This is a genomic window from Methylobacterium currus (assembly GCF_003058325.1).
Classification (GTDB): domain Bacteria; phylum Pseudomonadota; class Alphaproteobacteria; order Rhizobiales; family Beijerinckiaceae; genus Methylobacterium; species Methylobacterium currus.
This window is the reverse complement of record NZ_CP028843.1, coordinates 3,803,734-3,859,653: the sequence shown is the minus strand read 5'-3', so window position 1 is coordinate 3,859,653 and position 55,920 is coordinate 3,803,734. Positions and strand designations below refer to the sequence as shown.

Below are 55,920 nucleotides of genomic sequence, written 5' to 3'. Positions count from 1 at the left end.
GACGACGGCCGGACCCTGGACCACGAACGCCTGGGGCGCAGCATCTGGACCGTGTCGTGGACGGCCGTGCAGAACAAGCCGGACATCTACATCCGCAACGAGCGCCAGGTGAACATCCTGGAGACCGAGCATTTCGGCCGGCTCGGCTTTGTCGAGTTCGGGGCGCTCACGGTCGGGCGGATCGTGCAGCGTCATCCGCTCGACCATCCGTTCAAACGAGGCGCGCAGAAATCGGTTTTCAAGTTCGGCGGCTCAGCCGTGGCGATCTTCGGGGAGCCCGGAGCGTGGCGGCCGGCCGACGACCTTCTTGAGCATACCCCCCAGGGAATGGAGACCATCGTGCGCCTGGGCGAGCCCGTCGCCGTCAGCCGTGGGACGTCGTAGAGGACATTCGCGTCCCCACGGAACTTGATGCGGCCGTAATCGATGGCCGCTCCCCCGATTTGGTTGGACGATGTCGAACATGTCCTTACCGAAGAAGGTGAAGGTCGGTTTTGAAGAGACGGGCATCCTCATCCTCGGCTCCCAGATACTGCTCGGCTTCCAGTTCCAAGGCGCCTTCCGCCCGGCTTTCGAACGTCTGCCGTTTCACGACCTGCTCGTATGGGTTGCGGCGCTCGCCCTCGTCACCCTGACCGTCGCGCTACTCATCACGCCCTCGGTCCAGCACCGGATGGTGGAGGGCGGCCGGGACACCAAGCGCCTGCTCGGCGTGATAGGGCGCTACGCCGGTCTCGCGCTCGCGCCCTTCGCCCTGTCGCTCGGGGCCGACCTGTTCCTGGCCGCGGAGCCGGTACTGGGACTTGGCGCCGGCGCCATCGTCGGCCTCCTCTTCTGTGGTCTCGCCCTCCTGTTCTGGTACGGGATGGAGACGCTCAAGGCACGAACCGTCGGTGAACAGGAGCGCGCCATGACCGCCTGTGAGCCCGAGCACGAGCACACGTCGCTTGGAACCAAGATCGAGCAGATGCTGACCGAGGCCCGCGTGGTCCTACACGGCGCCCAGGCGCTGCTCGGCTTCCAACTCATCATCACCTTCTCGGAGGCTTTCGAGACGCTCTCCTTCGCCGCGAAGGTCGTGCACCTCGTGGCGCTCGGTTTCCTGGCGCTGACGGTGATCTGGCTGATGGCGCCGGCGGCCTTTCACCGCATCGTCTACGCGGGCGAGGATACTCCGGAGTTTCACACGCTGGGCTCGCGCTTCCTCCTCGCCGCCAGCATAAGCCTGGCACTCGGCGTCTCGGCAGACCTTGTCGTGGTGGTGGCCAAGGTGCTCATGTCGGAACGAGCCGGGACCGTCGCGGGGCTCGCATCCCTCTGCCTCCTCGTCGGCCTGTGGCACGTCCATCCGGCGCTGCTGCGGCGAAGGTGCGACTTCACCCCCTAACCGGCAATGGCCGGCGGGAAGATCGTCCGTGACCGCAACCCGTGCACCGCTTCAGGCGGTTACCTGTTCGGCGCCTCGTAGCCTGCCATGGGGCGCGCATCTCTACGGTCTCCTCGTCGTCGCCCATGATGCCCGAACCGGCGCGGCAGACGAAATCACCAGTAGCAATGGCGAGGTTGCCGAGACGCGTCAGTACAGTGGCGGGGTAGTGGGTGAGGAGTGGCGCTGCCAAACCTGCTCACGCGACGGAGGCGAGGCCTCAGGCAGGTTTTAAAGACAGTCTTGGCGGGGACCCTCGGCGCTCGGGGACGTTGTCCGGGGCTGTCTGGCCGGCAGGGTCTCAAGGAGCGCTGCGTATGGAACAAGGTGTGGCGACGGCGGTCCTCTGCATCGTCGCCGGCGGGGTCGCCGCCCAGATCCTCGCCGCCCGGCTCCGCATTCCGGCCATCGTCCTCCTGCTCGGGCTCGGCTTCCTCGTTGGCCCGGTGCTAGGGCTGCTCTACCCCTCCCAGGCGTTCGGGCCGAACCTGCGCCCCCTGATTGGCCTGGCGGTGGCCATCGTGGTTTTCGAGGGTGGCCTTGCCCTCGACTTCCGCGAGCTGCGGGCGGCCGGCGAGGGCGTGCTGCGGCTCACCGCCATCGCGCTGCCCATCAACTTCGTGCTGGGCACGCTCGCCGCGCACCTCATCGGCGGCATGCTCTGGGGGCCTTCAGCCGTGGTTGGAGCCATCCTGGTCGTGACCGGCCCCACAGTCATCCTGCCCCTGTTGCGCCACGCTCGGCTGGAACGCCGCTCGGCCTCGTTCCTGAAGTGGGAGGCCATCGTCAACGATCCCGTAGGGGCCATCCTCACCGCCATCGTCATCGAGATCCTGGTCGGTCTGCCGCACCGCTTGGGCGAGGAGGCCGTGACCGACTTGGCGCTCCACCTCGCGGAAGGGGCGGCGGCCGCTGCCGTGCTCGGGGCCGGCTCGGCCTTTCTCGTGGCCTGGGCGTTCCGGCGCGACCTCGTCTCCGAGACGCTGAAGACACCACTGCTTCTGGCGCTGGCGCTTGTAGCTTACGCGGTCCCGAACCTCTTGATGCACGAGGCCGGGCTGATCGGCGCTACCGTTTTCGGCATTGCGCTCGCGAACCTGCACGTCCCCGGCATCGCGGAGCTGCGCCGTTTCAAGGAGGCGCTCGTCGTCCTCCTGGTCTCTTGCCTCTTCGTCGTCCTCACCGCCGATCTCGACCTTGCGGTTCTGGGCAAACTCTCCCTGCCGGTGCTCGCCCTGACGGCTGCAACGCTGTTCGTGGTGAGGCCGGCAGCGATCTGGTTGGCCACCTGGCGCAGCGACCTGACCTGGCGCGAGCGCCTGTTCGCCGGTTGGATCGGCCCGCGCGGCATCGTGGCGGCCGCGGTCGCCGGCCTGGCCGGCCCGAGGCTCAGCGAGGCGGGCTATGCGGGAGGCGACCTCATCCAGCCGACGGTGTTCGCCGTCATCGTCGCGACCGTGCTCGCCCACGGCTTCTCGCTCGGGCCGCTGGCACGGCGGCTAGGGCTCTCGGTCGCGGCGGACGCGGAACGCCTTGCCATTGTCGGGGCCTCGACGTGGTCGAGCGACCTCGCCGTGACGCTCCACAAGGCCGGCGTCCCGGTCCTTCTGATCGACACCTACCCCGGTGCCCTGCGCGCGGCCCGGTCGGCGGGCGTGCCGACGTTACAGGCCGAGCTCCTCTCGCGCCATGCGGAAGAGGGCTTGGCAGACCAGCCGCCGGACTACCTGCTCGCGGCGACCCGGGACGAGCTCTACAACGCCATGGTCTGCACCCGGCTCGGCCCCGAGCTCGGGCGGGAGCGGGTCTACCAGCTCGCGCCCTCGGCCGACCACCTGCTGCACGCCGAAACCGGCGTCAGCCGGGATCTCCGCGGCAAGGTGCTCGCGGACGGGGGCCTGGACTTCGAGACCTTGGCCGAGCGGTACGGCGCCGGATGGCGCTTCTCGGTGGCACCTACCGATGCCGCGGACGTTGCGGCCACCCCGTGCCTGCTGGTCATCCGCTCCGGCGGCCGCCTCGACTTCCCGTCGCCCGAGCACGAGCTTGGGACACCGGAGCAGGGTGACAGGCTGGTCCTGCTCGTGGCGCCTCGCAGAGGTGCCCGGCCGGAGACCGATGCCCGCTCCAACGCCGATGCAGCCACCGGCTAGACGAACCGGCACGCTCGACGTCCGCAATTCACCTGCAATCGTGCCACATCAACTGCGCCCATCCACTTGGCTGCCGCGACCGAATCCCCGAAGCCAGATGCACCGGCACCGTCGTCACGGCCCACGGTCCGCCTACCGCGCCGGAAGGCTTCAGCAAGGTGGTGGAGCTCAGGCCGGGGCGAGACACTTGAAGCTGGCCCGCACGACTGCGAGCGTAGGGCTCGCCCCCGTTCCTAAGGGCTGGAACCGTTGACGACAATGTCTGCCAGAAAGTCAACTGGACGAACGAGCACATTCCGGGGTTATGCGAACGGCGGTGCAGGACAGGCCTTGGTCGAAGCAGGATGGTCCCGAGCGCCGACCTTTGCCCGCGACGTCCGTAGCTCCCGGTCAGTCTGCCGCCCTGGGATCCGGGATTGCCCGGCACTGGACGAGGTGCGGGCTGACCATGATGCCGGCGGTGTCGTTCATCGGCACCTCGATGGTGCAGCGAAGCCCTTCCGGAGCGAATTCGATGTGTGCCACGCCGCCAAGCTCGCGCCTCATGCACATCGAGATCAGGCGCGTGCCGAAGCCCCGGTGCTTCGACAATATGACTGGCGGACCGCCTGCCTCAACCCATTCGAGGCGGAGGTGACGCATGCCGCTCTCGCCGAGCACGACCTTCCACTCGACCTGGACTTGGCCGGCCGGTATCGACAGCGCCCCTACTTAGCCGCGTTCATGGCGAGTTCGTGAAGCACCATTCACAGGGGCCAGCACGTGCCGCTGCGGCAACTCGACATCGGGGCCGCCGACGACGAACCGCTCGCCCGCTGTCCGGTAGGCGCCGATCTTGTTCCTCACCACCTCGCGCGAGGGTGCGCCGTTCCAGTCGTCGCGGGTGAGGAGGTCGTGTGTCTTCGATAGGGCCATGGAGCAGGCGACAAGCAGGCTCCTGCCGATGCTCGCGCACGGGTTCGAGGAGCGGAAGCGGGACGCCGCGGCCCAGGAGCAGGTCCATCAGCTCCTAGCGCGCATGAGGGCTTAAGGGTTCTACGGTTGAGCGGCCGCCACCTCCTCACTCAATGAAGTGCCGAGGCTCAGTAGCAAGACCGACGGCGTCACGGACCAGGTTACTGTCGAGGATAGCTAAACCGCACGGCGTGACCAAAGTGTCCGCAGCTCAGTTTTGGTGCTCAGGACTGCACTCCGCGTCAAGGTTCAGTCGTACCGTGCAGAGCTGTGTCCCGTGCTCGTCGCGTACAAAGGCCACGAAATCGCGGTGGCCGTCCTGCGGCGGCGCCTCCCTGCCGATATCAGGAAGTGCCGCGATCGCAGCGTCACGCGCCTCGCGAAGGTTCTCGTACTCCTGGCCTTCATCGTCCTTCAGCCACAGCGAACCATCCTGGAAGTCGAGAAAATAGCGTGGCATCTGATTGCGTGATATGGATAGGGCGGGACCGTGTAGACCTAGAAACCCTTACAGCGCCATTGGTTGCATAAGTTATTCTACGGAGCGGCACACACCGGCCAAGCCGATGAAAAGCGCCGAATTTCTGAGCATCTGTGCACTTGTGTACAGACAGCCGTTCAAGCGTTGCGGTAAAAGAGGGGACCCGACACAAACAGAAGCAAGCCGCCACTGCCCCATGCCGTCTGCCCTTGAAACCCCGCTCAGTGGCAATCTACTCCTCCGCGCCCTGCGCGTGCCCGATCGCGCGCTGCTCGAGCCGCATCTGGAGCTCAAACCCTACCGGCGGGGCGAGGTGTTGTTTGAGGCCGGCGTGGATGTCAGCCACATCTCGTTCCCGCTCGGACCGTGTGTGGCCGCCCTCGTCATCGGGCTGCAGGACGGTCGAGCCGTTGAGACCGCTACGGTCGGCCATGAGGGCGCCATCGGCGGTGTGGTCAGCCAAGGATTGCTGCCGGCGTTCAGCCGTGCGGTGGTGCAGGTTCCCGGCTCTGTGTTGCGTGTGGAAGCTGCGGTCCTCCAGCAGATCAAGCAGACCTCTCCAGGCTTGCGAAACCTGATGACCCGCTACTCCGACTGCCTGCTCGCCCAAGTGCTGCAGTCTGTGGCCTGCAATGCCAGCCACACGATCGAGGCTCGCTGCTCCCGCTGGTTGCTGAGTTTGCAAGACCGGCTTGGCAGCGAGGTCCTGCCGATCACCCATGAGGTGTTGGCCGAGCTGTTAGGGGTGCAGCGCTCCTATCTCACGCGCACGCTGCGAACACTCCAGGAACAGGGCCTGATCCAGGTGCGCCGCGGGCGCATCATCATTGAGAGCCGTCCTTTGATGGAAGCGGCGGCCTGCGAGTGCCACGGCGCGGTCAAGCGGCATTTCGAGACGGTGCTGGGCGCCGTCTATAATGCCTCAGGCACCCTGGTATCGCTCCGCCCTGTCCCAGCGGAAGGCCCACCGATGTCTCAAGCCGTCTAAAGGTTATCCCCTTGCACTGAAACCAAGCTCGCACGCCTGCCTGACAAACTCATGCCCTGGTCCGACGATCCCCTCGACAGTGTCCCAAAGCAGAGCTTCAACGACGTCGTACGTCTGGCGGCCGAGCTCTGCCAGGTCGCGCATGCCCTGATCTGCCTGCAGGCGGGTGAGCGTCTCCAGGTGCACGCCTCCTACAGTGCCCCTGATGCTGTTAGCGTGTTGGACCCTGACGTGTCCGCCGATGCTGCAACGGCGGATGAACTGCTCATCGTCCCTGACCTGCACAAAGATCCGGGGCTGCAAAGCCGTCCGCGACTTACCAGCGGGGCAGTGGCCCGCTTCTACGCAGCCGTGCGCCTGCAGTCGGCTGATGGTAGGTTATGGGGCATCCTGTGCGTGCTGGATCCTGCACCGCGCCCAGTTGGCCTGACGAAGGCGCAGCAAGAGTGCCTGCGCAGCCTTGCCCGTCAGACGGTCACGCTACTTGAGATGCGGGCCGCTGCCCGCACGCACCGCGCACAGCGAATGTTGCACGAGCGCATCCTCGATAGTGCGACCGACTATGCGATCATTGCCATGGATCACGGCGGCCGGATCACGCGGTGGAATAGCGGGGCCGAGCGCATTCTGGGCTGGCGTGAGGTCGAGGTGTTGGGTGACCCAGCTCACCTGATCTTCACTCCTGAAGATCGGTCCATCGGCCGCCCGGAAACCGAAATGCATCTGGCCCTGACCCAGGGCAGCGCCCCGGACGAGCGCTGGCACCTGCGCAAGAATGGCGAGCGGTTCTGGGCCAACGGTGAGCTGATGCCGCTCAAAGCCGAGAACGGCACCGTGCAGGGCTTTCTCAAAATCCTGCGCGACCGCACTCAGCAGCGCAACGAGGCGGCCGAACGCAACGCCAGTGAGCTGCGCTTCCGCTCGCTCGTCGAGGTCAGCCCGCAGGTGGTCTGGTTCGGCGATGCCGCCGGCAACATCACCTACTGCAATCCAGTCTGGTACGAGTACACCAGCCTGACCCCTGGCGACACCCGTGGCGACGGGTGGGCCAACGCCATTCATCCCGACCACCGCGACCGGGTGCTTGGAATCTGGAGGCGCGCGGTTGAGACCGAGGGCTCCTACGAGGTCGAAATCCCGTTACGTCGCGCCAGTGATGGCCAGTACCGCTGGTTCCTCGCGCGGGGACGGCCCATACGCGACGCTGCTGGCATTCTGGAAAGCTGGATCGGTATCGCTCTCGACATCCACGATCGAAAGGAGGCTGAAGGCGCGCTGCGCGCCGCGCAAGAGCAGTTGCGCCTTGCCGTCGAGGCGACCGAGACGGGCGTGTTCGACTACGACCTCGTCGCGGACGAACTCAAGTGGGACAACCGTATTCGCTCTTTCTACGGCCTGGCGCCGAATGCCCACGTTGACCTGACCGTCCACCTGGCCCGTGTGCACCCAGACGACCACGATCGAGCAAACAAGGCGGTGGCCGCCGCCGTCGATCCGGACGGCGCCGGCATCTATGACATCACCTATCGCACGATCACCCCGGAGGACGGCACCGAGCGTTGGGTGTCCGCAAAGGGTCAAACCCTGTTTGAGGGCGGGCGACCAGTACGCCTCATCGGTACCGCACGCGATGTCACCCAAAGTCGGCGCGCCGAGCAGACTCTGCGCGAGACCGAGGAACGCTATCGCCTCGCGGGGCAAGCCACCAACGATGCGATCTGGGACTGGAACCTCGCCAGCAACCACGTGCTCTGGACCGAGGCGATGCGGGTGGCTCACGGCTACACGCCCGATGCGGTCGAGCCGACCGGCGACTGGTGGATCAGCCACATCCATCCTGACGACCGTGGGCGTATTGACGCCTCCATCCATGCCGTCATCGATGGGACTGGCACCACCTGGAGCAACGAGTACCGCTTCCTGCGTGCGGATGGCTCCTATGCCGACATCCTCGACCGCGGCTACGTCATCCGTAACGCGCAGGGGAAGGCAACCCGCATGATCGGGGCGATGCTGGACATCACTGAGCGTAAGCGGGCAGAAGAGCACCAGCGCCTCCTCACGGGCGAGTTGCAGCACCGGATCAAGAACACCCTGGCGATGGTCCAGGCGATTGCCAGCCAGACGCTACGTGGCGCCACAGACCTTGATGAGGTCCGCGAGGCGTTCGGCGCTCGCCTGATCTCGCTAGGTCGGGCGCACGACATTCTCACGCAGGCCAGCTGGACAGCCGCTCCAATCGCTGAGGTGATCGAAGGCGCCCTGTGTGTTCACCAACAGACCAGCGCCTCGCGTATCCGGATCAGTGGTCCGAACGTGCTGCTAGCGGCCAAGCCCGCGCTTGCGTTATCGCTGGCGATACATGAGCTGGCCACCAACGCTGCGAAATATGGCGCACTCTCGAACGAGGATGGCTTCGTGGACCTGCGCTGGCACGTAGTCCACGAGAGCGGGGGCTCCAAGTTTTGCTTGACCTGGACCGAGCAGGGCGGGCCGCCCATCCTGAGTCAGCCCGCACGGCGCGGCTTCGGCTCCCGCCTGATCGAGCGCAGCTTCACCGCCGAGGTCAACGGTGAGGTCAAGCTCACCTACGCCCCAACCGGCCTGATTTGTCGCTTGGAAGCGTCCCTTGCCTCCATGCAGGACGTGCATGTCGAAGATGTGGCTTAGCGGCAATCTTCTGTGAGAAGGAAGTTTTTGTATACAGCCAAGCTGAAACCCTCTGCCCGGTAGCCATCTTATTTTCACATGAGTTTAGATGCTGAACCTCCACCCGTTGTCGCGCTGGTTGCCGAAGATGAGTTCCTGCTCAGAATGGAAGCAGCCGATACCCTGGCCGATGCCGGATACAAAGTCCTGGAGGTGGCCAGCGCTGATGCGGCGTTGCGCTACCTCCAGGAGAAGGACGGCATCGATCTTCTGTTCACGGATGTGAACATGCCAGGTAAGCTCAATGGCTTTGACTTGGCTCGCGAAGTTGCTCTTCACTGGCCTGAGATCATGATTGTGGTGTGCTCGGGGGCAGCTAAGCCTGGTCCCGGGGACCTCCCTCCTAAAGCGCGCTTCATCGACAAACCCTACTCTGCCGGGCTGGTTGAGCAGGTGCTGCGTGAGCTGCAAGCGGTGGGAGGTTCCTTGAACTAGGAAACTTTCCCCGTCATGCACAGGATTTTTAACAGCTGAATTTATGGACCCCTCCTCAATCCCGCACGTTCTTACGGACACGCTGGCTGCAGCGAGGCTGCCAGCGACCAGATTGAATATTGCAAAGGGAATGGATTTACATGGCTACCAATCAGAAGACCTTGCAGGACGCGTTCTACGAGACGCTTAAGGACATCTACTACGCCGAGAAGCAGTCTGTGCGTGCACTCAAGAAAGCGGCCAAGTCCGCGCAGCATAAGGAACTCAAGCAGGCGTTTGAGATCCATGCCGAGGAGAGTGGCAACCAGATCGAGCGCCTGCAGCAGGTGTTCGAGATCATCGGCAAGCCGGCACGTGCCAAGACCTGCGAGGCGATGCAGGGTCTGACCTCCGAAATGGAGGAGGATCTGGAGGATTTCGGCGGTGGTCCGGCTGCCGATGCAGTGCTGGCCGGCTGCGCCCAGGCGGTCGAGCACTACGAGATCGCTCGCTATGGCACGCTGAAAACTTGGGCGTCACAGCTCGGCTACAAGGACGCAGCTAAGCTGCTGGACGAGACCCTGCAGGAAGAAAAGAAGACTGACGAGCTGCTTACCCAGATCGCCGAGCGTATCAACGTTGAGGGCATGGAAGGCGCTGAGGACGACGTCGGCGAGGAAGATGAAGACGACAATGACAAGGTTCAGACCAAGGGCAAAGGCCGCCGGAAATCCGCTTGACCTGAGAAGCAAACACTGGGGACGCTGTCAAACGTCCCTTCTTGCGTGGTGTGCTGACGGCGACCCGGCTGCTGCAAAGGTTGCAGCGGCCGGGTCGCCGGTGACTCCGGCCGAGCGAGCAGGCAGAACCGGAGTGACCTGCAGGAAAATAGGCGGCGGCTGCTAACGTCCAGGGTCACAATCCAATTAGTTTGACTAAGCGGGAGTCCGCTTTCCACCACTCACGGAATTTTGGGAAATCTGCCTTCCGGCAATCTGATTAGGTCGAATGTTCGACCTTGGTCGGGAGTGGAACAACCGCTTGTAGAAACTAGGCGTACGAAGCAGACGCGCGAGGCGACGCAAAGGGTGGTAGAAGACCCTGCTTTTATCGCGTTGGCGCTCTGTGCAGCACCCGATTCAGCCCAAGGGCCGCGAGCGTGCACAGGGCACCGGAGACGAGATAGGCGCCGACCGACCATAGGCCGAAGGTGCTCGCGAGCCAAAGGGCGACAAGTGGTGCGAAGCCGGCGCCGATGAACCAAGCGGCTGTCGCAGTCGTGCCCGCGCCCGTGTAGCGGTGCTTGGCCGAGAAGCTGGCGTTCAGCGCACCCGAAGACTGGCCGAAAGCGAGCCCGAGGAAGGCGAAGCCCAGCAGCACGTAGGTCCATTCGCCTGCGGGCCCCTTGTCGAGCAACCGCGGCGCGAAGCCACCATAGGCGCCGATCAGCACCGCGGAGAGCCCGAGCACGGTCCGCCCCCCGAGCCGATCCGCGAGGAGCCCAGACAGCGCCACGGTCGCGAGCCCGACACCGGCCCCGACCAGCTCGATCACTAGGAAGCGCAAGGATGCGTCGCCTCCGGCCAGCACCACCCATGACAGGGGAAACACCGTGACGAGGTGGAAGAGCGCGAAGCTCGCCAGGGGGGTGAACGCACCGAGGATTACCGTTCGTCCCTCTTCGCGCACGAGGTCCGATAGGCGGGACGGCTGCAACTCCCGGCTCTCGTAGAGTCGGGTGAATTCGGGCGTGGAGATCAGGCGCAGCCTCGCGAACAGCGCCACGACGTTGATGACGAAGGCTACGAAGAATGGGTAGCGCCAGCCCCAATCGAGGAAGTCCGCCGGCTTCAGCGTGGCGAGCAGGAACGCGAACAGGGCGCTCGCCACGAACATGCCGATCGGTGCGCCAAGCTGCGGGACCATCCTGAACCAGCCGCGCCGTTCCGCCGGCGCACTGAGCGACAGCAGCGCGGGCAGCCCGTCCCAGGTGCCGCCCTGTGCGAAACCCTGTCCGATCCTGAGGATCCCTAGGAGGATCGCGGCAAGACCGCCGACCTGCGCGTGGCCGGGCAGGAACGCCATGGCCGCCGTCGATCCTCCGAGCAGAAAGAGCGCCGCCGTGAGCTTCACGCCCCGCCCATGCCACCGGTCGACCCGCATGAAGACGAGGGCGCCGAAGGGCCGGGCGACGAAGGCCAGCGAGAAGATCGCAAACGAGTATAGTGTGCCGGTCAGCGCGTCTGCGTATGGAAAGACCAGTGACGGGAAGACTAGCACCGAAGCGATCGCGTAGACGAAGAAGTCGAAGAACTCTGACGAGCGTCCGATGATGACGCCGACCGCGATCTCGCCGGGCCGGATGCGGTGCTCGCGTGCGTTGACGAGCCGGGCATCGCGCTCCAACGGTTTCGAACTCGCGGGGCCGGCGCTCGTGACTGCCATCCGTTAGGTCTCCTTACGTCCGCGTCCCCGCGTGGGTTCGGACCGCGTGCCTCACCGGCGATCGGTTCCACGACGGCCATAACGGCGAGCGAACCGAGGGGATTTGACCGCGGTCAAAGTCGACGGGGGTCCGCGCCGGCTATCCCAGCGGCCATGTTCGACCCAGCATTCAGTCCTTTGAGACGGGCCTTCGCCCTCGCGCTCCCGCTGCTCCTGCTCGGTGGCTGCGACGCGGTGGTGATGAGTCCCACCGGAGACGTTGCGCTGCAACAACGCAACCTCATCCTATTTTCGGTTGCGGTTATGCTGCTCATCATCGTGCCGGTGATGGTGCTTACCGTGCTGTTCGCCTGGCGCTACAGGCGGGGCAACGCGAATAAGGTCTACGAACCCGATTTCGATCACTCGACCACGCTCGAACTGGTGATCTGGTCGTGTCCGCTGCTCATCATCATTGCGCTGAGCGCAGTGACCTGGACGAGCACGCATCTGCTCGACCCGTTCCGGCCGCTGGAGCGCCTCGCACCGGGCGTACCCGTTCCCTCGGACATGAAGCCGCTGACCGTCGAGGTTATCGCCCTCGATTGGAAATGGCTGTTTATCTATCCCGATCTCGGAATCGCCACTGTGAACGAGCTCGCCTTGCCCGTGAACGTGCCGGTCCGTTTCGCGATTACTTCGAGCGACCAGTTCAACACGTTCTACGCACCGACGCTCGCCGGCATGATCTACGCCATGCCGACCATGCGCTCGGAGCTGAATGCCGTGCTCAACAAGCCCGGCGACAGCTGGGGCTACTCGGGCAACTACAGCGGCCGTGGCTATTCCGACATGCGGTTCAAGCTGCGCGGCATCGAGGCGGCCGATTTCGACCGTTGGGTGGCGGAGGTGAAGGCCGCCGGCGGCATCCTCGCGCTGTCGAATCTCGTGGAGCTGGTCAAACCGAGCGAACGGGTACCGGTGATGCGCTTCGCCTCTGTCGAGCAAGGGCTTTTCGACCGTACGCTCAACCGCTGCGTCGAACCGGGCAAGCCCTGCATGGTCGACCTCATGCGCCGCGACATGGAGACGGATCGAGGTCACGCACACGCGCATGGGGTGCCGGAGATGCCCCCTGGACGCTCGGCGGAGCCGCTCATCGGCGGCAAGCCCAAGCCCGCCCTGGAAAAGGTGCCCGAGGAGAAGGGCTCCGGCCCGAACGTCACAGCGCCCGCGCAGCTCGATCCCCGCGGCGCGCTCGAGCCGGGCAGCGCGCACAACCGCGACCATCAGTAATCCGCTCACGCGCCGTCCATCCCTCCTGCCGGCCCGCCATTCGGCGCGGGATCGCCCTTCCCCATCGGGACCGTCATGACCGACATCCATCTCAAGACGATCTTTGGCCGTTTGACCTGGGAATCCTTCCCGATCCACGAGCCGATCCTGTTCGGCACCTTCGTCGTCGTCCTGCTGCTCGGGCTCGCCATCGTCGGCGCGGTGACTTGGTATCGGCTCTGGGGCTATCTCTGGCATGAGTGGTTCACGAGCGTCGATCACAAGAAGATCGGCATCATGTACGTGATCCTCGGCATCATCATGCTGCTGCGGGGATTTGCCGACGCGCTGATGATGCGCGCGCAGCAGGCGATCGCCTTCGGTGCGAACGAGGGCTACCTGCCCGCCCACCACTACGATCAGATCTTCACCGCCCACGGGACGATCATGATCTTCTTCGTGGCGATCCCGCTGGTGGTGGGCATCATCAACTTCGTGATGCCGCTCCAGATCGGCGCGCGCGACGTCGCCTTCCCGTTCCTGAACAACTTGAGTTTCTGGCTCACCGCCGCGGGCGCGGTCCTCACCATGGTCTCGCTGTTCGTGGGCGAGTTCGCCCGCACGGGCTGGCTATCATATGCGCCGCTTGCCGGACTTGCCTATAGCCCCGACACCGGCGTCGACTACTACCTGTGGTCCTTGCAGATCGCGGGCGTGGGCACGACGCTGTCAGCGATCAACATGGTCGCGACCATCATCAAGATGCGCGCGCCCGGCATGACCATGATGAAGCTGCCGGTGTTTTGCTGGACCGCGCTCTGCTCGAACGTGCTGGCGATCGCGATCTTTCCCGCGCTCACCGCCGCCTTCTTCCTGCTGATGCTCGACCGCTACGTCGGCACGAACTTCTTCACCAACGATCTCGGTGGCGCACCAATGATGTACTGGAACATGGTCTGGATCTGGGGTCATCCGGAAGTCTACGTTCTCGTCCTGCCTGCGTTCGGCATCTACTCTGAGATCACTTCGACCTTCACCGGCAAGCGCCTGTTCGGTTACTCGTCGATGGTCTACGCCACCGTCGTCATCACGATCCTGTCCTATCTCGTTTGGCTGCATCACTTCTTCACGATGGGCGCCGGACCTGCCGTGAACTCGTTCTTCGGCATCGCTACGATGGTGATCTCGATCCCGACTGGCGCCAAGATCTTCAACTGGCTGTTCACGATGTACCGCGGTGATATCCGCTTCGAGCTACCAATGATGTGGGTCGTGGCGTTCATGCTGACTTTCGTCGTCGGCGGCATGACCGGGGTGCTGCTCGCCATTCCGCCGGCCGACTTCGTGCTCCACAATTCGCTGTTCCTCGTGGCGCACTTCCACAACGTGATCATCGGCGGCGTCGTGTTCGGCCTGTTTGCCGGCATGGTCTACTGGTTCCCCAAGGCCTTCGGCTTCAAGCTCGACCCGTTCTGGGGCAAGGTCGGGTTCTGGGGCTGGGTCGTCGGCTACTGGGTCGCCTGGACGCCGATCTATGTGGTCGGCCTGATGGGCACCGCGCGCCGCGTCCGTCATTTCGACGATCCGAACTTCCAGCCCTACTTTGTCATCGCGGCCATAGGCGCGCTCATCATCCTGGTCGGCATCCTTGGCTTCGTGATGAGCATCGTCATGGGTTTCGTGAACCGCACCGCGTTGCGCGACGTTACGGGCGACCCCTGGGACGGCCGCACGCTCGAATGGTCGACCGCCTCGCCGCCGCCGGCCTACAACTTCGCCTTCCTGCCGGTCGTGCACGACCTGGACGCCTGGTACGACATGAAGAGCCGCGGCTACGCCCGGCCTACGGGCGACTTCCGCCCGATCCACATGCCGCGTAACACCGGCACGGGTGTGATCCTCGCCGGCCTGTCGCTCAGCCTCGGCTTCGGCATGGTCTGGTACATCTGGTGGCTCGCCGCCTTGAGCTCCCTCGCCCTGCTCGCAGTGGCGGTTGGGCACACCTTCGACTTCGCGCGCGACACTTTCATCCCGGCCGACGTGGTGGCGGCGACCGAAGTCAAGCGCCGGACGCTGCTCGGCCAGGGGGGCTGATATGACCGATCGCACATGGGACGCGGGTGAACCCGAGATTGCCTGGCACGAGACCGGGGCGGAGGGGCACGAACACGGCGGGGGCGCCACGGTCCTGGGCTTCTGGATCTACCTGATGAGCGACGCGCTCATCTTCGCTTCGCTATTTGCGATGTACGGCGTAGTGAGTACGGGCTACGCCGGCGGGCCTGGTCCGCGCCAGCTCTTCGACCTACCTCTGGTCGCCCTCAACACCGCGCTCCTGCTCGTCTCCTCAATCACCTTTGGGCAGGCCATCCCCCATATGGAGGCGGGAAGGGTCGGTCCGACGCAGGCTTGGCTTGCGGTGACTGGCCTCCTCGGCGCGGCCTTCGTCGGCGTCGAACTCTATGAGTTCTCGCACCTGATCGCGGAGGGGGCGGGCCCGCAACGCAGCGCCTTCCTGTCGGCTTTCTTCACCCTGGTCGGCACGCACGGTGCGCACGTCACCGTCGGACTGATCTGGATCGCGACGATGCTAGTCCAGCTCAGCCAGCACGGACTCAGCGGCGAGATGAGACGTCGGATCATCTGCCTGTCGATGTTCTGGCACTTCCTCGACATCATCTGGATCGGCGTCTTTACCTTCGTCTACCTTCATGGAGTGATTCGGTGAGCTTGCATTCCACCCCCTCCGTGCACGGCGCCTCAGGTGACGCGCGAGGAGACGCGCACGGGCACGGGAGCCGTCGCGGTTACCGCATCGGCGTCGCGCTCTCGATCGGGCTGACGGTCGTGCCGTTCTGGCTCGTGATGTCGCAGGCGCTGTCCGATGCGAGGGTGACGGCAGCGATCATCTTCGCCCTCGCACTGATCCAGATCGTCGTCCACGTGGTCAGCTTCCTCCATCTCGACACGCGCTCTGAGGGCGGCTGGACGCTGCTCGCCTTCCTCTTCACGGCAGTGATCGTGGTGCTGACGATCGGCGGGTCGATCTGGGTCATGTACCATCTCAACGTGAACATGATGCCGACGCCGGACGCCGCGGCGGCGCCAATGCACTGACCACGCCAGGGCCGGATGCAGAGGGTACCTCGGCTTCCCCTCCGTCGGGTGCCGATGCGGCCCGGAAGAGTCTCACAGCCGGGATCGTCTAATGGGATCGCCTCGACTTCTCGCCCCCCTCGCGGATCATTCCGGCCTCGTCGCCGAGGCGGAACTCCATCGCCTCATGGCGCGGCACGCGCACTCGGCTGGCCTATGCGACCACCTCGAAGCCTGCGCGGACGGGCTCCCCACCTGGCCGATCGCGGATGAGGCCGAGCGACTCCGCTCTGCCTTGAACGAATTCATCGGACAGGACGGACCGAGCACCGCCGACCTTGCCGGGATGCTCGGACCTGGCGTTCCCGACGTCCTGACTGATAGCCGACCCAGCGTTGCGCTGCGAAGCTCCAAAATTCCGCACTGGTGAAACCTAGAGTAGGCGTGGCCGCCCTTTCACGACGGCGGCCAAGTTCGTTCTAATGGGACGAATCAGATCGTCACCTGCCGGAGCAGCAACCCCGACGGACGCGTGAGGAGGTTCCCATGTGTCTCACGTTGATGCAGTTGGTAGCGCGGCCTTGGCTAGGCCGGCGCTTTCTCCGCCTGGTACCGTAGCCACACCATTCCGCCTTCGAGCGTCTCGGCGGACATGTGCCGGAGGGCCTGCCCGGCACCGGGCCGCTCTTCGGCCTGGCCCTGGTATCCGAAGATGCTCTCGACGCCGGCGAGGCCGTCGGCCGCCGGGTGGATGAGCACGTTGATCTCGTCGATTAGGCCCGCCTTCAGGAGGGCACCGTTGATGGCCGCGCCCCCTTCCAGCAGGAGAGCCTCGACGCCGAAGGTCTCGCCCAACGCGTCCATGGCATTGGCGAGGTCGCGGCCATCGGGATTGGCCAACAAATAGGATACGCCGTCCTCGCGCAGTTCCGCGAGATACCCGTCGGACACCGCCTCGGACAGAACCGCGACGGCATGGTCGCCGACGTGGTTGTCCTGCCCGTAGTGAACGCGCCCCTCCGGGTCGATGGCGATTGCGAGGTCGCGGTCCTTTTGGTCTCCGACGAACGGCTCGCGCGAGGAGACGCCCGGCCCAGTCACCTGCCGCGGCTTGCCCTTGGAGACCTCCTGCATGGTCACGCGCCCGCACATCCATCCCTGGGCGCCGAAGTGGGCCGCGACCTCGTCGTAGTGCTGCCGGAGCCGCGCCTTATCCACGCCCGATGCCGGGACGGTGAAGCGGCTGGGATGCAGCCGCCCGTTGATTGAGCTCACCATGTGGCAGATGACCTTCGGTCCCATCGGGTCGCGGTTTCCTTTTCGGTCAGTGGACGCGGGTGGCTCACTCGCCCCGGTATTGCGCGTCCGTGACGTGCTCCATCTAATCGACGACTTTGCCGTCGAGCGCCTCCGCGATGTCGACGTGGCTCATGCCGGCTGTGGCCGAGGCGCCGTGCCAGTGCTTTACGCCGGGCGGGATGCGCACCACCTCGCCGGGCCGGATCTCCTGAACCTGGCCGTCCCACTGTTGCAACCGGCCGGCCTCGGCCGTGACGATCAGGGTCTGGCCGAGCGGGTGCGTGTGCCAGGCCGTTCGCGCGCCCGGCTCGAAGGTGACGAGCCCGCCCGACATCAGTGACGGCGGCATCTCCTTCAGAAGCGGGTCGACGCGCACGGAGCCGGTGAACCACTCCGGCGAGCCCTTGGCCGAGGGCTGGGAGCCGCTCCTTTGAACCGTAACCGCCGCGTCCGACGCTCCGGCGGCGGAGGGTTGAACGGTCCCGCCGGCCATCACGCCGGCGAGCACGAGTGACACGAAGCCGACAAAGATGCGCATCTCGGTCGCTCCGCGGTTCACGCGGCGTCGGGCAGCCGAGGGCCGATCCCTGCTCATCGACGGCCTGTGCCGTCGAGCGGCGTGACTCACGCCGCCACGGCCCGCCTCCTGAGCCCGCGCGCATCGACTATCGTGACAGTCCGGGCGCCAGACAGGACGATCACCCCAGCGCCCTTCAGTTTTGTCAGTTGCCGGCTCACCGTTTCGATCGTCATTCCTAGCACGTCCGCCATGTGGCCGCGCGTCATAGGAAGTTCGAACGTCACCGGCTCTTCCAGGCCCGGCCGGCCCGCGGACGTCCCCGCTCTCACGGCCATGTCGAGCAGGAGCTCGGCCACCTTCTCTCCGGCGGAAAGGCGTGCCAGCGTCAGCATGCGCGCGCGGGCTTCGCTCAACGCCTTGAGTGTGCGCTGGAGCAGGAGGTTCCCCATCCGCGCGTGCTGCTCCAGGAAGCGCTCGAACGGGCGTCGCGGGAACGTGCACAGCTCCGCGTCGGTCAGCGCCGTGATGGTGAAGCCGATCTCCGCCGCATAGGGCTCGCCGACGAAGTCCGCCGGGTACGACAGGCCGACGATCTGCTCGCGTCCGTCGGCCGTCGCTGCGACGGCCTTCAGAACACCCGACAGGAGGTTGGCGCAGATCCGGCTGTCTTCACCCGCCCACATCACGGTCTCACCCGCCGCCACGCGGCGCCGCTGGCAGAGGCCAGTCAGGACAAGGCGCTCCTGGTCATTGAGGCAGCGGCATAGCGCACGGTCACGGACGGGGCAGCCCGCGCAGACATCAATCGACACTGGTCCGGTCCTTAAGTCACTGGCGCGGGCTTCCGCTTCGTGCGCGGAGCGCGCGACGCGCTTCATCGGTGGGCGGGGCAAGGCATGGCGCCTGCGCCGGTGCTCGCCGCATCGAGGCGAGCGCTCGGGTCGGGCCGACGGAGAACTCACGACGGGCCGGGCTTCGGCGAGGAAGGCCGGTACGCGCGCGTGGAGGCATTGGGATCTCCGGGATCGACGCCTTCCAGCTGATCCCGCCGACGCTCTGCCTCCTTGATTCAGATCAAGGCGGATGTGTCTCGTACCCGAGGCCCTGCGCCCGTAGGGCGGCTTACTACCCGGCGAGACGCTTGAGCCGGCCCAGGTCGAGCAGGCGGACACCGCCGGGCACGATTAGGATGACCTTCTCGCGGTCGAAGCGCGACAACGTGCGGCTCACCGTCTCGATCGTGAGGCCGAGGTGGTCGGCGATGTCTTGCCGCCCCATCGGCAGTTCCAGCGTCACCGAGGTCAGACCGATCCGGGCGTAGCGCTCGCGCAGGCCGAGCAGGAAGCTCGCGACCTTCTCCTCGGCTCCGCGGCGGCCGAGCAGCATCATCTGGTCCTGCGCGAGGCCGAGTTCGTAGCCCGCTCGCTCATGCAGGCGCTGCAGCAGGTGGGGCTTTCGCGTCACGAGATCCAGGAACGCCCGCCGCTCGAAGCGACAGACGGCAACAGGCGACAACGCCTCGGCGGTCACCGTCTGCCGCTCCGGCAGCGCGAGGCCGAGGAAATCCCCAATGAGGGCGAAGCCCATGACGTGGCGGCGCCCGTCCGGCAGCAGGCGCGAGAGGCGCACCGCCCCTTCAGTGATGTTGAAGACGGCGATCGCCTCTTCGTCCTGCGAAAAGAGGGTTTGGCGCGCATCAAACGCAACGTGCCGGCTGAGCCCTTCGAGTTCATCGAGTTCGTCGCCGGTGAGTGCAGCGCAGACGCTGACAAGGCGGACCCTGCACTCGGCGCAGCCCCCCTCGGTCCGGCCGTGCCGGCACGGGTGCTGGTCTGGCGCGCAAGTCTCGCTCGGCATCAGGCAGCCCCCGGGTTTCCTCATGGAAACGCGAGCTTACCCGATCCTCGACCGGAACGCCTACCTGCCGCCCGTCACCATTCCTATGCGGCTTCCCCGCGCTGGGCACCGCGAGCACCTTTGTCCCGCGACGGTCGCCTCCCGCCGTCACCGGGCTGCTACGCGGTGGACTGCGCCAAAGCCACGAACTCGCAGGCCTTCTTTTTGCGCCCAAGGGGCCGTCTGGCAGGCCAAGCGTCCATGCTATGTCCCGCGCCGTTGTGCTGACGACCGCCCCCGCGATCTGGCGTGACAGGCAGGTCGGGACGGCGCAGTCTGAACATCTCCGCTGCACCCCGGCTTGCCATGCACGTTGCAGCATGGCTGTATGCGCAAGCCGCATTGTCTTTAGCGCCTGACCTGATCCTACAACACTGCAACAAGACGTCTGACAGCTTGAGCGTTCGCGCTCTAGGCGCGTAGGAACTGCCTTTGTGCACATTTAGACAATTTTCAATTTGATTGTACCCGAAGCGGCTTCAGTGTAAAACCGCGCACAATGAAAGAACGGTGTGTGTCTGGGGCCGTGCCGAATTCCTTTACCCCCGAGGAGCTTGAGTCTGAAAACGCACATCTCGATCGTCGTGGCCGCCGGCCGCGCCCAGCCGGGTCCCAAGGATCTACGGGAGAGTGCTCGGTTCGTCGGCGAGTCGTTCAGTGCTAAGGTAGTCTTTCATCACCTCAAGCAGGTGGTGCCGGACGAACATAAGCTCGAACCGTTCAGAGCCTAACCGTCAAAGTTGGCCATGTCTGGTTCTGCACGCAGTACAGGACCGGCCAGAACCAAGTGACGCAGGCTTTTTCTTGCGTCTTGGTCAAATGTTGGCAATTTACGCTTGATCAGCATTTTAGGTAGCAATGGATGATCAACGCACGTAAGCGGTTTGTGGATGCGATAATTGCCGAGATCGTTGAGCAGGAAGGCATGGCCCGGGAGCTGGCTGAGTTTGCCGACCTGATGGAAGGAGACGGTCACCATGCGACGGCAGAGACGCTATGGGGTATGAGTCGTCGCCGCCGGGTCAAAGGCATCGAGCTACGCGGCAACCTAGCAGCTCTCGCAATCGCCGACCACGAAGCCACCGAGGGCGGCGATTAGTGTCTTCGCCTGATGTGACTGACTCGTCGCATCACGCGTGAGAGCGGATCAGCAGGAAATTAATGCGTAAAAAAACGACGATTTTTTAGCCACTTAAAGCTGCAAGGATTGCGTGTAAGGAAATCAAAGCGGACTCCAGCGATCTTCTGCCTGCCTCTCTGCTGGCTTGCTCGCAATGTGAGCGACTCTTAGAGCCGGGGAATTCGAATGTGAAGGAAGTCAGCAGGCAAATAGGGTCTCAATCAGCGATCCGGACGCATATTTTGGATTTTAATATAGAAATTCAATATATGAAAATTACGAATTAATTTGGATTTCGAGGCCTTTTACAACGCGTCGGAGTGAATCTCTGTTATCAACCAGTCGCGAAATGAAATAATGGTCGCGTCTTGCACGTCCTGAGGACGGCAAACCACATAGTAGGCCAATGCACAATCCATGATGGGACCGAATGGGCAGACCAGCCGGCCATCCTCCAGATCCTGCTCAACGAGTGTGGTGCGCCCCAGGGCCACGCCGTTGCCGGTCATCGCCATGCGGTAGGCCGCAGCGGAGTCGTTGATGCGAAGGCCACGCTCGCTATCGGACACATCGAGCCCAGCCGCCAGATGCCAGTCACGCCATGTCCGGAAGGCCGACGTCGAGGCCATCGACGTGTCATGGATGAGCGGGTGATGCTGCAGATCGTCGGGCGTCCGCAGTGCGGGAGCCCCCTCCAGCAGCGCCGGGCTGCACACTGGGAAGAACGCGTCGCGAGCAAAGGGAAAGGCCACCAGGCCTGGCCATACGCCGGCTCCATAGCGAATGCCCACGTCGACGGACTGGCTCGCAAAATCGACGAGCGCCGTGCTCGTATCGATCAGCAGCTCACAGTCGGGGTGTTGCTGGTTGAACGCGTCGAGGCGGTGAAGAAGCCACTTGTCGGCGAACGCACTCGGCACAGTGACGGACAGGACCCGACGCTTCCGAGCCGATCGCAACCTGTCCATGGCTGCGGACAGGCTGGCGAACCCGGATCGCAGGTCGGGGATCACGGCCTTCGCGGCCTCGGTGACGACCAGTCGCGCTGGCCCCGATTGGGCGCGGTGAAACAGCTCGACGCCGAGGCTCTCCTCGAGGCGCCTAACGAGCTGGCCAACGGCGGCTGGCGTGACGTTCAGCTCCTGCGCTGCGAGCGCGAAGCTCTGATGGCGGGCGGCCGCTTCGACCGCGCGCAGCGCGTTGAGGTGGTCAGGGGCTCTCATGCGCTAAACATTATCTATATCGGCGGACGAGATCATCCCGTTTGTGGCGCCCCGCTGCCGCCTCCATAGTCGCCCTCACGGATCGCGCGCTCCGACTTTCCCGAGTTTTCGAAAGTCAGGAGAAGACCCATGAAGCTCAACAACAAGATCGCCCTCGTTACGGGCGGTACATCCGGCATTGGTCTTGCCGCGGTCACGCTGTTTCGGCGCGAGGGAGCCAAGGTCGTCGTGATCGGAACCGATCGGGAGCGATTGAAGCAGGTCGAGACGCAGCTGGGGGAGGACGGCCTCGCCATGGCTGCCAACCTGCGCCGTCCTGGCGAGATCGATCGTGTGATCGAGGCGGTGCAGGATCGCTACGGCCGCGTCGACGTGCTGTTCGCCAATGCGGGCCTGGGCCGAGCCGCTCCCCTGGAGGCGGTCACGGAAGCCGATCTCGATGAACAATTCGAGGTCAACTTCAAGGGCCTGTTCCTCACCATCCAGAAGGCGGTGCCGCTGATCGCCAGAGGCGGCAGCATCGTGCTGACCACCTCCTTCCTGAACACGAAGGGCACACCGGGCCTGTCGATCCTGTCCGCCACCAAAGCAGCGGTGCGCTCGCTGGCTCGCACGCTCGGCGCCGAGCTGGCGCCGCGCGGCATCCGGATCAACGCCGTCAGCCCCGGCCCGATCAGCACGCCCTTTGCCAGCAAGATGGGCTTGAGTGAGCAGGAGCTGAAGGCCTTCGCCGAAGGGGTCGAGGGGCAGGTGCCGCTACAGCGCTTCGGTGAAGCAGACGAAGTGGCGCGGGCCGCTCTGTTCCTCGCCAGTGAAGACAGCTCCTACGTGACTGGCATAGAGATCGTGGTCGACGGCGGCTTGTCCCAGTTCTAAATCTTCTCTGCCAAATAGAGATCTGCTCCTGGCGAGCTCGTGCTCGCCAGAGCATCCGATGTCAACAAAACGACCGTTTCCCTCACAACGCCGAACGAGGACGGCCAATGCGGTCAATCCGAGAGCCCGACAAGCTGACTCTTGTTAGGATAGCGTGTCGGGAAATCAAATGTCAGAAATTCCCCCGTAAGCAGACATTCCTGACACAGCGCGCGCGGGACCGCTTTGGGTCAGCAGCGTGGATTGGAAGCACGGGCAAATGACGTTCAAGGGGATCGGAAGCAACCGTCCGCACGGTCAAGCTGCTTAAGTTTCGACCTTGTGCGTCGACAACATCGGCAGCCTGCAGGCCCTGCACGACGGAAAGCCTTGCGCGACGGAGTTCGCGAGCACTCGGAGAAGCTGTCCACGCATGGCGACAACTCGGCAGGCCGGTCGGCGGCGCTTTTCGGGATCCCGCACCTCGGGGCCCTGCTGTCGTCGGGCGACATCGGCGGCTTGGCCTATCAGGTCCGCGGCGGCGTTCCGATCTCGTTCGACGGTGGGCGGACGTGGACCAACGCGGTCGTCTGGTCGAGCCAGTTCAATGGCTCCGCACCGATCCGCACGAACCCGGACCTCGCGGGGTTCAGGAGCGCGGTGCTCCTGTTCCTCGTCTGAGGGGCCGTACGTGATGTACGTCACGTGTCGAACACCTGCATGGACCAGGCTTTGCCCACCTACGCGGCCACCGCCCGGGTCAGGACCCCGTAGAAATCCCACCTTGCCTCGTAGTGCGTCTCCTCGATGATTAAGGCGAGGACTTCCAGGCGCCATCCCGGGGCCCTGCGCACGAGCGCGGGCGGCTGCCCGGGCTTGAGCGTCACCCACGCGACGTCGGGCTCCTGCAGGGCGGAGGCGACGAAGCCCCGCGGCAGGCTGCCGAAGCGATCGCGGGGGGCCGCGGGCCCGGCACGAGGGGCCCGAGGCGCGTCGTGCGGCGTCCCCGGCGCGCCGGACGCCGCCCGTGATCTCCACGTCGAGGAACGCGGCCGCCTCGTCCGTGACGAACACGAGCGCCGAGGGCGTCCCCTCGTCCGTGCGGCGGGTGGCCTTGTAGACGCGGACGCTGTCCAGGGCGAAGGGCGTGGGCTCGTCGAACACCCCGGGCATCGACTGCACGAGGGCCCGCTGCCCGGCCTCGGCTGCCCCGTTGAGGACGCCGATCGTGCCGTCCGTGAAGGGCCCCTCCACGTACGAATCGGCATCGCGTTTGAAGGCAGCGCGGTCGATGGTGACGTCGATCTTGAGCATGGCGCGAGCCTCGGCCTCGACCCTGCAACCACCAACCCCGGCGTGAGGCTGAGTTCGAGTTTCGCGTTTCAAAGCCTAGGAGTAACGGGGGGAGCAAGAGCGCGAGGCTGAAAGTTCAGCCGTGATGGGATGCTTGTATCGAGGGGTGGCGTGAAGGCGCTGGGATGGTCGGTGGAGTGATGTGGAGTGCAGGTGGAGTTGATGTGCACTCGGGATGAGTGCAGCGGGCAAGGCACAAGGGGCCAGGGGAGATTTAACCGTCGATTGTGGAAAAGCTGCCGAGATTCTTGCGGCGGGACGCCGGCCAGGCACATCTTGGAGGCACACCACGCCACCCCGGAGGCCCCCATGTCGAACCCCGCAGCCCACTTGGCCTCCAACGTCGCCATGCGCGGGGCCACCGTGTTCTCGGCCCTCCAGCTGTCGATCGCCTCCTATCGGGAAGCCGAGGCCCGCCGCCGTCGGGACGGGATCTGCGCGGTCGCGGATCTCCAGATCCGCTTGGAGGAGAGCCGGGCGATCGAAGCGGAGGCTGTCGACGCCGCGGCCGCATTGGACGCGGAGAACGCCCGCTTGCGCCGAGATCTGGCCGCGGCCCGGGCTCACGCAGCTCAGATGGAAGCGACGATCGTTTCCTACGCGGAGCGCAACGGGCTGATCTGAGCGTAGGGTGTCTCCACAAATCAAAGGGCCCGCCGGGGGATGCCGGCGGGCCCTTCTCGTTTGGATTGCTGCCCGGCTCAGCGGGCGTAGGCGCCGAGATCCACGTCCTCCAGCCCGGCGCAGTGGCGCCCAGGTCCCGGGGTCTCTTCGACGGCGCGGGGCAGCGCGGCGGCGGCGGCGGGCTGCACCCGCATCGAGGCCAGGGCCTGCCGCAAGCGAGCCTGGTGATCGGTCGACCGAGGGCACCGGGGGACACCCGGGATGAGGTCGGCGTCCGTGCGGGCCGCGAGGTGGCGCTCGACCTGCTCGGGCGAGGCCGTCACCAGGCGCACCTGCTGGTGGACGTCCAGCGTCTCAAGCCAGCCAGCTAGATGCGCCGGCAACGGGGCCTTCTCGCGCAGGGCAGCGAGCTTCTTGCCCGACAGGTCGGCACACGTCCCGGCGTGCTTCTGCAGGAGGCGATGCACCGGCAGGTCAGCGAGGGTGACACTGGGCGCGGCGACCGAGTAGGCCGGGGCCGAGGACTGCGTGCGGGCGGTGTCGGCCGCTGCGACCTGGGCGGCCAGCTGCGACGGGCTCGCAGGCCGCTGCGGAAGGAGGCCACAGAGGACCCGGCCGACGAAGCCGGCCGCGCCGACCGCCGCCCCGCCGGCGGTCCGGGCGAGTGCCAGCCTTGGCTTGCCGATCGTCGCGTCCAGGCCGCGGCCGACGCCCTCGTCCACCGTGCGGAACCCCTTCCACGCCGCGCGGATGTCAGCCGAGATCAAGTCGGCTCCCTCGTCGACAATGCCGAACAGGCGGCGGATAGCCTTCATGATCATCTTCGCGATTGCCATCAGAAGCGCCATGAGCGCCCGAGCCGCCTTCATCCTTTCAGCGATCTTGTCCATCGATGATCTCCGTATTCTTTGGGGTTGATACTCAGAAGCGGGGGCGGTGGCTCATCGCGTAGCCGGCGTCTTCCAGGATCTGTGCGAGCTCGCTCACACGGGACGGCCCGCCCCCCTTGCCGCCCTTGCCGCTGGCGCCGGCGCCACGCCCGTCGCGCTGCGGCAGAGGCGGCACGGCGGGCAGCCTGAAGGGGCCAAGAGACGTTGAGCCCGCAAGACCGGCGTCGATATGCTTCTGAAGAGCCTGGCTGTTCGATCCGATTACGTCCAGCAGCTGCTGCGTTGAGAGGCTGTCGATCCAGTTCTTCAGCACTGGCGGCAGCGGGCTGATCTTGCTTCGGTCCTCGTGATAAAAGATGACCTTGCGCGCGTGCTCGGCGACGAGCTCGGCGAGAGGGCACGGCACAGCCGCCTTGATCGGCGCCGGCCTTGGGCTCGGCGCTGCCTGGACGACGGCCACCGTCGCCGCAGTCGGGCGGGCTCCCATGCCGATGATCCTCGCCAAGATCGCAAATGCCGACTTCATCTGTCCGCCCCCGTTAGTTAATGGAAGCCGGTTCCATCCCGGCCTCTTCACAAGCAAACTCTTAGACTTTGCAAACCTCAACTTCGCCTAGAGAGCGAGGGCCGGTTCGGGGGTCCATTCGGGCTCCTCAAAGAGCGCGAGACGCTGCGAATCGGTCAGCTGTTTTCTATGCACGTGTAGGATCGCGAGGGCGTGCGCGGCCGCCCCCTGATCGAGCGAAGCTCGCTCGGACAGGGCGTGGCCCGACCAGCACGTAGCCTGGCTCCACCCGGAGCTATTGCGGTCCGACGCCCAGTCCAGATCGAGGGCGGATAGGTGCCGGCAGGCCTGGAGAGCCGCCGCCTGGACCACGGGATCAGCGGCGCGCTCGTACCAGTGAGGGAGCGCCAGCGCGCCCAGGCGGGAGACCGCGCGGGTCGAGTTGCCCACTGCGGTCGTGACGAGGTTGGAGGCGCGCTCGCAGTCCCACTCGCGCCAGGCGTCGCTCGCGAGGAGCGCCTCCGCCTCGGAGAGCTGCCGCCGCAGCTGCCATGCACGAGATCCCACGATCGCCGCGAGATCCCGGCGAATCGGTATCGCGCGCGCGGCGCATCTTGCGACCTCTGCGGCGACGCGCTCTGCCTCGCGCCGGGCCCGCTCGGCGCTCTCGGCTGCCACCGCGGCGAGCGCGGCCTCGACGGCCTGGCGCGCCGGCTCGGCGGAGGCGGGCTCGGGGAGCTGCCAGAAGCATGGGACTAGGCGCTGATCGGCCAGGCGGGTCCACGAATAGCCGCAGGCCTCCAGCTCGGGCTTGGCGCGCTTCCTGGCGGCGGAGAACGCGCTCGCGTCTCCCTCGGCTGTCCACAGGTTCATTTGATGCCCGTAGCGGCGCCCGAGGCCATGGCCGGTCCACGTCAGGCCCAGGGAAAGCGGCGGGGTCTCGTAAAACTTGCTCACAGGGCGGCTTCAGCGCCCAGGGATTTCAGGGTGTCGGTTTCGCAGAGCGCGGGTGTTGTCACTGTTACAAACAGTTGTCGTCACCGATAACCAGCCGTCAAAACTTTACAGAAAATCTGTAACGTTTCGGATGCCTTCGGCATTCTGCGTATGTGCGTATCCGAGCACTTGCAAATGCGGACTTCAAGGGTAATCTATGGCCTCAACAGCCAACGAATGGGGATCCGATGAGCGGAGGAGTTCTGCCTATGCGCGCGGCCACGCCGCGCTTCGTCACGGAGGAGGACGCTGTGGCGCTGCTGCGAGAGCGCGTGGCCGCCGCTGGCACGCAGCGCGCGTTCGCGGCGGCGGCGGGTGTCAACGCGTCTGACCTCGGTCAAGTGCTCGGCGGTCGGAAGGCGCCGTCCCGGACCTTGCTGGCCGCGGTGGGCGTGCGGAAGGCCCTCGTGCTGGAGGATCGCGCCTGTGGTTGAGGATCCGAGGACCACTACTCACGACGATCAGGAGAGTAAGCAGAAGGAGATCGAGCAATCGTTCGATCTCGGCTTCGCGCATGGAGGTTTTGGGGCTCAGACCTGGCCAGCCTGGAATGCCTACGTGAACCGGGACATCCTCGACTTATTCGACGAGGAAGACTGGATAGATCACAGGGATGTTTTGGTTCCACACTTCGAGAGGGTCCGGCAGTCCGCGAAAATGATGCGGTATCCGATTACGGCCGCCAGGAAACTCGGAGAGCTACTTCACCATGCCGTCCGGCTCGGCCTTGTCGTCGAGAATCCGAATGGGCCCCAAGGTCGCGGATGGCGGCTCGTACACCGCGATCCATACTGGATCGTCGATGGGAAGGGCTTCGGCAAGTTTGCGCGTCAGATCCGTGGCCTCCCACCGACGCAACAGATCGTCGAGGACATGTATCAGGCACGGCTGGCGAAGTTGAACGCAACTCTCAATCGCAAGGCTCGCGACAAGGCGGACGATCGGATCACAGCTCTGGTCGCTGCGATACTGGAGGCGGATCCCGACGCGGTGGTGCCGGGACAGTGGACGCATCAACTGAGGAGGCGTCCTTCATTCCTCCCCGCTCTGATGCTCGGCAAGCGCATCGCAGGATGCGCGCCGGTGATACGGGAGGCGCATCACACGGCGGGGTTGGATCGAGGGGCGGTCCAGGAATGGATCAATAGTCTTGAGAGCTTCCTGAGGAACGCCCCGTACAGGCTGCGTGAGAGGGAGCTAAGAGCACGGCTTGACGTCCAGCGCGGCATCCACGCCGAGATCCCCGAGGACGACGCCGACGCCCTGGAGGCCTTGCTGTGAGAAGCCCGAGACCTGATGAAGTAATTCTCCGCAGCGGGCAGGCATTCACCGTGGCCGGCGCCCCTGGCAATGTGACGCTGCGCGCATCGCTCAGAGACAAATACATCTCGGATTGTGGCCTTGGCCGCTACATGACATTCCACGAACCGGGCGATCCCACCGCCGAGCATCGTGGTATGCCGGTCGAGATCGTGAGGGTCTATACAAAGATCCACGGCGGCGTGGCATCCGCGGGCGTGGAGGCCCTCGCGCTGCTGAAGACACTTCCCTCCGCGGAAGCCCCGCTGCCGGACGCACCCCCGGCCCCCGAAGCAGTCCAGGGCGGCGGGGAGGCCGCCCGCGGCCGCCCTTTCTTCCCGCGGTGGCCAAGCCTGCCCCCGCCGCGGCCGCTGACTGGCCGCGCCGGCTGGTGGACGACTTCGCCGAGGCCGTGATCGCCGCCCGCCGGTTGGCCGCCGAGGCGCGAGGGCCCTTCTTCGTAGCCGGGAAGCCGGTTGAGGGCCTGGCCGCAGGGAAACAGTTGGGTCTCCGGATGTCAGGGTGCGCCGGCGGCGCGGCGCGCCTAATCCTCGTGACGCATCCTAAGTTCGCGGATCACCCCCTTCTCGAAGAAGGGATCCGCCTGCGGGAGGAGCTCCAAGCGCGCTTCGAGGAGCTCTTAGTCGAGTACCGCGCACTCAGGCGCCAGGCGGTCCGGATCAACTGGCGCTGACACCGCCAAGGTGCGGCAACTTTGCCTCCGGAATTCCATCTCATCAGTACCTACTATTAGGGACCGATTGGCGCTGCCGACCTCTGCCGTGCTGGGTCCGACCCCAGGCGATCTCCCCCCTTGAAAGCTAGTCCCATGAACGCGCGCGCCCCCACTACGCCCACCGTCTCGTTCAGCCTCGTGGATCATCCGGACGACGAGATCGCCGCCCTCCTGCAGGACTTGATTGACGCCTGCCCGCCGGCGACTGAGCCTGAGCTTTCTGAGGTCGCTCTGGCTTCCGCTCGCGTCGGTGAGAGCGCGGCGCTCCTACGCTGCCTCCTCGATCGTGCGGCCGGTGGCGCGAACATCGCGAACGAGATCTGCGTCGCCAAGGTCCGATTGGATCACGACAGGGCCCGTCTGGCCGGTCTCGTCGACATCGAGCAGATCGGCAGCCTGGATGGCAGGCCCTACGCCCTGGCGCCGGCGTGGGGGTGCTTCAAGGTCGACGTCTATCGGGGCGTCGAGGACGAGCCGGCCTTCCGGATCCCGCACGGGCTTGGCCGGACCGCGGTACTCGCGGCCCTTGACGCGCACGCTGCCGGTTACGACGCCGGCCACCGCGCCGGAGGGAACTACGTCCGCTCGCAGCTCAACGACATCCTTCGCCTGCGCTGACCCGCCCAGGCCGGGTCCGACCCCCGGCTTCCCCATCCACCTAGATCCCCCCGGAGCCCCCCATAAGATCCATTCGTCGCCTGGGCGTCGAGGCCGATTTCGGCAGCCTCGAAGCCTACCGGACCCACGTCGTCCAGCAGCATGCCGACTGCGCGGCCCGCCTCCGCGCCGCCGTCAACGAAACCGACCAGGCCGCCGCGCTGGTGTGGACGTTCGCGGATCTGGGCCTCGATCTGAAGTGGGTCAACGCCGAGCTCGCGCGGGACGCCGCGTGATGGATCCGGAAACCCTGGCCGAGGCCGGCCGCCTCCTCATCGGGTAGGGCTGGAAGCTGCGGATGGCCAGCCTTCTGGGCCCCTACCACCCCGAGGGCGCCCGGGAGCGATTGGATCCCAGGTTGGTGCGCCGCTGGGCAGTTGGTGACCGACCCGGGGGGCGCCCGATCCCGCCGTGGGTCGGCCCGGTCCTCGCCGCCCTGCTGGAGGAGCGGGCCAAGCAGCTCGCCCGCGACGCCAAGGCCGCCGGCTTCCTCGCTCAATACCTGAAGAATGGGGGTCGCCGTGGCTAAGATCTTTCACCACCCCGATCAAGTAACGTTCTGAGAAATACTGGGCGTTGAGCCCGTCGAGATGAAGGCCCCGTCGCGCGAGCTTCCCTTGATCGCGGCGAGCCAGCCCGTCCCGGAGACGGCGTCTTTTCCCGTCGCTCTCACGCCGGAGGAGATCGTCGAGGTCGAGCGCGAGACGGAGCCCAAGGTCGGCGCGGCCCCTGCGCTGGGTCCCGACGCGCCAGGCGTGGAGCGTGCCCTGCTTGGCACGCTTCGAGGGCGTGATCGACCCGCCGCCCCCCCTGACGCTGAAGCGCCGGGAGCTGAAGCGGGAGCGCGCACGCACCAGCCAAGAAGCTCTCGGCAAACTCGTCGAGGTCGGGGTGACAACGCCGTTCCTGCACAGCCTGGGCGGTGCCTTTCGGGATGAGACGGCGCCCTACACGCCTCGCTCGCTGGCGTTCCCTGTTAGCCTCGTCGAGATCGACGGCGCGTTGCGTCTGCTCCTCTCCACGCCGGCAACGGGCGACCTGCCGTTCGTGAAACGCATCGAGGAGGTCACCGGCCTGCGTGCCGAGTGGCTGTCGAGCGCGCGCAGCCATTACACCCTCGGCCAGTGGCATCACGCCGTCGACCTCGCCGACGACGCTGGATGGCAGCGCCTTGCGGCCTCGATGGAGCACACGACGCCCGAGGACGTCGCCCGCGCGGTCGGGTACCACGTCGTCTCCGGTCAGCTGTCCGTCGAGAACGGGCGCGCCCTGCTGGAAGCGGTCTGCGAGGACGAGCCAGCCGATCGCAGCGAAGCCGAGCTAGTGGCAATGCGGCCGGGATCCGGGCCGGGGCCGTGCATGTCTCCTTCCGGATGGGGGGCGGTCCACGCGGTCGAGGACGGCTGGCTCATCGTCGATAAGAAGCGGCGTGAGGCCCGCTTCACCGAGAAAGCACGGCTACGCCTCGCACTCGACCTGCCTAGCCCTCGTCCAGGCGCTCGCACACCACCGCCCCATACGTCGACCCGTCGGGGCAGTCCCCCAGCCGCGCCCGCCTGAACCGGGGCCTGACGCAGCACGCCCAGTAATCGATGGTCACCGGCGGTCGGGGGTCACCCAGCCGCCGGCAAGCGTTCGCCTCCGCCGCGCGGCGCTCTGCCTCCTGCCGGGTGATCGCCAGGTTCATGCGCCGGCAGGTCAGGCAGGTCACCGCACCCGCCGGCGGCTCCGAGTAGGAGTAGCCGGGCTTCACGATCAGGCCGCCTCGGCCAGGGCCGCCACCACCGCCGGGGCGCCCGCCCGCGCCGCGTCGGCCGTCATGGCCTCCAGGATCTCGGCCAGCCGCACGGGCCGCCAGTCCCAGCAGTCGACCCCGACGTCCAGGCTCCTCCCGCAGCCGGGCAAGCTCCCGTGGGAGTGGCCGTAGAGGTGCAGGGCGCCGTGATGGATGCGGTTCCAAGTGCGCTGAGCATAGTGGTCGAGCACCAGCCGGCGTCCCTCCACGACCGGCTCCGCGCGCTCGTGTTGGTCGTACCAGGGCAGGCTCGTCGTCCGCGACGCGTCGTGGTTGCCCCGCACCAGGCGCTTGCGGCCGTTCAGCCTGTCGAACACCGCCCGGCAGTGCGCGGCCGATGCGCCATAGGCGAAGTCGCCGAGGTGCCAGACCTCGTCGTCCGGCCTCACGCGGTTGTTCCAGGCGCCGATCAAGGCTTCGTCGTGCTCCTCGATCGAGGCGAACGGCCTGGGCTTCTGCATCCGCGAGGACAGGATCCCGCCGTGCCCGAAGTGAGAATCGCTGGTGAAGTAGGTCTTCATCGGGGCATGCCCCCTCATCGAACAGAGAACGCGGGCCGCGCGGGGATCCCAGCGGCGGGTGGCTGGCTCAGGCCAGGCGGCGTTTCCGTTTGAGGGTCATGACTGGCGGCTCCCGATGAGGGCGCAGGATCCGCGATTTGGTGTGTGCCGGCAAGGGCCGATTGAGGGCGTGGTTAGGGTTTCCCTGGCCGGCGGATACAACGGGCTGGAGGGGCCTGCGTTGTATCCCCGTTGTATCCCGCCCATTCAGGGGTGGCGCGAGATGGTTGAGGAACCACCTGCAAGCGCCTGTAATGACTAGAGAAAATGAGTGGAGCGGGCGATCGGGATCGAACCGACGACATTCAGCTTGGGAAGCTGACGTTCTACCACTGAACTACGCCCGCGGTGGCATCGTCATACGGGGTCGGCCCTGCCCTGTCCACCCCGAAATGCGGCGCTGCCGGGGCCTTCGCCGGCGCTTCGGGACGGTGGTCCGGGGTCACCGGTCCATGCGCTGGGAGGGGGGGCCGTTGGGGTCCCCGCCGCCGGCGCCGAAGAGCTTGCGCAGGAAGCCCGGGGCGATCGCCGAGAGCGGGTTGACGCTGATGTTGGGGGCGCTCATCGCGCCAGCGACCCGGAAGTTGATGCCGAACAGGCCCTCGTTGTGGCCGCCGCCGAGGAGCGGGCCGAAGATCGGCACCTGCGAGACCACGTTGTTGAGGCCGTAGAGCGGCACGAAGGTGCCGGAGACGTCGGTGCGGTCCTTGCCGGTGTCGATCCAGCCACCCAGCGTGAAGCCCATCGCCGGGCCGGAGATCGCGGCCTCCGCGAAGGCGACGCGGGTGCCGGTGCGCTGGAAGGCGGCGCGCAGGCGGTCGAAACCGACATCGTTGGCGTCGCTGCGCCGGTCCTCGCTCTCGCCCTGGGCCATGATCCGGCCGAGCGCCGGCTCGTTGCGCAACGCGAAGGAGCGCACCTGCACGAGGCCCGATTGCGGCCCGTCATTCATGGTCATCTGCAGCGACAGGAACCCGCCCTGCATGCGCTTGTAGATGTCGAGGAAGCGCAGGGCCGCGCCGGCGTCGCTGGTCTCGGCGGTGAGCACCGGCGGGCTGGAGCGGTCGGCCTTCGCCACCTCCAGGCTCACCCCGGCCGAGCGCAGGCGGCCCTGGATCCGGGCCTGGCGCACGTCGTCGCCGCGCAAGGACAGCTTCAGGCTGGCATTGGTCAGCGCCTCCTCGTTGAATCCGGTCAGGATCGCGAAGCTGAGATCGGCCTCGACGTCGCGGCCGGTGGCGTCCTTGCCGCCTTTGCGCGGCGGCGCGGTCAGCGCGCGCAGGAACGGCCTCGCATCGGCGACGCCGCCCTTGGCGTTGATGCGGTAGCCATTGCCGGTGCGCTCGACCTGGGCACGGATGTCGTCGCCCGGGGAGAGCTTGAGGCTGGTGAGGTCGGCCCGCTCGAAGCCTCCCTCGGCATTGAGCGACGCGCTGCCGCGCAGCTGCACCGAACCGGCCTCGAGGGCGATGTCGCGCAGGTCGCTGCCCTGGCCGGTCTCGGTGAGGGACAGGGTCAGGCGGCCGGGCTTGCCGGCGGCCTTGGTCCAGCCCGGCAGCAGCCCGTCGACGCTCGCACGGGTCAGGTCGGCCTCGACCCGGACCGGGTTCTTGCCCGGCCGGCCGACCGGCACGACGAAGCGGGCATTCACCGGACCGGCGAGATGGGGCGCCGTCGGCAGGCCCTTGCGGGCCCGGGCCGCGTCGTCGAGGGCCATGGTCACCACCGCCTCGCCCGGGGCGCCGGCCTTCGGCTGGTGCAGGTCGACGGTGAGCGGTGCCCCGGCGAGGCGCCCGTCGCCCTTCAGGCTGAAGCCGGCCCGGTCGTAGGCGACGGCGAAGCGGCCGTTCTCGAGCTTCTCCTTGCCGACGATGCGCTCGGCCGAGAGGTCGGTGAGGGTCCCGCTCAAGGTCACCGGCAGGTCGGCGATGTCGGGCACCGCCTCGAGGGAGAGGGGGAAGTCGATGCGCAGGTCGGCCTGGCCGCGCAGGGTTGCGGGGTCGAGCTCGGTACCCGACAGCGAGCGGAAGAGCTTGGTCTGGAGCAGGGACGCCAGGGCATCGGCGCCGCCGGTGAGGCGTAAGCCGATCTGCGCGGTCACGTCGTGCGGCACCGCGTCCTTGATTACGAAGGCGCCGTCCTGGAGGCTCAGCGCGCGGCCATCCGGCATCCGGATCTCGGCGGTGGCCCCGCGGATGGTGGTGTTGCGCCCGGTGACGAGACCGGCGACCCGGGCGCGGGAGAGCGGCGGCGCGTCGGACGAGATGGCGAGCCCGCCCTCGCTCACCGCGAAGGCGATCCGCACCGAGGAATCCGGCATCGGCTCGCCGCGGGTGGCGGCGGCGAACTCGGCCATGGTCATGTCGACCAGGATGTCGAGGCTGTCGAGCCGCCCGGCCCGCAGGTTGTCGACGAGGTAGGTGCGGATCGGCGGCGCGACGTTCTCGGGCCAGAGCCGCAGGGCCGCGCGCCCGTCGGTGCGATCGGCGGTGATGCGCAGGGTGAGACCGCCCTCGTCGGCCCGCGTGCCGAGCGTTCCGCTGACCGTGCCGTGCACGGCGTCGCCCGACAGGGTGAGGCCGTCGATCTGCACGCCGTCGTCGCGGCCCGAGAGGCGGGCATCGACCTTGGCGACCTTGACCGGGGCGTCGCCGGGGGCGGCCCCGCGCAGGACCGCGTCGGTGCCGGACAGGACGGCCTTCCAGGCCGCCCCGGCGCCGTCCGGCGCGGCCACCCACTCGCCGGCGAGGCGCACGCGGTTGCCGGCGCCGCGGTAATCGAGAGCGTCGACCTTGAGCGCCCGGCGGGATTCGTCCCAGGCGGCGTCGACCGTCACCGCCTCGATCGTCACCGGATTGAAGTCCTTCTCCTCGATCAGGAGGTTGCCCTCGCTGGTGGTCAGCCGCAGCGTCATGCCGTCGAGGCGTGCGCCATGCATCGCCACCTGGGCGCGGCCGGAGAGCTTCAGGTCGGTGGTCAGCGGCAGGCGCGACTGGCCGGACAGCAGCAGCAGGTCGGGCGCCGGCAGGTCGTCGAGGGTGAGCACGCCGTGACGGCCGCCATCGGGGGCCTCCTCGACGTCGCCGCCGAAGCGCCAGGGCCCGTGGGGGCCGAGGATGCGCATCTCGAACACACGGGCCGGCCGCGCCGCGTCGCGGTTGAACAGCCCGTCGACCCGCGGGAAGACCACCCGCTCGGCGCCGGATTCGTCGAGGAGCGTCAGGCGCGCATTGGTCAGGCGGGCCCGGTCGAGGCTGCCTATCACGCCGGCCGGATCGAGCACCAGGCTCAGGATCGACGCCACCGTGGCGGAGACCGGCGAGACGGTGCCGCGGGCCGCCACCACCGCCGGCGGGGTGTGGGGCTTGGCCTCGGCGGGGTCGTTGGAGGCCGCGAAGGCGATCGAGCCGTCGTGGTGGAGGAGCGCCCGCAATTGCAGGTCGCGGAACTCGACCGAGCGGGCCTGGACCGAGAGGCCGAGGAGCGACCACAGGTCGATGGCGACCACCGCCAGCGGCGCCCGCACCACGAGGTCGCCCTCCGGGTTGCGGATGTCGAGGCCGGCGGTGCGCAGGGCCAGCGCCCCGTCCCGGTCGATCTCGATGGCGCTGTCGTGCAGGCTCGCGCTCCAGCCGGGCCCGAGCCGCTCGGCGATCGCCGCCGCCACCCGGGGCTCGAGCCAGGAGAAGCTCACCGGGCCGCTCGCCAGGCGCAAATAGGCGAGGCCGAGGCCGACGCTCAGGAGCACCACCGCCGCGAGCTTGAGCAGCAGCACGCCGCGGACACAGGTCCGCAGCAGCGACCGGGGCGCCGCCGTGATCCGCGCGGCGCAGGCGCCCGGGCTGTCGTACGCCGACTCCTCGCGGCCCGCCTGCGTCACGGGGTCTGGTCCTGGTGTCGCTCGGCCTGTCGTCACGCGTGCGTCGCCACTCCGGGCGCCCCGATCGAGGGCGCCGCCCTTCCAAAAGCCCCGTCCCCTCAGCGTGAGGGCCACGCTCCGGGCGGCGGGGCCGCCGCCGATGATTGCCCGCTCCGGTGACCGGAGGGTAACGTCCTGCCGCTATCCGTCGGGCGGCGCGCCGGGCCGGTCCCTCGCCCACGGCTGTCGCCCTGCTCGCCTCCCCCAGAGGCACACTATCAATCGGCCGAAAGGAAGGCACGATGGCGCTGAACCCGGGCGACCCCGCCCCCGATTTTTCCCTGCCGGCGACCGGCGGCGAGACCCTGAGCCTCGCCGGCCTCAAAGGGCGCAAGGCCGTCCTGTACTTCTACCCCAAGGACGACACCAGCGGCTGCACCCTGGAGGCGCAGGCCTTCAACGGGCTCGGCCGAGCCTTCGCCGAGGCCGACACCGCGGTGATCGGCATCTCGCCCGACCCGATGAAGAGCCACGACAAGTTCCGGGAGAAGTACGGCCTCGACTTCCCGCTCGCCTCGGACGAGACGAAGGCGATGCTCGAAGCCTACGGCGTCTGGGTCGAGAAGAGCATGTATGGGCGCAAGTATATGGGCGTCGAGCGCACGACCTTCCTCATCGACCGCGACGGCACGATCGCCAAGGTGTGGCAGAAGGTGAAGGTGCCGGGCCATGCTGATGCGGTGCTGGCGGCGGCGCAGGCGCTGTAGGGCGCGCGATCCGGCCTTGCGCTGCAAACCGCAGAGCGGCCGCCGGCGCTCGCAGGTCGAGCACCGGCGGCCTCTCCCGCGCGGGGGAGCGGCCCCGAGACCGACGGTCACACGTGAGGGTGAGAGCCCGCTTGGCTGAGTGATCCGATTTAACCCGCTCACGACCTCATTCCCGAGGTGTCAGCCGGTTTTCGATCGACTGACCTCGAAGGAGGCCTCCAGATACCACCGAGGTGACGGGCGACCTCCTTCGAGGCCCCCTCCGGTCGCCAGCGATCCCCGATCGCCCGCGATCCTCGATCGCCCGCACCTCAGGATGAGGTCGCGGGTGGGAGAGATCAGTGTCTCGCGGTGCTATCCCTGCAAGTCAAACATGCCCTGACACAGATCCATGTCTAGCGCTGAGCGTGGTGCCGACAGCTTGAAGCGAAGGCTTCGCACGGTGCATGTGTCACCCTCATCGCTACTCCGTCCCCGCTGAGGAGACGGGATTTCGCAGGTTATCTTTCATCGGATCGCGACTTGGGCAATCCGCAACGACGCTGCGCCATCCCCATCGCGACACTGCCGCAGGACACCGTTTCGTCTCCGTCCTTGAAACATCCTTAACCTTAACATGCGATGGTCCCGTTCAGGTTACGGACCGTCCCGATGCTGCCTTCCCGCCTCTCGTCCCTCGTCGCCCGCCTGTCGCGGCCCGCGCCCGCGCGCGGCGGCCCGGACCGGGTCTGGGTCGTACGGCGCAGGACCCTGGTTCTGGCGGCCCTGGCCTTCGGGGCCCTGTCCCTGTGGGCGAGCGCGGCGACGTGGTTCATCGTCTTCCGCGACGAGGCGCTGGCCCGGTTCATGGAGCGCCAGGGCGCGATGCAATACGCCTACGAGGAGCGGATCAGCGCCCTGCGGGCGCGGCTCGACCGGGTGGCGACGCAAAAGCTTCTGGAGCAGGACGGGGTCGAGACGCGGCTCGCCGACCTCGCCGGGCGGCAGGTCGCGCTGGAGAGCCGCCAGGCGATGCTGATGGGCCTCGCCGAGCAGGCCGGCAGCGTCCCGGGCGCGACGGGCGAGGACGCGGCGGGAGGGTGGAGCGGCGCGTGGCCGGCCCGGGACGCGCGGCCGGTGTCCGCGGCGATGTCCTTCGCCCCGATGCCGGCACATACCCCGATTCCTGCCCCGATTCCTGCCCCGATTCCTGCCCCGATTCCTGCCCCGATCCCCGCACCCGCCCCGACCCCCGAGGCCCTGGGCCTGCGCACGGAGGCGGACACGATCGCGCCGGCCCCCTCCCCCGGGGTCACGCTGCGGATCGCGACGCTCGCCCACGCCCTCGACGGTCTCGAGGCGCGCCATAGCCTGGCGGTCGGCCGTCTCGCCGCGAGCAGCCGCAGCGAGGCGGCGCGCCTGCGCGAGGTGATGGCGGAAGCCGGGCTCGACGCGCGGCGCTTCGCCGCGGCCCGAAGCGGCGGCGTCGGCGGCCCGCTGGTGCCGGCCGGGTCGGGACCGTTCGAGAACGCCATCCTGCTGGCACAGCGCGACCTCGGCGAACGCGACAGCTTGCGGCGGATCGTCGGCGCGCTGCCGCTGCGGCGGCCGATGGCGGCCGATGGCGGGCTCTCCAGCACCTTCGGCTACCGGGCCGATCCGTTCACCCGCGGCCTCGCCCTCCATACCGGCATCGACCTGCGCGGCGAGTACGGCGCCCCGGCGCGGGCCACCGCCGCCGGCACGGTGACGCTGGCGGATTACTCGGGCGGCTACGGCAACATGGTCGAGGTCGATCATGGCCACGGCCTCGTCACGCGCTACGCCCACCTCTCGGCGATCACGGTGGTGCCCGGCCAGGCGGTGGCGGCGGGCCAGATGGTCGGCCGGGTCGGCTCCACCGGCCGCTCGACCGGCACGCACCTGCATTACGAGACCCGGATCGACGGCGAGCCGGTCGATCCGCAACGCTTCCTGCGGGCAGGGGCCCGGCTGGCGTCACGCTGATCCGGCGGGAGGTTTCAGCGGCCGAGCGGCTCGGCCGACGATCCTTGCGCGGACGCCGCGGGTTGATCCTCCGCGGCGGCGTCGCGCCGGCTCTCCTGCTCGGCCCGCAGCTCGCGCTCGGCGAGCAGCCAGAACTGGATCTCGTACCCGTCCGGACGGTGGTTGCGCTCCCAGATGTCGTAGGCGCGGGCCCGGATCGCCGCCAGGGGTATCTCACGCATCACCGATCACCTCTTCCCCACCGGATCCCGCTTCGTGCCGGGGCCGGCTCAACGCGGCTCCTATACCGTGGGTCGGTATCACTGTCGCGAGGGATCGACGGCGCGGGGCGCTCCTTCGCGCCCGGGCAACAACCTGCGTTGGTCCGGGCGGTGCCGTCCGGACGCAACAATCGGATCATCCGCCTTCAGACCAGGCGGCTCTGCTCGATCGCCGCAGCGACGAAGCTCTGGAACAGCGGGTGCGGCTCGAAGGGCCGCGACTTCAGCTCCGGGTGGAACTGCACGCCGATGAACCAGGGATGGCCTACCACCTCGACGGTCTCGGGCAGGAGCCCGTCCGGCGACAGGCCGGCGAAGCGCATCCCCTTGGCCTCCAGCCGCTCGCGATAGGCCATGTTGACCTCGTAGCGGTGGCGGTGGCGCTCGGCGATGCGGGTGCCGCCGTAGATCCTGGCGATCTGCGAATCGGGCGCCAGCGCCGCCGTGTAGGAGCCGAGCCGCATCGTGCCGCCGAGATCGCCCTCGGCGACCCGGCGCTCGAGCTCGTTGCCGCGCATCCACTCGGTGAGGAGGCCGACCACCGGCTCCGGCGTCGGGCCGAACTCGGTCGAGTTGGCGTCGGCGATGCCGGCCAGCGAGCGGGCCGCCTCGACCACCGCCATCTGCATGCCGAAGCAGATGCCGAAATACGGGATCTTGCGCTCGCGGGCGTAGCGGGCGGCGCGGATCTTCCCCTCCGCCCCGCGCTGGCCGAAGCCGCCCGGCACCAGGATGCCGTTGAGGCCCTCCAGGAACGGCGCCGGGTCCTCGCGCTCGAACACCTCGGACTCGATCCACTCCAGGTTGACCTTGACCCGGTTGGCGATGCCGCCGTGGTTCAGCGCCTCGATCAGCGACTTGTAGGCGTCCTTGAGGCCCGTGTACTTGCCCACGATGGCGATCGAGACCTCGCCCTCCGGGCTCTTGATCCGCCCGACGATGTCGTGCCAGCGGTCGAGCTTCGGCTCGGGGCCGGTCTCGAGGCCGAAATGCGCCAGCACCTCGCGGTCCAGGCCCTCCTCCTTGTAGGAGAGCGGCACCTCGTAGATCGTGCCGACGTCCCGCGCCTCGATCACCGCCGATTCGCGCACGTTGCAGAACTGCGCCAGCTTGCGGCGCTCCTCGCGGGGGATCGCCCGGTCGCAGCGGCAGAGCAGGATGTCGGGCTGGATGCCGATCGAGCGCAGCTCCGCCACCGAGTGCTGGGTCGGCTTGGTCTTCAGTTCGCCGGCCGAGGGGATGTAGGGCAGCAGCGTCAGGTGGACGTAGGCGCAGGTGCCCCGCGGCAGCTCCTGGCCGAGCTGGCGGATCGCTTCGAAGAACGGCAGGCCCTCGATGTCGCCGACGGTGCCGCCGATCTCGACCAGCACGAAGTCGTAGGCGTCGTTGCCGTCGAGGACGAATTCCTTGATGGCGTTGGTGACGTGCGGGATCACCTGGATGGTGGCGCCGAGATAGTCGCCCCGGCGCTCCTTGGTGATGATGTCGAGGTAGATCCGGCCGGTCGTGATGTTGTCGGCCCGCGTCGCCGGCACGCCGGTGAAGCGCTCGTAATGGCCGAGATCGAGATCGGTCTCGGCGCCGTCGTCGGTCACGAAGACCTCGCCGTGCTGCGTCGGGCTCATCGTGCCCGGATCGACGTTGAGGTAGGGGTCCAGCTTGCGCAGGCGGACCTTGTAGCCGCGGGCCTGGAGCAGGGCCGCGAGGGCGGCGGAAGCGAGGCCCTTGCCGAGCGAGGAGACCACGCCGCCGGTGATGAAGACATACCGCGTCATGGGACTCGCTCCATACACAGGCGTGGCCGGGTTGCCAAACGCCATCAGCTCAACGGGGTCATGTCCGGGCGGCGGGGCCGGCCGGATTCACAGGAGTTTTGGATGAGAGAGGCGGCGCAGGCGCGCCGCCGGACTCGAGCGCGAAGTGAGCGGGCAGATCAGCGAGACTGCGGCGCCGCGGGGGCGGCCGGCGCGGCGGGAGCCGCCGGTGCCGGCGTCGCGGAGCCTTGGGGAGCGGAGCCTTGGGGCCCGGAGCCTTGGGTCGCAGGCGCGTCGCCCTGTTGCTGGCGCAGCTGGTCGAGGACGTTGCCGGCCGGCGGCGCACCGGTCTGGCCCGCCGGGGCCCTGGTGCCGGCGCCGTCGAAGATCGAGCGCGGCCCCGCGCCCCGGTGCGACATGATGGCCAGGACCATGCTGGTGGCGAAGAACAGGGCCGCCAGGATCGCGGTGGCGCGGGTGAGCGCGTTGGCCTGGCCGCGGCCGGTCATGAAGCCCTGCGTGCCGCCCCCGCCGCCGAGGCCGAGGCCGCCCTCGGAGCGCTGCAGCAGCACCACGCCGATCAGGGCGAGGACGATGATCAGGTGGACGACGATCAGGACGGTCTGCATCGGGCTTCCGGGCCGGCCCTCATCGGGCCGCCAACGTGGCAACGGCCGGCACGCGGACGCGTCCGGACCTCCAATTCCGGGCGCTCCTATACGAGAAGTGCGCCGGCGCCAAGGGTGGGGAGTGGAATGGGATCGCAGAAGACCCTGCCGGGCGCCGCCCTGACCCCTCCCCCTCTGCGGGGGAGGGAGGGTTCACGCGCCCGACCGTGCCTGCCTCACCCCCTGGCCGGGAACCCCTCCTCGAACCGCACCGCCTCACCTCGAGACGGCTCGGTGAGCGTGCCTTCCCACATCACCGCCTGGCCGCGCACCACCGTGCCGACCGGCCAGCCGGTGACCTCGCGGCCGTCATGGGGCGTCCAGCCGCATTTCGAGGCGATCCAGGCGTTGGTGATGGTCTCGCGGCGCTTGAGGTCCACCACCGTCACGTCGGCGTCGTAGCCCACCGCCAGGCGCCCCTTGCGGGCGATGCCGAAGGCGCGCTTCGGCCCGGCGCTGGTCAGGTCGACGAAGCGCTGCAGCGAGAGCCGGCCCGCCGCGACATGGTCGAGCATCACCGGCACCAGGGTCTGCACGCCGGTCATGCCGGAGGGCGAATCCGGATAGGGCTTCTGCTTCTCCGCCAGCGTGTGCGGCGCGTGATCGGAGCCGAGCACGTCGGCGACGCCCTGCGACAGGCCCCACCACAGCCCGTCGCGATGGGCGGCGTCGCGCACCGGCGGGTTCATCTGCACCAGCGTGCCGAGGCGGGCATAGGCTTCCGTACCGTCGAGGGTCAGGTGGTGCGGCGTCAGCTCGCAGGTCGCGACGTCCTTGTGCTGGCTGAGGTACCGCATCTCCTCCTTGGTCGAGATGTGCAGGATGTGGATGCGGGCTCCCGTCTCGCGGGCGATGCGCACCAGGCGCTCGGTCGCCTTCAGTGCCACCTCCGGCGAGCGCCAGACCGGATGGGAGGACGGGTCGCCCGGCACCCGCAGGCCCTTGCGCTCGCGCAGCATCGCCTCGTCCTCGGCGTGGAAGGCCGAGCGGCGGCGGGTGCGCTTCAGGATCTCGGCGATGCCGGCATCGTCCTCGACGAGGAGCGAGCCGGTGGAGGAGCCGATGAACACCTTGATCCCGGCCGCCCCCGGCAGGCGCTCCAGCTCGGCCACGTCCCTGGCATTCTCGTGCGTGCCGCCGACCCAGAACGCGAAGTCGCAATGCATGCGGTGATGGGCGCGCTTCAGCTTGTCCTCGAGCGCGTCCGGGTTCGTGGTCTGCGGCACGGTGTTCGGCATCTCGAACACGGTGGTGACGCCGCCCATCACGGCGGCGCGCGATCCGGTCTCCAGGTCCTCCTTGTGGTCGAGGCCCGGCTCGCGGAAATGCACCTGGCTGTCGATCACGCCGGGCAGGAGGTGGAGGCCGCGGCAATCGAGGGTGCGGTCGGCGTCAGCCCGCGACAGGTCGCCGATCGCGGCGACGCGCCCGGCCCGCACCCCGATATCACCCAGGCCCTCGCCGTCGTGGTTGACCACGGTGCCGCCGCGCAGGAGGAGGTCGAAGCTCTGGCTCATGTCGGGGTTCCCCTCGTCCGCAATCCGCGTTCGCCCGTGCGCCGCGATTGAGGGCCGGGCGCAGGCGGCTTATGTCAGCCCTGCCCGCGGTTCAAGCAAAGGACCCCCGATGCCGCTTGCCCCCCTGCCGGACCGTGCCGTCGTGGCGGTCACCGGCGCCGACGCGTCGAGCTTCCTCCAGGGTCTCCTGACCTGCAACGTCGAGACGCTGCCCGCGGGCGAGGCCCGGCTCGGCGCGCTCTTGAGCCCGCAGGGCAAGATCCTGTTCGACTTCCTGGTGAGCCGGGCGCCGGACGGCTTCCACCTCGACACCGCCCGCGATCGGGTGGCGGATCTCGTCAAGCGCCTGACCCTGTACAAGCTGCGAGCCCAGGTGGCGGTCACAGGCCTGCCGCTCGCGGTGGTGGCGGGCTGGGGCGTGGACGCCCCCTCCCCGACCCTGCGCGACGGGCGCCTCGCCGCCCTCGGCTGGCGGCTCCACGCGCCCGAGGGCGAGGCTCCGGCGGCGGATGCCGATGCGGCCGCCTACGCGGCCCACCGCATCGGGCTCGGCGTGCCCGAAGGCGGGACCGATTTCGCCTTCGGCGACGCCTTCCCGCACGAGGCGCTGATGGACCAGCTCGGCGGCGTCGACTTCACGAAGGGCTGCTATGTCGGCCAGGAGGTGGTGTCGCGGATGCAGCATCGCGGCACCGCCCGCACCCGCATCGTGCCGCTCGTCTATCGCGACGGCGACGCGGCTCCGAGCGGCGAACCGGTGACGGCCGGCGAGCGCAGCCTCGGCCAGACCGGCAGCAGGGCGGGAGCGCGCGGCCTGGCGATGCTGCGCATCGACCGGCTCGGCGAGGCGCTGGCGGCGGGGGAGACGGTGTCGGCCGGCGGGCGGGCGGTGGAGGTCGAGAAGCCGGGCTTCGCGAGTTTCGCGTGGCCGGTGTGAGCCGGCAGACGTCTTGATCGCACCGGTTCCGAGGATCTCCATGGTCATCCCGGAGCCGCGGCGCGGCTCCGGGATGACCATGGCGTATCGTGGTCGTCGATCAATCCAGCGGCGGACGCTCTGCCGTCGCGCGTTCCGGCCTCTCACTCGGCCACACCGCCTTCAGCACGAACACCCGGATCGCCGAGGACAAGTTCTGCTCGCCCCGCTCCGCGTCAATCCGCCCGACGAGCGCCTGGACCGAGAGGCCGCGCGCCAGGGCGAGCTGGCGCAACGCCTCCCAGAACGCCGCCTCGAGGGAGACGCTGGTACGATGGCCGGCGATGACCAGGGAGCGCTTGAGCAATCCGCCTTCCGGCAGAGCGCCCGCCGGCAGGTTCATGCCTCGGTGTCGGGATTCTTCAGCCGGTGGCCCTCGTGCCGGGCGGCCTCCAGGCCCTTGCGGGCCTCCTCGCGGGTCTTCGCCGCCTTCGGGCGGCCGAAGACGACGCGGTTCTCCGTCGCCTGGGCCTCCTTGGCGGCCCGCTCGCGGGCCTTGCGGACCTGCTTCAGGTTGATGATCTCGGCCATGACCCGATCCTCTGCGCCCCCGCCACGATGGAAACGCCCCGCGCCGCCATAAAGCTGCGCGGGGCGGACATCAGATTGCGGTTATTCGGCGCTCGGCGCCAGCATGTCCTCCGGCCGCACCACCGCGTCGAACTGCGCCTCGGTGACGTAGCCGAGGCGCAGGGCCTCCTGCTTCAGCGTGGTGCCGTTCTTGTGCGCGGTCTTGGCGATCTCGGCGGCCTTGTCGTAGCCGATGGTCGGGGCGAGCGCGGTGACGAGCATCAGCGAGCGGCTCATCAGGTCGGCGATGCGGTCGTGGTTCGGCTTGATGCCGACGACGCAGTTATCCGCGAAGCTCACCGCGGCATCGGCGAGGAGCCGCACCGATTGCAGCACCGCGTTGGCGATCACCGGCTTGTAGACGTTGAGCTCCAGATGGCCCTGGCTGCCGGCCATCGAGACGGTCGTGCCGTTGCCGATCACCTGGCAGCAGACCATCGTCATCGCCTCCGCCTGGGTCGGGTTGACCTTGCCGGGCATGATCGAGGAGCCGGGCTCGTTCTCCGGCAGCGAGATCTCGCCGAGGCCGGAGCGGGGCCCCGAGCCCATCAGCCTGATGTCGTTGGCGATCTTGAACAGGCCGCTCGCCAGCGCATTCAGCGCGCCCTGCGTGAACACCAGGGCGTCGTGGGTCGCCAGGGCCTCGAACTTGTTGTCGGCCGAGGTGAAGGCCAGCCCGGTCAGCTCCGCCACCTTGGCGGCGAACTTTTCCGCGAATTCCGGATGGGCGTTGAGGCCGGTGCCGACGGCGGTGCCGCCCTGAGCGAGCGCCAGCACGCCCGGCAGCGTCGCGCCGACGCGGGCGCCGCCCAAAGCCACCTGCGCGGCGTAGCCGGAGAATTCCTGGCCGAGCGTGACCGGGGTCGCGTCCTGCAAGTGGGTGCGGCCGATCTTGACGATCTCGCCGAACTCGCGCGCCTTGGCGTCGAGGGCGGCGTGCAGGTGCCGGAGCGCCGGCATCAGCCGGTCGTTGATCTCGCGGGCCACCGCGATGTGCATCGCGGTCGGGAAGACGTCGTTCGAGGACTGGCCACGGTTGACGTGGTCGTTCGGGTGCACCGGCGACTTGCCGCCGCGCTGTCCGCCGAGCCGCTCGTTGGCGAGGCTGCCGATGACCTCGTTGGCGTTCATGTTCGACTGGGTGCCCGAGCCGGTCTGCCAGACCACCAGCGGGAACTCGCCGTCATGCTTGCCTTCGACCACCTCGGCGGCAGAGGCTGCGACCGCCTCGGCGATCTTCGGGTCCAGCACGCCGAGGTCGCGGTTGACGAGGGCCGCAGCCTGCTTGACGAGGCCGAGCGCGTGAACGAGGGGCGCGGGCATCCGCTCGGTGCCGATGCGGAAATTCTGGATCGAGCGCTGGGTCTGGGCGCCCCAGTAGCGGTCCGCCGGGACTTCGATCGGCCCGAACGTGTCGGATTCCGTGCGGGTGGCTTTCTCGGTCGGCGACATCTTGGCCTCTTTGGCGGTGCGAAACGGCGCCTACTTAAGGCAAGAGCGGCGAATGCGCGATGCCCTGACACGCCTCGAATCGCGCCACCCGAATCGCGCCGCATCGAGGAGTCCGGATGCCTTCCCGTGCGGCGGCCGTGGCCGCCCCCTTCCGCCCCACCGTGCCTCGCCCGCGCACCGAGCCGATGGGTCTGTTCAGCTTCCTGCGGGCCGCCCGCGCCAACCCGCTGACCACTTGGTACGAGGAGCATTTCGAGCAGCCGATCGTCACCGGGGAGGGCGCGCTCGGCCGTGTCACGGTGGTGAGCGAGCCGACGGCGATCCGCCACGTGCTGGTCGACAACGCCGCCAATTACCGCAAGGACGACCTGCAGCGCCGGGTGCTCGCGCCGGGCCTGGGCAACGGCCTCCTGACCGCCGAGGGCGACGAGTGGCGCCTGCAACGCCGCACCCTCGCGCCGATCTTCTCGCCCCGCCACGTCGCCCGCTTCGAGGCACCCATGGGTGAGGCCGCCGCCCGCCTCGCCCGCCGGCTGAAGCGCCGGGACGGCCAGAGCGTCGACGCGGCCCTGGAGATGACCCGCGTCACCCTCGACGTGCTGGAGCGCACCATCTTCACCCACGGCCTGGCGCGGGAGCCCGATGCGCTCGGGCGCGCCATCACCCGCTACTTCGAGGCCCTGGGGCCGATCGATCCTCTCGACGTGTTCGGGATGCCGGACTGGCTGCCGCGGATCGGCCGCCTCAAGGCGCGGCCGGCGCTCCGCTTCTTCGCCGAGGTGGTGGACGAGCTGATCGAGCGCCGCCGGGCGCTGGTCACGTCGGGCGCCGAGGCGCCGCACGACCTCCTCACCCTGCTCCTGCGTGCGCAGGACCCCGAGACCGGCCGCGGCCTGTCCGACCTGGAGGTGCGGGCCAACATCGTCACCTTCATCGGCGCCGGCCACGAGACCACCGCCAATGCGCTGACCTGGACGCTCTACTGCCTGTCGCAGGACGATGGCGCGCGGGAGGCGGTCGAGGCCGAGGTCGATGCGGCCTTCGCCGGAAGCCCGGCGCCCGGCACCGAGGCCCTGCCCCGCACCAAGGCGGCCCTGGAGGAGGCGATGCGCCTCTTCCCGCCGGTGCCGTTCATGAGCCGGCAGGCTCTGGCCGAGGACCGGATCGGCCGGATCAAGATCCCGCGCGGCTCGCTGGTGACGGTCGCCCCCTACGTGCTGCACCGCCACCGCCGGCTGTGGGACGAGCCCGACGCCTTCATCCCCGAGCGCTTCCTGCCGGAGAATCGCGCCCGCATCGACCGCTACGCCTACCTGCCCTTCGGGGCGGGGCCGCGGGTCTGCATCGGCGCGAGCTTTTCGGTGATGGAGGCGACCCTGGTCCTCGCCCACGTGCTGCACGCCGTGCGCCTCGACCGGGCGCCCGGGGCCGGGCCGGTGGTGCCGCTGCACCGGGTGACGCTCAGACCGCAGGACGGATTGCGGATGCGAGTGACGGCGCGGGGGTGAGGCGGCCCCACCCGCCAAATAAAAAATCCTCGGCCTGATCCCGGAACCGCGCAGCGGAACCCGGGATCAGGCCGAGGAGCGAGAAAGCTTGCTCTGTCAGCCGCTGAGCCGCGCGATAACCGCGCTCAGCTCTTCTTGCGGAACGCGTCCAGGCTGACCACCGAGGCGCCCTCCTGCGGGGCGTCGGGGCGCTCGGCGGACTCGTCGGCCTTCGGCTCACCGTCGGACTCATCCTTGGCTGAAGCATCCTTGGCCGCCGGCTTGGTCTCGGGCTTCGCGGCCGGCACGATCTTCGGCAGGTTGTTGCCGATCGCCGGGATCTTCGGCTGCGCCTCGCTCGGCTCGGAGCCGGCGCCCCGGATCGCCCGCAGGGAGGTCGTGCCGGCGGGCGCCGCGTCCTCGCTCGCCGCCGTGCCGTCGTTCAGCTCGAACTTGAGGCCGAACTGCACCGAGGGGTCGAAGAAGCCGGTCACCGCCTCGAACGGCACCAGAAGCCGCTCCGGCACGCCGGAGAAGGACAGTCCGACCTCGAAGGTGTGCTCGGTGACGCCGAGGTCCCAGAACTGGTGCTGAAGGACGATCGTCATGTCCTGCGGATACTTTTCCCGCAGGCGCTGCGAGATCCGCACGCCGGGATAGTCGGTCCGGAACGAGACGTAGAAGTGATGCTCGCCGGCCAAGCCGTCGCGCGCCGCATCGCCCAGAACCTTGCGCACGACGTTGCGCAGGGCATCCTGCACCAGGAGATCGTAGCGAATCAGATCGTCTGCCATCAACCGTTGCCTGGCGCCGCATCGCTCGCGGGGAGGGAATTCGAGTGGAGGCTTCTGTTGCCAGGTGCCTCCGAACCCCGCCTATGCGGTGCTACCCGCTAGGACTTTGTTTGGTATTGGGGACCGCTTACGCGGCCACCGCCACCGGAGCAAAGTTGTCGTTGGCAACTATTGCATTGGCCCGATAACGGCGGAACCATGCCGAGCGAAAGCTCAACCTTTACGCCCTCGTCGATCCTATTTCGCCCCCGCCGAAGCCCGAACCGAACGGGCCGTTCCGGGCTTGGGTGGAGGCGCCGGGTACCGCCCCCGGGTCCGATAGGTTTATTCCGAAGAACGTTTATCGCCATAGCCGGCCTCGCGACCGGCAAGGGGAATATAGAGGGTCCCGTGCCGCTTTTGAAGCCCGCCGCGCGCCATTCTGTGACCGTTTCGCGAAGTGGTGCGCCGGCGCACTCCGAACCCACCGGCCTCGGCCGCCGCGGGCCGGGAGTCTGGCTCAAGGTGGCGGCCGCGATCCTGCGGGCGGTGCTGCTGCAACTGGCCGCGTTCGGCCTCGTCTTTGGAGCGGTCGCGGCCTTCAGCCGCCTGCCCGCTGTTCCGGCGAGCCTCCTGCCCTTCAAGGCCTTGACCGGCACCGAGCGGGCCGCGCTCGCCCTCACGGTGCTTCCGCATGTGGCGCTGGCATTTCTGATCCTCGCGGCCATCCGGCTTCGCCCAGGAAACACCCTTGATCCTGGACATCCCTTTGCTCCCGACAAGGCCTTGCACCCCGCCACGGCCCTGGGCTTCACCCGGCCCGACCTCTCCCGCCGTGCCGTCTGGCTCATCCTGCTCTGGCCGGCGCTCCAGGTCGCCTGGACGGCGGGGCTCTTGTGGCTCGCCGGCCAGCCGCCCGTCCGCGCCTGGCGCCTGTCGCCCTTTCTCACCGGCGAGGTCTTCCTGGCCTGGACGCTCTGGCTCGTGGTGCTCGCGCCGCTCGCCGAGGAGATGCTGTTTCGCGGCGACCTGTTCGGGCGCCTGACGCGACACCTCGCCCCGGCGGCGACGGTCGCCGTCGCCACGGTGGTGTTCGTGCTCTGCCACGCCGAGAACGGCCTGTTGCAGCCGGTCTCGGTCCTGCCGCTCGGAGTGGCTCTGGGCCTGATGCGGCTGTGGACCGGCAGCCTGTGGCCCTGCATCGCGCTCCACGCCGCGAGCAACGGCGCGGTGGTGCTGGCACGGGTGTGGAGTACCGGCTGAATCACGCCTCCGGGCGCTGCGATTCCGGCCTGGGACGCGTTATCCTGCTGGGCACCGTGACCGGGGAGGGGAACCGTCTCTCCCCCCGGGCATAGGCCAATGGGAGCCCGCCGGGCGCCGCGCGGCGCCCCGGGCCGTTTTCACGCGGAGGATGTCCGCCATGCGCCCCTACCACGCCCTCCTCCAGCGCATCCTCGACGACGGCGTCGAGAAGCACGATCGCACCGGGACCGGCACCCTCTCGGTGTTCGGCCATCAGATGCGCTTCGACCTCGCCGAGGGATTCCCGCTCGTGACGACGAAGCGGCTGCACCTGAAGTCGATCATCCACGAGCTCTTGTGGTTCCTCGCGGGCGACACCAACGTCGCCTACCTGCAATCGAACGGCGTGACGATCTGGGACGAGTGGGCCGACGAGCACGGCGATCTCGGCCCCGTCTACGGCCGGCAATGGCGCTCCTGGGCCAAGCCCGACGGCGGCAGCGTCGACCAGATCGCCTGGGTGCTCGACGAGATCCGCCGCAATCCCGATTCGCGCCGCCTCGTCGTCTCGGCCTGGAACCCGGCCGACCTCGACCGCATGGCGCTCGCGCCCTGCCACTGCCTGTTCCAGTTCTACGTCGCCGACGGGCGGCTCTCGCTCCAGCTCTACCAGCGCTCGGCCGACGCCTTCCTGGGCGTGCCGTTCAACATCGCTTCCTACGCGCTCCTCACCCACATGATGGCGCAGGTGCTGGACCTCACCCCCGGGGACTTCGTCCATACGCTGGGCGACGCGCATCTCTATTCCAACCACATCGCCCAGGCCCGCGAGCAGCTCGCCCGCGACATCCGCCCGCTCCCGCGGCTGCGCCTCGATCCGTCGGTGCGCTCGCTGTTCGATTTCCGCTACGACGACATCAGCATCGAGGGCTACGACCCGCACCCGGCGATCCGGGCGCCGGTGGCGGTCTGAGGATGGCGCCGCCCCTCGTCACCCTGATCGCCGCCGTCGCGAAGAACGGCGTCATCGGCCGCGACAACGCGCTGATCTGGCGCCTGCGCAGCGACCTGCGGCGCTTCCGCGCCCTCACCATGGGCAAGCCGGTGGTGATGGGGCGCAAGACCTGGGACTCGATCGGCCGGCCGCTTCCGGGACGGCGGGTGATCGTGCTGACCCGGGATCCCGCCTGGGAGGCGCCCGGCACCGAGCGGGCGGCCGGGTGGGACGACGCCCTGCGGCTCGCAGGCTCGGCGGGGGAGGTGATGGTGGCGGGCGGGTCCGAGATCTACGCCCTCGCCCTGCCGCATGCCGACCGGATCCACCTCACCGAGGTCGACGCGGCGCCCGAGGGCGATGCGCGCTTTCCCGCGATCCCGGCGGAGTTCCGCGAGGTCGCCGCGGAGGCGCATCCGGCCGGCCCCGAGGACGAGCACGGATTCCGGTTCGTGACCCTCGCGCGGGCTCCCTGAGCCCGATACGTCCGAGACGAGGAAACCATCTCAAGGTCCGGGGTGCGGCGATGGAACTCCCGCGAGCCCGCAGAAACCTTGAGAATTCGGTCGGCGCCGGTGGTTGCTTTCGCGTGGGGCTCGGCCGATATCGCAAGGGACCGAGACCAGAGCAATGCGAGTGCCGCGCGGGACGCGAGAGACAGCGCGGGGCGTGCCGGCCGGGAAAGGACGTGGGCGAGCATGCCTTGGAGCAATCAGAGCGGCGGCAGTGGCGGTGGCGGCGGCAACGGGGGTGGTCCCTGGGGCAATCGCGGCGGCAATAGCGGCGGTCCCTGGGGCAGTGGTTCCGGCGGCGGAGGCGGCGGCCCCTGGGGCGGCGGCGGCTCGGGCGGCGGCAACCAGCCGCCGGACCTCGAGGACCTGCTGCGCCGCAGCCAGGACCGGCTCAAGACCCTGATCCCCGGCGGCGGCTCGGTCGGCACCAAGGGTGCGGTGCTGGCGGTGCTGGTCGTGCTGGTGCTGTGGCTGATGACCGGCTGGTACACGGTGCTGCCGAGCCAGGTCGGCATCAACACGGTGTTCGGCCGCTATACCGGCCAGTCCGGCGAGGGCCTGCGCTGGAACTTCCCCTACCCGGTCGGCGCGGTGGTGAGGCCGAATGTCGGCGAGTCGCGCAGCATCCAGGTCGGCTACCGCTCGGGCGTCGGCGCCCAGCGCTCCCGGGACGTGCCGGAGGAGAGCCTGATGCTCACCGGCGACGACAACATCGTCGACCTCGATTTCGACGTGCAGTGGCGCGTGAACCCGGCCAAGGCCGAGGATTTCGTGTTCAACCTCCAGAATCCCGAGGGCACCATCAAGTCGGTGGCCGAGAGCGCGATGCGCGAGGTGGTGGGCCGGCGCCAGATCCAGGCGATCCTGACCACCGAGCAGTCGAGCGTGGCGCAGGAGGTGCAGCAGATCATCCAGAAGGCGCTCGATTCCTACGGCGCCGGCGTGCTGATCAACGTGGTCCAGCTCCAGGGCGTCAGCCCGCCGTCGGAGGTGCGCCAGGCCTTCGTCGACGTGAACGCGGCCCAGCAGGACGCGGCCCGCGCCCGCAACGAGGCCGAGACCTATGCCAGCCGCGTGGTGCCCGAGGCCCGGGGACGGTCCTCGCAGGTGATGCAGCAGGCGGAGGCCTTCAAGTCGCAGGCCACCGCCGAGGCGACCGGCCAGGCCGCGCGCTTCCGCGAGGTCTACGAATCCTACAAGCTCTCGCCCGCGGTCTCCCGCGAGCGCATGTTCCTCGACACGATGGAGAAGGTTCTGGGCGGCGTGAACAAGGTGATCATCGACCAGGGCGGCACCGCCGGCGCCGGCGCCGGCGCGACGGCTGCAGGGGTGCTGCCGGTCCTGCCCTTGCAGGACTTCACCACGACCGCCCGTCCGGCCCAGGGGAGCGCGCGATGAACGGCAACGCGCTTCGCACCGGCCTCGTCGTCCTCGGCGCCCTCGTCCTGGTGCTGATCTATGCCTCGGCCTTCACGGTGAGCCAGACCCAGCAGGCCCTGGTGCTGCAGTTCGGCCGCGTGCGCACCGTGCTGAACCAGGCCGGCACCGACAAGCCGGGCCTGTACTTCAAGCTGCCGTTCTTCGAGAGCGTGACGCTGTTCGAGAAGCGGCTGCTCGACCTCGACCTGCCGGTGCAGACCGTACTCTCGGCCGACCGCCAGAACCTCGAGGTCGATGCCTTCGCCCGCTACAAGATCAGCGATCCCCTGCGCTTCTACCAGTCGGTGAACAACGTCCAGGTCGCCAACCAGCGGCTGGGCAGCTTCACCAACGCGGCGATGCGCAACGTGCTGGCCAGCGCCTCGCGGGACGCCATCGTGCGCACCCAGCGCGAGGCCCTGATGAACCGCATCCAGGAGGAGGTGAACCGGCAGGCCAAGAATCTCGGCATCGAGATCATCGACCTGCGCCTGACCCGCGTCGACCTGCCGGCGGCCAACTCCCAGGCGGTCTACCAGCGCATGCGCACCGAGCGCGAGCGCGAGGCGGCGGACCTGCGCGCCAACGGCGCCCAGGTGGCGGCCACCATCAAGGCCAAGGCCGACCGCGACGTGACGGTGCTCATCGCCGAGGCGAACCAGAAGGCGGACCAGCTTCGCGGCCAGGGCGAGGCGGACCGCAACCGCATCCTCGCCGAGGCCTTCGGGCAGGATCCGGACTTCTTCGCCTTCTATCGCTCGATGCAGGCCTACGAGAAGGGCCTGAGCGGGCCCGAGACCCGGCTGGTGATCAGCCCCGGCTCGGAGTTCTTCCGCTACTTCAACGACCCGCAGGGTCGGGCTCGCCCTGCCGCGGCCCCGGCCGCCGGCCAGTAGGCCGGCGCCCCTCCGCCGAGGCGGAGACACGCCGACGATACCCCAGCGCCCCGCCCCGGCGGGGCGCGCTTTTGTGACGGTGGGCCACGCCGGTCGGCCGTGCCGCGGAGAACGACAAGATGCGACCTGAGGGGGGAACAGAAGAGGCGTCGGGAGCCGTCCGCGGGCGCCCGCGCGGTTTCCTGCCGTGAAGGATCTCGTCGCCGCCCTCGGCCTGGCGCTGGCCATCGAGGGCCTGCTCTGCGCCGCCTTCCCGGCAGCGATGCGCCGGGCGATGCAGGAGGCGTCGCAGACCCCGATGGAGCGGATGCGCCTCGTCGGCCTCCTCTCGGCCGCCGCCGGGGTCGTCGTGGTCGGTGTCGTCCGCCTGCTCCTCGGCTGAGGCGCGTCCGTCGGCTTGCCGGGACTTGAACCGGTCCGCTGGGAGACGATCTTAAGGAACGCTCCCGGCCCGGTCGCCGGGGGCTGCCCGGGCGAGGTGGACGGGGGCGACATGACGCTCCCTGCTCTCGCGCCGGGCCGAACCGTTTTGACGACGATCCTGCCCAACGAGGTTCCCTGATGGCCGCTTCCTCGCGCCGTAACCCCGCCTTCGCGAGACGGCGCCTGCCCGCCCTCGCCGGTGCTCTCCTGGCCCTGTCCGTCGGCACCGCGGCGCTGCCGGGCGTCGCCCTGGCCAAGGGGCCCGAATCGCTGGCCGACCTCGCCGAGCAGGTGACCGACGCGGTGGTGAACATCTCGGCGTCCACCACCGTGGAAGCGCGCGGCCGCACCCTGCCGCAGCTGCCGCAGGGCACCCCCTTCGAGGATCTCTTCGAGGAATTCTTCAACCGCCGCGGCCAAGGTGGCGGTCAAGGCGGCGGCGAGAGCCAGCCGCGGGCGCCGCGCCGCTCGAACTCGCTGGGCTCCGGCTTCATCATCGACTCGTCCGGCATCGTGGTCACCAACAACCACGTCATCGGCGACGCCAACGACATCCAGGTGATCCTGCATGACGGCCGCAAGCTGAAGGCCGAGATCATCGGCAAGGACTCGAAGATCGACCTCGCGGTGCTGCGGGTGAAGCCCGACCCGGACCGGCCTCTGAAGGCGGTGCCGCTCGGCGATTCCGACAAGATGCGGCCGGGCGACTGGGTGATCGCGATCGGCAACCCGTTCGGCCTCGGCGGCTCGGTCTCGGCCGGCATCGTCTCGGCCCGGGGCCGCAACATCGAGTCCGGCCCCTACGACAACTACATCCAGACCGACGCGGCCATCAACAAGGGCAATTCCGGCGGTCCGCTGTTCAACATGAACGGCGAGGTGATCGGCATCAACACGGCGATCCTGTCGCCGACCGGCGGCTCGGTCGGCATCGGCTTCGCGGTCCCGACCGCCACCGCCGGCCCGGTGATCGACCAGCTGCGCCAGTTCGGCGAGGTGCGGCGCGGCTGGCTCGGCGTGCGGATCCAGAACGTCGACGACACCACCGCCGAGGCTCTGGGCCTCAAGGGCGGCGGCCGCGGCGCGCTGATCGCCGGCGTCGACGACAAGGGTCCGGCCAAGACCGCCGGCCTCGAGGTCGGCGACGTGATCACCAAGTTCAACGGCGTGGAGGTCAAGAGCTCGAGCGACCTGCCCCGCATCGTCGCCTCGACCCCGGTCGGCAAGGTCGTCGACGTGACGACGATCCGCAAGGGCCAGGAGCAGACCAAGCAGGTCACCCTCGGCCGCCTGGAGGACAGCGACAAGCCGCAGCAGCAGTCGAACCTCAGCCGGCCGCAGCCGGAGGCCGACGTCACGCGCCAGGCCCTCGGCCTCAACCTCACGGGCCTCTCGGACGAGGCGCGCAAGCGCTTCGGGGTGAAGGACAGCGTCAAGGGCGTGCTGGTCACCCGGGTCGACCCGAACTCCAACGCCGCCGACAAGCGCATCCAGCCGGGCGACGTGATCGTCGAGGTGGGCCAGGAGGCGGTGAACTCCCCCGCCGACGTCACCCGCCGCATCGACCAGATCAAGAAGGACGGCCGCAAGTCGGCGCTGCTCCTCGTCTCCAACAAGGAGGGTGAGGTGCGGTTCGTGGCGCTGAGCCTGGAGTAGCAGGTCGTCGCGCGGCGGGTCTTTGCACTCGCCGCGCGTCACGGTGCCCGTTCGATCTGCTTCGAGCGTATCGACTCTCGCTTCGTCGTCCCGGGGCTGCGCAGGGGAACCCGAGATCTATCGCCGCTGACGTTTCAGGATGAAGCGGAACGCTGACCGCCTCTTCCTCCGACGCCGGAGGCGATGGATCCCGGGTTCTCGCCTTTCGGCGAGCCCGAGAATGACGGCGAGGACGCTTCAAGACATTCACCCCGCTCTCGATCTCACGGACGAGGTCGAGGCGGGGTGAGTTTAGACTGGGCAAAGTCGTGAACACGCTTCGGCGAGCCGGCCTTTCTCAGGCCGGCCCTCTTCCTCACCGCTGAGGATCGATCAGCGGCGACCAGGTCGGGTCGGAGGCGTAGGACGGGGTCGGAACCGGCTGCTCGACCTTGCCGGTGATGTCGACCATGTAGAGC

At 68.0% G+C, this 55,920-nt stretch carries 55 protein-coding genes, 1 tRNA gene and 1 other RNA gene (2 of these 57 cut by a window edge); 32 read left to right on the top strand and 25 right to left on the bottom strand.

Annotation, left to right across the window (positions count from 1 at the left end; translation table 11 throughout):
• The 3 genes from DA075_RS18025 to DA075_RS18015 form a co-directional block, all read left to right on the top strand.
• On the top strand, positions 1–384 hold the 3' portion of the coding sequence (locus tag DA075_RS18025) for a phosphatidylserine decarboxylase (RefSeq protein WP_099954384.1). Its footprint begins 516 nt before the window's first position; only the last 384 of its 900 coding nucleotides appear in the window; the start codon falls outside the window, past its left edge; its stop codon occupies positions 382–384.
• A gap of 70 nt (positions 385–454) precedes the next feature.
• Complete coding sequence (locus DA075_RS18020) at positions 455–1,387, top strand: DUF6328 family protein (RefSeq protein WP_236012597.1); 933 nt, start codon at positions 455–457, stop codon at positions 1,385–1,387.
• A gap of 356 nt (positions 1,388–1,743) precedes the next feature.
• Entirely contained in the window at positions 1,744–3,579 is a 1,836-nt protein-coding gene (locus DA075_RS18015; protein ID WP_099954382.1) for a cation:proton antiporter, read from the top strand.
• 390 nt (positions 3,580–3,969) lie between these two features.
• Here DA075_RS18015 and DA075_RS18010 read toward each other — a convergent pair whose 3' ends face one another.
• The 3 genes from DA075_RS18010 to DA075_RS18000 all read right to left on the bottom strand — a co-directional run bounded on the left by DA075_RS18010 (position 3,970) and on the right by DA075_RS18000 (position 4,993).
• Positions 3,970–4,221 (bottom strand): hypothetical protein, encoded by a 252-nt coding sequence (locus tag DA075_RS18010; protein ID WP_123834332.1) that lies wholly within the window; start codon positions 4,219–4,221, stop codon positions 3,970–3,972.
• A 69-nt stretch (positions 4,222–4,290) separates the two neighbouring features.
• Positions 4,291–4,494, bottom strand: a complete 204-nt coding sequence (locus DA075_RS38545) for an HWE histidine kinase domain-containing protein (RefSeq protein ID WP_099954380.1) — start codon at positions 4,492–4,494, stop codon at positions 4,291–4,293.
• A gap of 250 nt (positions 4,495–4,744) precedes the next feature.
• Positions 4,745–4,993 carry a DUF6894 family protein gene (locus DA075_RS18000; RefSeq protein WP_099954379.1) on the bottom strand — a complete coding sequence of 83 codons (249 nt, stop codon included), beginning with the start codon at positions 4,991–4,993 and terminating at the stop codon, positions 4,745–4,747.
• A 217-nt stretch (positions 4,994–5,210) separates the two neighbouring features.
• Here DA075_RS18000 and DA075_RS17995 point away from each other — a divergent pair, with 217 nt between their 5' ends.
• From DA075_RS17995 to DA075_RS17980, 4 genes are all read left to right on the top strand, one after another.
• Positions 5,211–6,002, top strand: a complete 792-nt coding sequence (locus tag DA075_RS17995; protein WP_099954378.1) for a Crp/Fnr family transcriptional regulator — start codon at positions 5,211–5,213, stop codon at positions 6,000–6,002.
• A gap of 51 nt (positions 6,003–6,053) precedes the next feature.
• Complete coding sequence (locus tag DA075_RS17990) at positions 6,054–8,672, top strand: PAS domain S-box protein (protein WP_099954377.1); 2,619 nt, start codon at positions 6,054–6,056, stop codon at positions 8,670–8,672.
• Between the two features lie 78 nt (positions 8,673–8,750).
• On the top strand, positions 8,751–9,146 hold the full coding sequence (locus DA075_RS17985) for a response regulator (RefSeq protein ID WP_099954376.1): 396 nt from the start codon (positions 8,751–8,753) through the stop codon (positions 9,144–9,146).
• A gap of 140 nt (positions 9,147–9,286) precedes the next feature.
• Positions 9,287–9,865, top strand: coding sequence for a YciE/YciF ferroxidase family protein (locus DA075_RS17980; protein ID WP_099954375.1), 579 nt, complete (start codon positions 9,287–9,289; stop codon positions 9,863–9,865).
• Between the two features lie 367 nt (positions 9,866–10,232).
• On the opposite strand, the gene DA075_RS17975 is transcribed toward DA075_RS17980, so the two are convergent.
• Positions 10,233–11,570, bottom strand: a complete 1,338-nt coding sequence (locus DA075_RS17975) for an MFS transporter (protein ID WP_099954374.1) — start codon at positions 11,568–11,570, stop codon at positions 10,233–10,235.
• Between the two features lie 153 nt (positions 11,571–11,723).
• Between DA075_RS17975 and cyoA the strand changes: the two genes are divergently transcribed.
• The 4 genes from cyoA to cyoD all read left to right on the top strand — a co-directional run bounded on the left by cyoA (position 11,724) and on the right by cyoD (position 15,941).
• A complete protein-coding gene (cyoA, locus tag DA075_RS17970; RefSeq protein WP_099954373.1) occupies positions 11,724–12,845 on the top strand; it encodes a ubiquinol oxidase subunit II in 1,122 nt (373 codons plus the stop codon).
• Between the two features lie 75 nt (positions 12,846–12,920).
• Positions 12,921–14,918 (top strand): cytochrome o ubiquinol oxidase subunit I, encoded by a 1,998-nt coding sequence (cyoB, locus tag DA075_RS17965; protein WP_099954372.1) that lies wholly within the window; start codon positions 12,921–12,923, stop codon positions 14,916–14,918.
• A 1-nt stretch (position 14,919) separates the two neighbouring features.
• The gene (gene cyoC / locus DA075_RS17960; RefSeq protein ID WP_099954371.1) at positions 14,920–15,552 is read left to right on the top strand and encodes a cytochrome o ubiquinol oxidase subunit III; all 633 of its coding nucleotides are present in this window, start codon (positions 14,920–14,922) and stop codon (positions 15,550–15,552) included.
• A 2-nt stretch (positions 15,553–15,554) separates the two neighbouring features.
• Entirely contained in the window at positions 15,555–15,941 is a 387-nt protein-coding gene (gene cyoD, locus DA075_RS17955; RefSeq protein ID WP_210344376.1) for a cytochrome o ubiquinol oxidase subunit IV, read from the top strand.
• A 564-nt stretch (positions 15,942–16,505) separates the two neighbouring features.
• Here cyoD and DA075_RS17950 read toward each other — a convergent pair.
• From DA075_RS17950 to DA075_RS17935, 4 genes are all read right to left on the bottom strand, one after another.
• Entirely contained in the window at positions 16,506–17,222 is a 717-nt protein-coding gene (locus DA075_RS17950) for a dihydrofolate reductase family protein (RefSeq protein WP_099954370.1), read from the bottom strand.
• Positions 17,223–17,301: 79 nt separating this feature from the next.
• The gene (locus DA075_RS17945; protein ID WP_099954369.1) at positions 17,302–17,757 is read right to left on the bottom strand and encodes a (R)-mandelonitrile lyase; all 456 of its coding nucleotides are present in this window, start codon (positions 17,755–17,757) and stop codon (positions 17,302–17,304) included.
• Between the two features lie 86 nt (positions 17,758–17,843).
• The gene (locus DA075_RS17940; RefSeq protein WP_200601654.1) at positions 17,844–18,551 is read right to left on the bottom strand and encodes a Crp/Fnr family transcriptional regulator; all 708 of its coding nucleotides are present in this window, start codon (positions 18,549–18,551) and stop codon (positions 17,844–17,846) included.
• A 313-nt stretch (positions 18,552–18,864) separates the two neighbouring features.
• The gene (locus DA075_RS17935) at positions 18,865–19,596 is read right to left on the bottom strand and encodes a Crp/Fnr family transcriptional regulator (RefSeq protein ID WP_099954367.1); all 732 of its coding nucleotides are present in this window, start codon (positions 19,594–19,596) and stop codon (positions 18,865–18,867) included.
• Between the two features lie 901 nt (positions 19,597–20,497).
• Here DA075_RS17935 and DA075_RS17930 point away from each other — a divergent pair.
• Positions 20,498–20,734, top strand: coding sequence for a hypothetical protein (locus DA075_RS17930; RefSeq protein ID WP_099954366.1), 237 nt, complete (start codon positions 20,498–20,500; stop codon positions 20,732–20,734).
• 326 nt (positions 20,735–21,060) lie between these two features.
• Here DA075_RS17930 and gcvA read toward each other — a convergent pair whose 3' ends face one another.
• Positions 21,061–21,978 (bottom strand): transcriptional regulator GcvA, encoded by a 918-nt coding sequence (gene gcvA, locus DA075_RS17925; RefSeq protein ID WP_099954365.1) that lies wholly within the window; start codon positions 21,976–21,978, stop codon positions 21,061–21,063.
• Positions 21,979–22,107: 129 nt separating this feature from the next.
• On the opposite strand from gcvA, the gene DA075_RS17920 reads away from it, so the two are divergent.
• The 3 genes from DA075_RS17920 (at position 22,108) to DA075_RS17910 (ending at position 24,810) form a co-directional block, all read left to right on the top strand.
• Positions 22,108–22,854 (top strand): SDR family oxidoreductase, encoded by a 747-nt coding sequence (locus DA075_RS17920; RefSeq protein ID WP_099954364.1) that lies wholly within the window; start codon positions 22,108–22,110, stop codon positions 22,852–22,854.
• Positions 22,855–23,223: 369 nt separating this feature from the next.
• The gene (locus DA075_RS17915; protein ID WP_099954363.1) at positions 23,224–23,514 is read left to right on the top strand and encodes a hypothetical protein; all 291 of its coding nucleotides are present in this window, start codon (positions 23,224–23,226) and stop codon (positions 23,512–23,514) included.
• Between the two features lie 1,002 nt (positions 23,515–24,516).
• A complete protein-coding gene (locus DA075_RS17910; RefSeq protein WP_123834330.1) occupies positions 24,517–24,810 on the top strand; it encodes a hypothetical protein in 294 nt (97 codons plus the stop codon).
• A 77-nt stretch (positions 24,811–24,887) separates the two neighbouring features.
• Here the strand turns inward: DA075_RS17910 and DA075_RS17905 are convergent, their stop codons facing one another.
• From DA075_RS17905 to DA075_RS17895, 3 genes are all read right to left on the bottom strand, one after another.
• Positions 24,888–25,625: a hypothetical protein gene (locus tag DA075_RS17905; protein WP_210206989.1), complete on the bottom strand. Its 738-nt coding sequence runs from the start codon at positions 25,623–25,625 to the stop codon at positions 24,888–24,890.
• A 106-nt stretch (positions 25,626–25,731) separates the two neighbouring features.
• A complete protein-coding gene (locus DA075_RS17900; RefSeq protein ID WP_099954360.1) occupies positions 25,732–26,226 on the bottom strand; it encodes a hypothetical protein in 495 nt (164 codons plus the stop codon).
• 87 nt (positions 26,227–26,313) lie between these two features.
• Complete coding sequence (locus tag DA075_RS17895; RefSeq protein WP_099954359.1) at positions 26,314–27,162, bottom strand: hypothetical protein; 849 nt, start codon at positions 27,160–27,162, stop codon at positions 26,314–26,316.
• 248 nt (positions 27,163–27,410) lie between these two features.
• Here DA075_RS17895 and DA075_RS17890 point away from each other — a divergent pair, with 248 nt between their 5' ends.
• The 6 genes from DA075_RS17890 to DA075_RS17865 all read left to right on the top strand — a co-directional run bounded on the left by DA075_RS17890 (position 27,411) and on the right by DA075_RS17865 (position 31,453).
• Positions 27,411–27,635, top strand: a complete 225-nt coding sequence (locus tag DA075_RS17890; RefSeq protein WP_210344379.1) for a transcriptional regulator — start codon at positions 27,411–27,413, stop codon at positions 27,633–27,635.
• Positions 27,628–28,482: a hypothetical protein gene (locus DA075_RS17885; RefSeq protein ID WP_099954358.1), complete on the top strand. Its 855-nt coding sequence runs from the start codon at positions 27,628–27,630 to the stop codon at positions 28,480–28,482. The genes DA075_RS17890 and DA075_RS17885 overlap by 8 nt, the downstream gene beginning before the upstream one ends.
• A gap of 409 nt (positions 28,483–28,891) precedes the next feature.
• Positions 28,892–29,194 carry a hypothetical protein gene (locus DA075_RS17880; protein WP_123834328.1) on the top strand — a complete coding sequence of 101 codons (303 nt, stop codon included), beginning with the start codon at positions 28,892–28,894 and terminating at the stop codon, positions 29,192–29,194.
• A gap of 135 nt (positions 29,195–29,329) precedes the next feature.
• Positions 29,330–29,854 carry a hypothetical protein gene (locus tag DA075_RS17875; RefSeq protein WP_099954356.1) on the top strand — a complete coding sequence of 175 codons (525 nt, stop codon included), beginning with the start codon at positions 29,330–29,332 and terminating at the stop codon, positions 29,852–29,854.
• Positions 29,855–30,191: 337 nt separating this feature from the next.
• The gene (locus tag DA075_RS17870; RefSeq protein WP_236012595.1) at positions 30,192–30,422 is read left to right on the top strand and encodes a hypothetical protein; all 231 of its coding nucleotides are present in this window, start codon (positions 30,192–30,194) and stop codon (positions 30,420–30,422) included.
• A 242-nt stretch (positions 30,423–30,664) separates the two neighbouring features.
• A complete protein-coding gene (locus DA075_RS17865; protein ID WP_099954355.1) occupies positions 30,665–31,453 on the top strand; it encodes a hypothetical protein in 789 nt (262 codons plus the stop codon).
• Between the two features lie 195 nt (positions 31,454–31,648).
• Here DA075_RS17865 and DA075_RS17855 read toward each other — a convergent pair whose 3' ends face one another.
• The 3 genes from DA075_RS17855 to DA075_RS17845 form a co-directional block, all read right to left on the bottom strand.
• Positions 31,649–32,209, bottom strand: a complete 561-nt coding sequence (locus DA075_RS17855) for a metallophosphoesterase family protein (protein ID WP_099954353.1) — start codon at positions 32,207–32,209, stop codon at positions 31,649–31,651.
• Positions 32,210–32,520: 311 nt separating this feature from the next.
• Positions 32,521–32,595: transfer RNA gene (locus tag DA075_RS17850), tRNA-Gly, on the bottom strand.
• A 95-nt stretch (positions 32,596–32,690) separates the two neighbouring features.
• Entirely contained in the window at positions 32,691–36,023 is a 3,333-nt protein-coding gene (locus tag DA075_RS17845; protein WP_099956656.1) for a YhdP family protein, read from the bottom strand.
• 386 nt (positions 36,024–36,409) lie between these two features.
• Between DA075_RS17845 and DA075_RS17840 the strand changes: the two genes are divergently transcribed.
• Together DA075_RS17840 and DA075_RS38160 are read left to right on the top strand one after the other, a co-directional pair.
• Positions 36,410–36,874 (top strand): peroxiredoxin, encoded by a 465-nt coding sequence (locus tag DA075_RS17840; protein WP_099954352.1) that lies wholly within the window; start codon positions 36,410–36,412, stop codon positions 36,872–36,874.
• Positions 36,875–37,525: 651 nt separating this feature from the next.
• The gene (locus DA075_RS38160; protein ID WP_099954351.1) at positions 37,526–38,860 is read left to right on the top strand and encodes a M23 family metallopeptidase; all 1,335 of its coding nucleotides are present in this window, start codon (positions 37,526–37,528) and stop codon (positions 38,858–38,860) included.
• A gap of 14 nt (positions 38,861–38,874) precedes the next feature.
• Here DA075_RS38160 and DA075_RS17830 read toward each other — a convergent pair whose 3' ends face one another.
• From DA075_RS17830 to DA075_RS17815, 4 genes are all read right to left on the bottom strand, one after another.
• Positions 38,875–39,081 carry a DUF2934 domain-containing protein gene (locus tag DA075_RS17830; RefSeq protein ID WP_099954350.1) on the bottom strand — a complete coding sequence of 69 codons (207 nt, stop codon included), beginning with the start codon at positions 39,079–39,081 and terminating at the stop codon, positions 38,875–38,877.
• Between the two features lie 185 nt (positions 39,082–39,266).
• Complete coding sequence (locus tag DA075_RS17825) at positions 39,267–40,895, bottom strand: CTP synthase (RefSeq protein WP_099954349.1); 1,629 nt, start codon at positions 40,893–40,895, stop codon at positions 39,267–39,269.
• A gap of 158 nt (positions 40,896–41,053) precedes the next feature.
• Positions 41,054–41,503 carry a preprotein translocase subunit SecG gene (secG, locus tag DA075_RS17820; RefSeq protein WP_099954348.1) on the bottom strand — a complete coding sequence of 150 codons (450 nt, stop codon included), beginning with the start codon at positions 41,501–41,503 and terminating at the stop codon, positions 41,054–41,056.
• A 215-nt stretch (positions 41,504–41,718) separates the two neighbouring features.
• Positions 41,719–43,059, bottom strand: a complete 1,341-nt coding sequence (locus DA075_RS17815) for a dihydroorotase (RefSeq protein ID WP_099954347.1) — start codon at positions 43,057–43,059, stop codon at positions 41,719–41,721.
• Between the two features lie 109 nt (positions 43,060–43,168).
• On the opposite strand from DA075_RS17815, the gene ygfZ reads away from it, so the two are divergent.
• Positions 43,169–43,996, top strand: coding sequence for a CAF17-like 4Fe-4S cluster assembly/insertion protein YgfZ (gene ygfZ / locus DA075_RS17810; protein WP_099954346.1), 828 nt, complete (start codon positions 43,169–43,171; stop codon positions 43,994–43,996).
• A gap of 100 nt (positions 43,997–44,096) precedes the next feature.
• On the opposite strand, the gene DA075_RS17805 is transcribed toward ygfZ, so the two are convergent.
• From DA075_RS17805 to fumC, 3 genes are all read right to left on the bottom strand, one after another.
• The gene (locus DA075_RS17805; RefSeq protein ID WP_099954345.1) at positions 44,097–44,378 is read right to left on the bottom strand and encodes a ribbon-helix-helix domain-containing protein; all 282 of its coding nucleotides are present in this window, start codon (positions 44,376–44,378) and stop codon (positions 44,097–44,099) included.
• Positions 44,375–44,566: a DUF4169 family protein gene (locus DA075_RS17800; RefSeq protein ID WP_099954344.1), complete on the bottom strand. Its 192-nt coding sequence runs from the start codon at positions 44,564–44,566 to the stop codon at positions 44,375–44,377. Before DA075_RS17800 ends, DA075_RS17805 begins: the two co-directional genes overlap by 4 nt.
• A gap of 81 nt (positions 44,567–44,647) precedes the next feature.
• Positions 44,648–46,057: a class II fumarate hydratase gene (fumC, locus tag DA075_RS17795; protein ID WP_099954343.1), complete on the bottom strand. Its 1,410-nt coding sequence runs from the start codon at positions 46,055–46,057 to the stop codon at positions 44,648–44,650.
• A 116-nt stretch (positions 46,058–46,173) separates the two neighbouring features.
• On the opposite strand from fumC, the gene DA075_RS17790 reads away from it, so the two are divergent.
• A complete protein-coding gene (locus DA075_RS17790) occupies positions 46,174–47,565 on the top strand; it encodes a cytochrome P450 (RefSeq protein ID WP_099954342.1) in 1,392 nt (463 codons plus the stop codon).
• 125 nt (positions 47,566–47,690) lie between these two features.
• On the opposite strand, the gene DA075_RS17785 is transcribed toward DA075_RS17790, so the two are convergent.
• Positions 47,691–48,338 (bottom strand): SspB family protein, encoded by a 648-nt coding sequence (locus DA075_RS17785; protein WP_099954341.1) that lies wholly within the window; start codon positions 48,336–48,338, stop codon positions 47,691–47,693.
• Between the two features lie 43 nt (positions 48,339–48,381).
• Positions 48,382–48,746, bottom strand: a transfer-messenger RNA (tmRNA) gene (gene ssrA, locus DA075_RS17780).
• Between the two features lie 96 nt (positions 48,747–48,842).
• Between ssrA and DA075_RS17775 the strand changes: the two genes are divergently transcribed.
• From DA075_RS17775 to DA075_RS17745, 7 genes are all read left to right on the top strand, one after another.
• The gene (locus tag DA075_RS17775) at positions 48,843–49,580 is read left to right on the top strand and encodes a CPBP family intramembrane glutamic endopeptidase (RefSeq protein WP_164712377.1); all 738 of its coding nucleotides are present in this window, start codon (positions 48,843–48,845) and stop codon (positions 49,578–49,580) included.
• 160 nt (positions 49,581–49,740) lie between these two features.
• A complete protein-coding gene (locus tag DA075_RS17770) occupies positions 49,741–50,535 on the top strand; it encodes a thymidylate synthase (RefSeq protein ID WP_099954340.1) in 795 nt (264 codons plus the stop codon).
• A 2-nt stretch (positions 50,536–50,537) separates the two neighbouring features.
• Complete coding sequence (locus tag DA075_RS17765) at positions 50,538–51,032, top strand: dihydrofolate reductase (RefSeq protein ID WP_099954339.1); 495 nt, start codon at positions 50,538–50,540, stop codon at positions 51,030–51,032.
• A gap of 222 nt (positions 51,033–51,254) precedes the next feature.
• The gene (hflK, locus tag DA075_RS17760; protein ID WP_099954338.1) at positions 51,255–52,466 is read left to right on the top strand and encodes an FtsH protease activity modulator HflK; all 1,212 of its coding nucleotides are present in this window, start codon (positions 51,255–51,257) and stop codon (positions 52,464–52,466) included.
• Positions 52,463–53,383 carry a protease modulator HflC gene (gene hflC / locus DA075_RS17755; protein ID WP_099954337.1) on the top strand — a complete coding sequence of 307 codons (921 nt, stop codon included), beginning with the start codon at positions 52,463–52,465 and terminating at the stop codon, positions 53,381–53,383. The genes hflK and hflC overlap by 4 nt, the downstream gene beginning before the upstream one ends.
• 187 nt (positions 53,384–53,570) lie before the next feature.
• Positions 53,571–53,765, top strand: a complete 195-nt coding sequence (locus DA075_RS17750) for a DUF2065 family protein (protein ID WP_093571202.1) — start codon at positions 53,571–53,573, stop codon at positions 53,763–53,765.
• Positions 53,766–53,944: 179 nt separating this feature from the next.
• A complete protein-coding gene (locus DA075_RS17745; protein ID WP_099954336.1) occupies positions 53,945–55,462 on the top strand; it encodes a DegQ family serine endoprotease in 1,518 nt (505 codons plus the stop codon).
• Positions 55,463–55,817: 355 nt separating this feature from the next.
• On the opposite strand, the gene tolB is transcribed toward DA075_RS17745, so the two are convergent.
• Positions 55,818–55,920 carry the final stretch of a Tol-Pal system beta propeller repeat protein TolB gene (gene tolB / locus DA075_RS17740; RefSeq protein ID WP_099954335.1) on the bottom strand. Its footprint extends 1,238 nt past the window's final position, so the window shows 103 of its 1,341 coding nt (coding positions 1,239–1,341); its start codon lies off the right edge, out of view — the gene reads right to left on this strand; it ends in the stop codon at positions 55,818–55,820.

Coding starts and splice junctions, on each gene's coding strand:
- DA075_RS18020 (WP_236012597.1), top strand. CDS start 455: ATGTCGAACATGTCCTTACCGAAGAAGGTGAAGGTCGGTTTTGAAGAG.
- DA075_RS18015 (WP_099954382.1), top strand. CDS start 1,744: ATGGAACAAGGTGTGGCGACGGCGGTCCTCTGCATCGTCGCCGGCGGG.
- DA075_RS18010 (WP_123834332.1), bottom strand. CDS start 4,221: ATGCGTCACCTCCGCCTCGAATGGGTTGAGGCAGGCGGTCCGCCAGTC.
- DA075_RS38545 (WP_099954380.1), bottom strand. CDS start 4,494: ATGGCCCTATCGAAGACACACGACCTCCTCACCCGCGACGACTGGAAC.
- DA075_RS18000 (WP_099954379.1), bottom strand. CDS start 4,993: ATGCCACGCTATTTTCTCGACTTCCAGGATGGTTCGCTGTGGCTGAAG.
- DA075_RS17995 (WP_099954378.1), top strand. CDS start 5,211: ATGCCGTCTGCCCTTGAAACCCCGCTCAGTGGCAATCTACTCCTCCGC.
- DA075_RS17990 (WP_099954377.1), top strand. CDS start 6,054: ATGCCCTGGTCCGACGATCCCCTCGACAGTGTCCCAAAGCAGAGCTTC.
- DA075_RS17985 (WP_099954376.1), top strand. CDS start 8,751: ATGAGTTTAGATGCTGAACCTCCACCCGTTGTCGCGCTGGTTGCCGAA.
- DA075_RS17980 (WP_099954375.1), top strand. CDS start 9,287: ATGGCTACCAATCAGAAGACCTTGCAGGACGCGTTCTACGAGACGCTT.
- DA075_RS17975 (WP_099954374.1), bottom strand. CDS start 11,570: ATGGCAGTCACGAGCGCCGGCCCCGCGAGTTCGAAACCGTTGGAGCGC.
- cyoA (WP_099954373.1), top strand. CDS start 11,724: ATGTTCGACCCAGCATTCAGTCCTTTGAGACGGGCCTTCGCCCTCGCG.
- cyoB (WP_099954372.1), top strand. CDS start 12,921: ATGACCGACATCCATCTCAAGACGATCTTTGGCCGTTTGACCTGGGAA.
- cyoC (WP_099954371.1), top strand. CDS start 14,920: ATGACCGATCGCACATGGGACGCGGGTGAACCCGAGATTGCCTGGCAC.
- DA075_RS17950 (WP_099954370.1), bottom strand. CDS start 17,222: ATGGGACCGAAGGTCATCTGCCACATGGTGAGCTCAATCAACGGGCGG.
- DA075_RS17945 (WP_099954369.1), bottom strand. CDS start 17,757: ATGCGCATCTTTGTCGGCTTCGTGTCACTCGTGCTCGCCGGCGTGATG.
- DA075_RS17935 (WP_099954367.1), bottom strand. CDS start 19,596: ATGCCGAGCGAGACTTGCGCGCCAGACCAGCACCCGTGCCGGCACGGC.
- DA075_RS17930 (WP_099954366.1), top strand. CDS start 20,498: ATGATCAACGCACGTAAGCGGTTTGTGGATGCGATAATTGCCGAGATC.
- gcvA (WP_099954365.1), bottom strand. CDS start 21,978: ATGAGAGCCCCTGACCACCTCAACGCGCTGCGCGCGGTCGAAGCGGCC.
- DA075_RS17920 (WP_099954364.1), top strand. CDS start 22,108: ATGAAGCTCAACAACAAGATCGCCCTCGTTACGGGCGGTACATCCGGC.
- DA075_RS17905 (WP_210206989.1), bottom strand. CDS start 25,625: ATGAAGGCTATCCGCCGCCTGTTCGGCATTGTCGACGAGGGAGCCGAC.
- DA075_RS17900 (WP_099954360.1), bottom strand. CDS start 26,226: ATGAAGTCGGCATTTGCGATCTTGGCGAGGATCATCGGCATGGGAGCC.
- DA075_RS17890 (WP_210344379.1), top strand. CDS start 27,411: ATGCGCGCGGCCACGCCGCGCTTCGTCACGGAGGAGGACGCTGTGGCG.
- DA075_RS17875 (WP_099954356.1), top strand. CDS start 29,330: ATGAACGCGCGCGCCCCCACTACGCCCACCGTCTCGTTCAGCCTCGTG.
- DA075_RS17870 (WP_236012595.1), top strand. CDS start 30,192: ATGGCCAGCCTTCTGGGCCCCTACCACCCCGAGGGCGCCCGGGAGCGA.
- DA075_RS17855 (WP_099954353.1), bottom strand. CDS start 32,209: ATGAAGACCTACTTCACCAGCGATTCTCACTTCGGGCACGGCGGGATC.
- DA075_RS17840 (WP_099954352.1), top strand. CDS start 36,410: ATGGCGCTGAACCCGGGCGACCCCGCCCCCGATTTTTCCCTGCCGGCG.
- DA075_RS38160 (WP_099954351.1), top strand. CDS start 37,526: ATGCTGCCTTCCCGCCTCTCGTCCCTCGTCGCCCGCCTGTCGCGGCCC.
- DA075_RS17830 (WP_099954350.1), bottom strand. CDS start 39,081: ATGCGTGAGATACCCCTGGCGGCGATCCGGGCCCGCGCCTACGACATC.
- DA075_RS17825 (WP_099954349.1), bottom strand. CDS start 40,895: ATGACGCGGTATGTCTTCATCACCGGCGGCGTGGTCTCCTCGCTCGGC.
- secG (WP_099954348.1), bottom strand. CDS start 41,503: ATGCAGACCGTCCTGATCGTCGTCCACCTGATCATCGTCCTCGCCCTG.
- DA075_RS17815 (WP_099954347.1), bottom strand. CDS start 43,059: ATGAGCCAGAGCTTCGACCTCCTCCTGCGCGGCGGCACCGTGGTCAAC.
- ygfZ (WP_099954346.1), top strand. CDS start 43,169: ATGCCGCTTGCCCCCCTGCCGGACCGTGCCGTCGTGGCGGTCACCGGC.
- DA075_RS17805 (WP_099954345.1), bottom strand. CDS start 44,378: ATGAACCTGCCGGCGGGCGCTCTGCCGGAAGGCGGATTGCTCAAGCGC.
- DA075_RS17800 (WP_099954344.1), bottom strand. CDS start 44,566: ATGGCCGAGATCATCAACCTGAAGCAGGTCCGCAAGGCCCGCGAGCGG.
- fumC (WP_099954343.1), bottom strand. CDS start 46,057: ATGTCGCCGACCGAGAAAGCCACCCGCACGGAATCCGACACGTTCGGG.
- DA075_RS17790 (WP_099954342.1), top strand. CDS start 46,174: ATGCCTTCCCGTGCGGCGGCCGTGGCCGCCCCCTTCCGCCCCACCGTG.
- DA075_RS17785 (WP_099954341.1), bottom strand. CDS start 48,338: ATGGCAGACGATCTGATTCGCTACGATCTCCTGGTGCAGGATGCCCTG.
- DA075_RS17770 (WP_099954340.1), top strand. CDS start 49,741: ATGCGCCCCTACCACGCCCTCCTCCAGCGCATCCTCGACGACGGCGTC.
- DA075_RS17765 (WP_099954339.1), top strand. CDS start 50,538: ATGGCGCCGCCCCTCGTCACCCTGATCGCCGCCGTCGCGAAGAACGGC.
- hflK (WP_099954338.1), top strand. CDS start 51,255: ATGCCTTGGAGCAATCAGAGCGGCGGCAGTGGCGGTGGCGGCGGCAAC.
- hflC (WP_099954337.1), top strand. CDS start 52,463: ATGAACGGCAACGCGCTTCGCACCGGCCTCGTCGTCCTCGGCGCCCTC.
- DA075_RS17745 (WP_099954336.1), top strand. CDS start 53,945: ATGGCCGCTTCCTCGCGCCGTAACCCCGCCTTCGCGAGACGGCGCCTG.